This window comes from Microbacterium sp. PRF11, assembly GCF_031844085.1.
Classification (GTDB): domain Bacteria; phylum Actinomycetota; class Actinomycetes; order Actinomycetales; family Microbacteriaceae; genus Microbacterium.
This window is the reverse complement of record NZ_JAUZUP010000003.1, coordinates 113987-168915: the sequence shown is the minus strand read 5'-3', so window position 1 is coordinate 168915 and position 54929 is coordinate 113987. Positions and strand designations below refer to the sequence as shown.

Sequence of the window (54929 nt, the reverse complement as noted above, 5' to 3'; positions counted from 1 at the left end):
GCGGATCTCCGCCAGGAGAGCCCGTTCGCGGGACGCGGCGATCCCCGGCACGACCACCGCGGACCCCTCACCCCAGTCGGCATCCGGGATCGGCACGACCACCGCGGATTCCAGGCCCGCGATGCCGCGCACCGCCGCCTCGACCCGATCCAGCGACACGTTCACGCCGCCCGAGACGATGACGTTGTCGAGACGCCCGGTGACGTGGAGCACGCCGTCGCGGATCTCTCCCCCGTCGCCCGTGCGGTACCAGCGCGTGCCGTCCGCGTCGGTGGAGAAGACGGATGCCGTGCGCTCGCGGTCGCCGAGGTAGCCGTCGGCGAGCGTCGGGCCCGACAGCCGCACCTCTCCGTCGACGATGGCCATCCTTACGCCCTCGAGGGGAACGCCGTCGTAGACGCAGCCGCCGCTGGTCTCGCTCGAACCGTAGGTGCGCACGATGCGCGCCCCCGTGGCCTCGGCCCGTTCGCGCACCGAGGGAGCGAGTGCCTGGCCGCCGATGAGGATCGCCTCGAACGAACGCAGCGCCTGCACGACGGCGTCGTCGTGCTCGGCGGCATCCAGAAGTCTCTGCAGCTGCGCGGGCACCAGCGAGGTGAAGCGGGGCACGCGCACGCCGTCGGCGTGGGAGGCCATGCCCAGCGCGGCCGCGGCGAAGGGTTCCGGGCGGAAGGGCCCCGCGACCACCGCGGGTTCGTGGTCGGCGAGGAGCGCTCGCACCATCACCTGGACCCCGGCGACGTAGGTCGCGGGCACCGCGAGCAGCCAGGATCCCTCGCCGATGCGCGCCGCCGTGGCGTAGGCGCTGCTGATGAGGGCGTTGCGGCTGAGCACGACCGACTTCGGCACACCGGTCGAACCGGAGGTCGTCACGACCGCGGCCGTCCCCGGGGGGACCTCGGCCGGGAGGTCCGACCCGCCGAGCGCGACGGCCGGCCCGGCACCGAGGACGGCCGCGCGCAGGGCGCGCAGCACGTCGCGCGGATCGTCGGATGCCGGCGGCTCGAGCCTCACGCGCGGTTCCCGCCGATCAGTAGTGCCACGGCACGTCGGACCAGTCGGGGTCGCGCTTCTCGAGGAAGGAGTCGCGGCCCTCCGCGGCCTCGTCGGTGCCGTAGGCGAGGCGGGTCGCCTCTCCGGCGAACAGCTGCTGGCCCACGAGACCGTCGTCCACGGCGTTGAAGGCGTACTTGAGCATGCGGATCGCGGTGGGCGACTTCGTCAGGATCGTCCGCGCCATCGACAGCGCCTCGCTCTCGAGCTCGGCATGCGGCACGACGCGGTTGACCGCGCCCATCTCGTAGGCGCGCTGGGCGGAGTACTCCTCGGCGAGGAAGAAGATCTCGCGCGCGAACTTCTGCCCGATCTGACGCGCGAAGTACGCGGAGCCGTACCCCGCGTCGAACGAGCCGACGTCGGCATCCGTCTGCTTGAAACGGCCGTGCTCGGCGCTCGCGATCGACAGGTCGCACACGACGTTGAGGGAGTGACCCCCGCCCGCGGCCCACCCGGGGACGACCGCGATGACGACCTTGGGCATGAAGCGGATGAGACGCTGCACCTCGAGGATGTGCAGGCGTCCGGCCCGGCCCGGGTCGTGCACGGTGGTCTCGTCGGTGGAGTACTTGTAGCCGTCGCGACCGCGGATGCGCTGGTCGCCGCCGGAGCAGAAGGCCCAGCCGCCGTCCTTCGCGCTGGGACCGTTGCCGGTGAGCAGCACGACGCCGATGTGGTGGTCCTGGCGCGCGATGTCGAGGGCGCGGTACAGCTCATCGACGGTGTGCGGACGGAAGGCGTTGCGCACCTCGGGACGGTCGAACGCGATGCGCGCGATGCGCCCGTCGTGCGTCACGTGCGCCGTGATGTCGGTGTAGTCCGCGGCGCCGGGTGCCGGGGTCCATTCCGCGGGGTCGAAGAGCTCGGAGACGGTCACCCGATCAGCCTACGCGGGGATGCCGGGACGGTTCCGGCGCTCGACGATGGACGTGCACCGGCATCCCCCGTAGCCTGAGCGCACCGACGATCGGAGTCCGCATGGCGAAGAAGGTGTCGATGTGGGGTCGCGTCCGCGAGTACTTCCTCGGAGCGCCCGCCCACGATGAGTCCGAAGACGCGCGGCGCTCGCTGAACCATCAAAGCGAGACCGCCTACTACAACGGCGAGGCCGCCAAGAACTGGACGGGCATGTCCGGCGGCGCGCAGTTCAAGCCGTGAACGGCGACGGCGCCCCGATCTCGTCGGGGCGCCGTCGTTCTCACGCGTTCTTGGCGTCGCGCCAGCGCAGCCACCGCTCGACGAGCGAGTAGTCCCAGTCGGGTCCGGCGAAGCCGAGCGTGAACAGGCGCGTCCCCGCGGCGTACAGGGCGTCGGCGACGTCTTCGTCGCGGTCTTTCAGCTCGTTCGAGACGACCAGGCCCGAGAGGTCGCGACCCTCGGTCTCGGCCCAGCGCTCGATGACGTCGAACTTGTGCGACAGCTCGTCGGGCGTGACGAAGCTGTGCCAGATGTCGGCGTGACGGGCGACGATGCGCAGGGTCTTCTGCTCGCCCTTACCGCCGATCATGACGGGGATCTTGCGCGTGGGTGCGGGGTTCAGCTTTCCCCACCGGTCGACGATGCGATCGAGGTCGGCGGCGAGCGCGTTCAGACGGGACCCGGCGGTGCCGAACTCGTAGCCGTACTCGTCGTAGTCGCGCTGGAACCAGCCCGAGCCCGTACCGAAGATGAAGCGACCCGTGTCGCCGCCCTTCTTGCTGATGTGGTCGACCGTGCGGGCCATATCGGCCTGCAGGTCGGCCTTGCGGTAGCTGTTGCAGTTGACGAGCGCACCGAACTCGACGCGCTCGGTCTGCTCGGCCCACGCGGCGAGCATGGTCCACGACTCGAAGTGCTCGCCGTCGGGGTCGCCGTACAACGGATAGAAGTGGTCCCAGTTGAAGAGGACGTCGACGCCCAGCTCCTCCAGGCGGAGGACGGCGTCACGGATGTCGGAGTACTGCACGTGCTGCGGCTGGATCTGCACGCCGAGACGCACGGGGGTGTCGAAGAGCATGGCGTCAGCCTATGCCCGGCCTCCGACACCGGGGTGGGTGGATTCCCCGCGCCGACCCACGTACCGTGGAAAGGCCAGACGATCGGAGTCGACATGACGAAGAAGATCTCGAAGCTCGCGCGAGTGCGCGATTACCTGTTCGGTCCACGCCGCACGCACGAGCAGGCCGAGAACGCTCAGCAGTCCCTCGATGCGCAGAAAGACCTGTCGTCCTACACCGTCGAGCGCCAGGCGTTCTGGCTCGGCGGGTTCGGCGGCGGTGGACCCCGCTGAGCGACAGGATGAGGGCATGAGCCCCACGCCCCTCCCCCCACTCGACGACATCCTCGCGACGGCGCGTGTCGTCGCCTTGCCGTTGGCCGCCCGCTTCCGCGGGGTCGAGTCGCGGGAAGCCCTCGTGTTCGAGGGGCCGCAGGGGTGGACGGAGTTCTCGCCGTTCGTCGAGTACGCCGACGCCGAGGCCGCGACGTGGCTCGCGGGAGCCATCGATTTCGGGTGGAACGCTCCGCCCGCGGCCGCGCGCGACCTCGTGCGCGTGAACGCCACGATGCCCGCGGTCGCGGCATCCGAGGTCCCCCGGATCCTTTTGCGGTACGACGGATGCCGGACGGTCAAGGTCAAGGTCGCCGAGGCCGGACAGTCGCTCGCCGACGACGTCGCGCGGGTGCGCGCGGTCCGCGAGGCGCTGGGCCCCGAGGGTCGCGTGCGCATCGACGCCAACGGCGCCTGGAACGTCGACGAGGCCGAACGGGCGGTGCACGCCCTCGCGGAGTTCGATCTCGAGTACGTCGAGCAGCCGTGCGCCGAGGTCGAGGAGCTGGCGCAGCTGCGCGAGCGCATCGCGTATCTGGACATCCCGGTCGCCGCCGACGAGAGCGTGCGCAAGGCCGCCGATCCCCTCCGGGTGGCCCGGGCCGGCGCCGCCGATCTCCTCGTGGTCAAGGCGCAGCCCTTGGGTGGGGTGCACGCCGCGCGCGCCATCGTCGAGGAGGCGGGGCTGCCCGCCGTCGTCTCCAGCGCGCTGGACACCTCGATCGGCCTGTCGATGGGCGTCGCCCTCGCCGCGAGCCTGCCCCAGCTGGACTACGACTGCGGTCTCGGCACGGCGTCGCTGTTCACCGCCGACGTCGTGGCATCCCCCCTCGTCGCGCGCGAGGGCGTGCTGTCGCGGGAGCGTCCGCGGCCGCGGAGCGTCGACTTAGACCGCGTCGAAGCCGCCGGCGACCGCCGCGACTGGTGGCTCGCGCGCCTCGACCGGTGCTACGAGCTGCTCACTCGAGGATGAGCCGCACGAGCTGCTCGAGGCGCTGAGCGAGCAGCGCCCGCGACTCGCTCGCGGTGCGACGCGTCATGAGCGCGATCTCGGTCGTCGACACCCACGCCGACAGGATGACGTCGGTCGCGGCCTCCGCCGTGAGCCGCAGCGTGAGCCCCCGCGCCTCGGCGATGTCGCCGACGAGCTGGGCGACGCTCTCGCCGAGCTCGCGGTTGAGGGCGAGGTACGCCTCGGCGAACTCGGGGTTGCGCAGCGCCTGCACGCGGATCTCGGCGCCCAGCAGCACGTCGAGACGGTCGTCCCCGGTGACCTCGAGCACCTCCTGCACGAGATGCAGCACCTCGCCCGTGGCATCCAGTCCGCGGTCCTCGATGGAGGTGACGCGCTCACGGACCGCTGCCACGGTGGTCTCGGCGGAGCGCGCGCACAGCGCGAGGAAGAGCTCCTCCTTCGAGGCGAAGTTCGAGTAGAACGCGCCGCGGGTGAACCCGGCGCGCTCGCAGATCGCCTCGACGGAGGCGGCGTCGATGCCGACCTCGGCGAACATCTCGGCGGCGGCGTCCATGAGACGTGTGCGCGTGTTCTCGCGGCGGCGCGACGGCGCGGGGGCGGTATCGGTCATCCGCGTCTCCTGTTCTGGGTGGACGTCCAGCCTCGGAGCCGTCCTCAACGCCTAGGATACATTGCTGTATCCGATACGGTGATGTATCGACCTGTTCACCGATCGTGGGAGCCGCCGTGTCGACATTCCTGTACACCCTGGGTCGCTGGTCGTTCCGCCACCCGTGGCGGGTGCTCAGCGCCTGGCTGCTCATCCTCGTCCTCGCCGGAGGCGGCGTCGCCCTCTTCGCCAAGGGCACCGACAACACCTTCACGATCCCCGGCACCGAATCCCAGGCCGGCCTCGAGATGCTCGAGCGCACCTTCCCCCAGGTGAGCGGGGCCAGCGCCGAGATCGTCGTCGTCGCCGCGGACGGCGCGACCGTGCGCGACCAGGCGTATCAGGACGCCATCCAGCAGACCGGGAAGGACATCGGCGCTCTCGACTTCGTCGAGGCGGTGACCGATCCCTACGACACGCGCATCTCCGGCGGCATCTCGGACGACGACCGCGCCGCGATCGTGCGCATCCAATTCGCGGGCGAATCCACCGAGGTGCCGCAGTCCACCGAGGACGGGCTGCGCGAAGCGGCCACCGCCCTCGCCGCCGAGCTCCCCTCCGGGTCTCAGGCCGTCCTCGGCGGGCAGCTGTTCGCCACCGAGATCCCGGGCGCCTCCCTCACCGAGGCCCTCGGCGTGCTCATCGCCGCCCTCGTCCTCATGGTCACGTTCCGTTCGTTCCTCGTGGCCGGGATGCCGCTGGCCACCGCGATCCTGGGAGTCGCCCTCTCGATCGGGCTCATCTTCATCGCGACCGGTTTCGCCACCGTGTCCTCGACCACGCCCCTGCTGGCCGTGATGCTGGGCCTGGCGGTCGGCATCGACTACGCCCTGTTCATCGTGTCGCGGCATCAGGACCAGACCCGTGCGGGGATGGACCCCGAGGAGTCGACGGCTCGCGCCGTGGGCACCGCCGGATCCGCTGTCGTCTTCGCCGGCATCACGGTGCTCATCGCCCTCATCGGCCTCGGCTTCGCCGGCATCCCGTTCCTGACCACCATGGGCATCGCCGCCTCGGTCGCCGTGGCGATCGCCGTGTGCGTGGGGCTCACCCTGACCCCGGCGTTCCTCGGCTTCGCGGGCCACCGCGTGGTGGGCTGGGGGTACGGGCGGCAGAAGCGCCGCCGCGGCGCATCCGTCGAAGAAGATGCCGAAGCCGACGCCGAGGCCGCCGCAGAGAGTGTGCGCCGTGCCACCACGGCGGCCGTCCGTGCCCAGCGCAACGGCCCCGCCCGGCGATGGGTCGGCCTGGTCACGCGGCATCCCGTCGTCACCACCGTCGCCGTGATCGCGCTGCTCGGCACGACCGCCATCCCCGCGGCGTCGCTGGCCCTCACCCTCCCCAACGCCGGACAGCTTCCGGAGGGCGACGAGGCGCGCGTCGCCTACGAGCTCACCGACGAGTACTTCGGTCCCGGGGCGAACGGGCCGCTCATCATGACCGGCACGATCGTCACCTCCAACGACCCGCTCAACCTCATGACGAGCATCGGCGACGAGATCGCGAAAGTTCCCGGGGTCGCGGAGGTGGCTCTGGCCACCCCCAACGAGACCGCCGACACCGGCATCGTGCAGATCGTTCCCGAGACGGCCCCCGACGACCCGCGTACTGCGGACCTCGTGCGCGAACTCCGCGCACAGGAAGACCGCCTGTACGACCAGTTCGGGGTCCGCCTGCTCGTCACCGGCTACACCGCCGTGACGATCGACATCTCCGACCAGCTCGGGGCCGCGCTGCTACCCTTCGGCCTCTTCGTCGTCGGCCTCTCCCTCGTGCTGCTGATGATCGTGTTCCGCTCGATCTGGGTCCCGCTCACCGCGGCGGGAGGCTATCTGCTGTCGGTTGCGGCCTCGTTCGGCGTCGTCGCCGCGGTGTTCGAGTGGGGCTGGTTCGCCGACGCCCTGCACGTGGCCAAGGTCGGTCCGATCATCAGCTTCATGCCGATCGTGGTGATGGGCGTCCTGTTCGGTCTCGCGATGGACTACCAAGTCTTCCTCGTCTCGCGCATGCGCGAGGACTACGTGCACGCCGACCGCGAGGGGCGCACGCCGCGCGAGGTGGCGCTCGGTGCGGTCCGCAGCGGCTTCTCGGCATCCGCCCGCGTCGTCGTCGCGGCCGCCGTCATCATGTTCGCCGTGTTCGTCGCCTTCGTGCCCGAGGGCGACTCGAGCCTCAAGCCGATCGCCCTGGGCCTCGCCGTCGGGGTCGCGGTCGACGCGTTCCTGGTGCGCATGACGCTCGTCCCGGCGATCCTCGCGCTGCTCGGCGCGAAGGCGTGGTGGATGCCGCGCTGGCTCGACCGGATCCTGCCCAAGCTCGACGTCGAGGGCGAGGCGGTGGAGCGCGAGGTGCACCTCGCCGATTGGCCCGCCGAACCCGCGATGGCGATCGCCGCCGACGAGCTTCGCGCCGCCGGAGCCCCGGATGCCGAGGAGCCGGTGTTCGCGGACGTGTCGCTGCGGCTGGGATACGGCGGAACGCTCCTCGTCACCGGTGAGACGCGCACCACGCGGACGCTGCTGCTGGCCCTGTCGGGCCGACTGTCGACCATCGACGGGCGCCTGCGCGTCGACGGCCTGCTCGTTCCCGAGCGCGCGGGGGCCGTCCGCTCCCGTGTGGGGATCGCGCTGATCGACGACCCCGCCGAGGCCGCCGCCGACGTGGCGCAGGCGGTGTCGCGCGGAACCCGTTTGGTACTGGTGTCCGACGTCGACCGACTCGACGACGACGCCCGCGACGAGGTGGCCCAGGTCCTGCGGCGAGCAGCGACCGAGGCCCGTGAACGCAGCGGCGAGGAATCGTCCCCGTTCACCCTCGTCGTGTCGGCCCGCGACGAACGCCGCGCGCTCGCGATGCTCGCCGAGGCGCAGCGTCCCGACGTGGCATCCCTTGCCCTCCCCACACCGAGGCGTCACCGCCCCGAACCCGAAAGCTTCGCCGATCTCTCCGAGGTGTTCGCATGACTCTCCCCGTCGAGCGCTCCCGTTCGCGCCGTCCCGTCACCTGGCTCACGCTCATCGGCGTGCTGCTGCTGCCCGCCGTGATCGGCGGCATCCTCGTCGGCGCGCTCTACAAGCCCACCGACCGCCTCGAGAACATCACCGCCGCGATCGTCAACGACGACAAGGCCGTCGAGCTCGACGGACAGCTCGTCCCCCTCGGTCGCCAGCTCACCGGCGGCCTCGTCAAGGGAGCCGACGACCAGCCGAGCAACATCGACTGGGTCATCTCGAACGACGAGGACGCCGCGGCGGGGCTGAAGGACGGCACCTACACCGCCGTCGTGACGATCCCCGACAACTTCACGGCCGCCTCGCTCTCCACCCGACCGGGCGAGACGCCCGAGAAGGCCACGATCGACGTGCAGACGGCGCCGAACGCGCGCGTGGTCGACGGCGCGATCACCGGGGCCCTCGCGTCCACCGCCTCGCAGGTGTACGGCAGCACCCTGTCGTCGCAGTACCTGAAGAACGTCTTCCTGGGCTTCACGACCCTGGGCGACCAGCTCGGCACAGCCGCGAGCGGAGCCCACCAACTCGCCGACGGCGCCTCGCAGGCGGCCACCGGTGCGGGGAGCCTGCGCGACGGCCTCGGGCAGCTCTCGAACGGTGCGACCGGGCTCGCCGACGGCGCCTCGCAACTCGCCGCCGGGGCCGCTCCGCTCGCCGACGGCGCCACGCAGCTCTCCACGGGCGCGGGAGCCCTCGCGAACGGCACTCGCGAAGCCGCCGCCGGGGTGGGCAAGCTCGCCACCGGCGCCGACGGCATCGCCGAGGGCAACCGGGCGCTCGCGACGCAGATCAACGCCCTGGCCGATCAGATCCCGCCGAGCTTCGCCGAAGACGCCACCGCCCTCTCGAACGCGGCGCCCCGGGTCAACCAGGCCCTGATCGACGCCGCGGCGGCCCTGCAGAAGGCCGCCGATGAATGCACCGGCACCCCCGAACAATGCCAAGCGCTGCGCACCGCCTCGGCCGAGGCGAACGCGGCGCTGCCCGAGGCCACGCAAACGGTGACGAAGATCGGCGACCTCGCCGGGCAGGCCGCGCAGCTTCCCGCCGGGGTGCGTCAGATCGCCGCCGTGAACCAGCAGCTCGGCGACGGGGCCGCGGGGATCGCTGACGGGGCGCGCGACGCGTCGTCGGGTCTGCAGACCATCGCCGGGGGCATCGACGGCGTCGCCGGCGGAGCCGCCCAGCTCGCCGACGGGGCGCGCCAGTTCGGCACGGGCGCCGCCGCCCTCTCCTCGGGCGCCGGGCAGCTGGCATCCGGCGCCTCGGGCGCCGAGGACGGAGCCGCGCAGCTCGCCGAGGGCGTCGGTCAGGTCGCCACCGGCACCACGTCTCTCGCCGACGGCCTCGACACCGCGGTCGCACAGCTGCCCACCTACACCGATGCGCAGGCCACCACGCTCGCCGACGTCGTCGCCGACCCCGTGTCGGCGACCGGCGGCAGCGACTCGCTCTTCGGCGGTGCGGCGGTGCCGCTGCTCGCCATGGCCGTGCTGTGGTTCGGCGGTCTCGCGTCGTTCGTGGTGTTCCAGGCCGTCTCCGCGCGAGCGCTCACGAGCCGCCGCACCTCGGGGCTCGTCGCCCTGCGGGGCTTCGCCCCCGCGGCCATCGTGGGGGCCGTACAGGGTCTGCTGGTCGCGGGCGTCGTGCAGGTGGCATCCGACTACGCGTGGGGCGACTGGGCCGTCTTCGCGATGATCTGCCTGCTCGCCGGCGTGGCCTTCGCGGCGGTGAACCAGGCGCTCGTCGCCCTGTTCGGCGGCGCGGGACGCTGGGTCGCCGCGATCATCGGAGCGCTCGCCCTCGCGACGAGCATCGTCTCGACGGTGCCGCCGGTGCTCGCCGCCCTCGCGTCGCTGCTGCCCACCGCCCCCGCGTACGGCGCGATGCTCAGCGCCCTGTCAACCGCCGGCGGGGTGGGAGCGGGCGCCGCCGGGCTCGTGGTCTGGGCGGCACTGTCGCTGATCGTGACAACGCTGGTCGTGGTGCGCCGCCGCACGGTGTCGGCGCGCGCCGCCGCGCGGGTCGCGGTGTAGCCCGCGCGCGCCGCGCGCTCCACGCGCCCCGCGCACCCCGCGCGCTGCGCGATTTCATCTTGAGTGTCCAGAACACCCGGACGGATCCGAAAACTCTCCGGGTGTTCTGGACACTCGAGACTCGCTGCGAGCGCGGGCGATGCGCGAAGCGGCTCCTCCCCGGTCCCCGTTCCCCCGCGACTGTCCACAATCGGCTCCTCCGCGTGCGCGCGCTCACCTCGCGACGCGCTGAAGTGGGGGCGTGAAACGCCGACAGCTCCCCGAAGAACTCGGAACATCTTTCACCGTGCGCGAGGCGAAGCGGCTCGGCGTGCCCCGCGATCGACTGACAGCAACCGACCTCGGAGCGCCGTTCCATGGAACGCGTACCTCAGTTCCTCTCCTCACCACCCTTGATCGCTGCCGGGCGTACGAGCCCAGGCTCATCGGCGCGCAGTTCTTCAGCCATCAGACAGCCGCGCTGTTGTGGGGCTTACCGCTGCCCGGCCCGCTGCCGGAAGGACTGCACGTGTCGGCCATCCCGCCTGGCCGCGAGCCGCGGACCCGGGGCATCATCGGACACCGGATCGATGTCGCCCTCGACCGCTTGACGCTGCGCCACGGCCTGCCTGTCGCGAACCCCGTCGAAACGTGGGCACAGCTCGCCAGCACGATCGGCGAGGATCATCTCGTCGCGGCGGGTGACGCACTTTTGACGGCCGGCCTCGCAGACCGCGCCGACCTGCTCGAGGCCGCTCAGCAGCCACGCCGGCGGGGGGCGAAGGCGCTGGCAGCGGCCGTTCCGTTCGTGCGTGCGGGAGCGGAATCCCCTCGGGAATCCGCTGTGCGTCTCGTGCTGGTGCGGGCGGGTCTCCCGGAGCCCGAGCTCAACGGGAATCTTCACGACGATTCGGGCCACTTCCTCGCGCGACTCGATATGGCCTACCCCGAATACCGTGTCGCCGTCGAGTACGACGGACGTCAGCACGCGGACCTCGATCAGTTCCGACGGGATGCCGACCGGTGGCCGGCCATCGCGGGCCAGGGCTGGATCCTCATCCGCGTCCTCGACCACCACCTCGCCGAACCTGAGCGCCGCATCGTCGCGCCGACGCGACGCGCCCTCCTGTCCCGGGGCTGGCCCGGCGCGCACTGACCTTGGTCGCCCGACGTCGGAGCCATGTCGCCCCCCTGTCGAGTGTCCAAAACACCCGGACGGTCCTCGAATGCTCCGGGTGTTTTGGACACTCAAGAGGGGGGCGACGCCCAGCGACGAAGCGACCCGCGTCAGGTGGTCAGGCCGCTGTAGGCGTGCAGGCCCTTGAAGAAGACGTTGACGATGGTGAAGTTGAACAGCACCGCGGTGAAGCCGATGATCGACAGCCACGCGGAGCGGGTGCCGCGCCAGCCGCGCGTCGCACGGGCGTGGATGTATCCGGCGTAGAGCACCCAGATGACGAAGGTCCACACTTCCTTGGTGTCGAAGCCCCAGAAGCGGCCCCACGCATCGTTCGCCCAGATGGAGCCGGCGATGAGGGTGAAGGTCCAGAAGATGAACCCGACGATCGCGAAGCGATAGGCCAGCGACTCGAGGGCGTCGGCGTTCGGCACCGTGCGCAGGAAGCTGCGCTTGGTCTCGGCATCCGCGGGGGCCTCGGCGAGCTTGCGCTCTCGACGCGTCTGGATCAGCTGCACGACCGACAACCCGAAAGCGAGCGCGAACAGCGCCGTCGCCAGGCTCGCGACGAACACATGCACGACGAGCCACACGGACTTCAGCGGGTCGGCCAGCGGAACGACCTCGACGTGGAACGCCAGCGTCGCACCGCCCAGCAGCAGCACCGCGAGACCGGTCATGAGAGCCCCGAGGAACCGCAGGTCGAATCGCGTCAGCACGGCGAGGTACACCGCGATGATCAGCAGCAGACCGGTCAGGGCGAACTCGTACATGTTCGACCACGGCACGCGTTCGGCGGCGACGCCGCGCAGCACGGTGGCGACGAGATGGAACACGAAGCCGAGCGCCGTGAGCACGGTGCCGAGGCGGGCCCACAGGTAGCGCGGCTTCGCGGGAGGGGTGGATGCCGAGCTCCCCGCGCCGGAGGAGATCACTCCCCCGCCGCCCGCCGTCACGAGCTCGCGCGCGACGACCTCGTCCTTGGCCTTCAGCGCGAGGTCGGAGCGGCGCGCGAGGTCGATGGCGTAGGCGATGAACGCCAGCACGTAGATGGCGACCGCCGTCCACACCAGGAGGAGGGAGATCTCGTCGAGGAGAAGCGGGTCGGTTCCGGGCATGGTCTCAGTCTACTTTTCCGGTCTCGGGGTGGCTCTGGGCGGGGAGGGTGGCGCCGTGCTTCTCGGCGAGCTGGTCGACCGCCACCGCGAGGGTGGGGTCCTCACCGCGGGCGAGGCCGGCGTACTCGATCTCGACGCCGCCCTCGCGCGGAGTCGCCTTGACCCACATGCGCCGGCGCGGGACGAACAGGGCGGCGAGCAGACCGAACAGGGCGAGCATGGCGAAGCCCAACACCCAGGGTCCCGCGAGGTCGCGGTGGATCGAGAGCGAGGCGAAGCGCTTCACGGACTGCTCGTAGCCGGTGGCCCCGGCGGGGGCTTCGTTTTCGAAGGTGATCGTGCCGAGACCGTTGGGGAGGTCCTCGGTCTGACCCGGCATGAGCTGGATGGCGGGGGTGCCGCTGTCGCCGCCCGCGATCTGCGTCATGCCCGAGGGGTCGAGGGTGTAGACGGAGCGCGGCGTCCCGTCGTCGATCCCGAGGTCGCCCTCGTACACGCGGAGGGTGAGCGTCGGGTACTCGAGCGCGCCGTAGGTCGAGGTGAGGGCTCCCGAGTCGAGCACGTCCATCGTCGGGTAGAAGAATCCGAGCAGGCCGAGCTGCTGCGGCAGTCCGTCGGCGACCTTGATGACCCCGAGCGAGGTCATGTTGGCATCCTGGGGCAGGAAGGCGACGGAGTCGTGGAACACCTCTTCGCCCTGGGCGTCGCGGATCGTGACGGTCGGGGCGTATCCGTTGCCGAGGAGGTAGACCCGGTCCCCCTGCACGTCGAGGGGGTGGTTGACCCGCACCTCGCCGTCCTGGGGTTCGCCGCCGGGCGCCTGGGTCGTCACGTGCGCGACGAAGTCTCCGGCCTGTCCCGAGCCGGGCTGCCCGGGCGGGACGTAGGTCACGTCGAACTGATCGAGGGTCATCGAGTAGGGCGTGAGGGTGTCTCCCCCGACGAAGCGTCCGGGGTTGAACGAGGAGTAGTCGAGGAGGCTGTTGCTGAACGCCTGCCCCTCGACGAGCACGCGCTGCCCGGTGTAGGTGAAGCCGCCGCCGACGCCGACGGCGATGAGCACGCCCACGAGCGCCCCGTGGAACAACAGGTTCCCCGTCTCGCGCAGGTACCCGCGCTCGGCCGACACCGAGAAGCTGCCCCGCGAGTCGTAGCGGGCGACGCGGTAGCCGCTCTTGCGCAGCTGCGCGGCCGCGCTCTCCACGGCGGCTTCGGCCGCGGCATCCGGGTCGCCCTCGACCGCGATCGTCCGGGTGCGGTGGTCGTCGAGCCGCGACAGGCGGGCGGGGGTGCGGGGAGGCTGCGAGCGCAGGGCCTTCCAGTGGTGCTTGGTGCGCGGGAGCACGCAGCCGATGAGCGAGATGAACAGCAGCAGGTAGATAGCCGAGAACCACGGCGAGCTGTAGACGTCGAACAGGCTCAGCTTGTCGAGCACCGGCGCGAGGTCGGGGTTGTCGGTGAAGTACTGCGTCACGCCGTTGGGGTCGGCGCTGCGCTGGGGCACGAGGGAGCCGGGGACCGCGGCGATCGCGAGCAGGAGCAGCAGCACCAGCGCGGTGCGCATGCTCGTCAGCTGCCGCCAGCCCCAGCGCAGCCAGCCCAGCGCCCCCAGTCGCGGCTGCGTGACGTCGTCGGACGCCGCGTCGGCGTGGTCGGAGGGGCGCAGCGGGTCGGTCACGGTGGTTCCTCGGTCGGGACGATCAGAGCGGGAGCTGGACATTGCCCATCACCCCCTGCAGGGTCGACATCCACTGGCCCCAGACGCCGGTCACCATGGCCAGACCGAGCACGACCAGCAGCAGACCTCCGATGATGTTCACGATCCGGATGTGCCGACGAACGAAAGCCACCGACCGCGTCGCCCAGCCGAAACCGAGCGCCAGGAGCAGGAACGGGATGCCGAGCCCCAGTGAGTAGGCCAAGCCCAGGAGCGCGGCCCGACCCGGATCGCCGAGGTTGTAGGACACCGAGAGGATGGCGGCGAGCGTCGGACCGACGCAGGGCGTCCAGCCGAGGCCGAGGGCAACACCCAATAACGGCGCCCCGACCAAGCCCAAATTGTTCTTCGCCTGCATTCGAACCGAGCGCTGGGCGATGCCGAAGAGGCCGATGAAGACGAGCCCCATCAGGATGATGATCACGCCGAGGATGCGCGTGATGACATCCGCGTAGCGGGTGAGGAAAGCGCCGACGGTGCCGCTGAAAGCGTTGAAAGCGACGAACACAACGGTGAACCCCGCGATGAACAGCAGCGTCCCGCCGAGCAGTCTCCCCCGGCCCGATCCGGATGCCGCGCCCCCGCGCGGGGCGACGGCACCGCCGATGTACCCCAGGTATCCGGGCACGAGCGGCAGGACGCAGGGGGACAGAAACGAGATGAGGCCGGCGGCCAGGGCGATGGGGACGGCGATCCACAGCGCCCCGTCGAAGACGAGGGCGCCCGGGTTCACGCGTTCTCCGCGACCAGCGTGCGCACGATCGCCTCGAGGATGGAGGCCTCGGGCAGTTCGCCGACGATGCGGGCGGCGACGCGGCCCTGCTTGTCGAGCACGAGGGTCGTGGGCGTGGCGTTGAGGGGCGTCGCGCCGGTGAAGGCGAGCTTCAGCTCGGCGTCGTTCACGGCCATCGCGCTGGAGTAGGACACCCCGTGGTCGCGCGCGAAGGACAGGGCCGTGGCCGGCTGGTCGTAGGTGTTGATGCCGAGAAAGGCCACGTCCTGACCCTCGAACGTCTGGTAGGCCTGCTCCAGGCGCGGGGCCTCGATGATGCACGGCCCGCACGTGGCGTACCAGAAGTTGACCACGAGGACCTTGCCGTCGAAGTCGTCGCTCGACACCGCGGAGCCGTTGTCGAGGGTCCCGGCGAACTCCACGGGTTCCGTGCGGTTCTCGGGCGCGATCTCCTGCGTCTGGAAGCCGTTCGCGGCGATGTAGCCCTTGTTGTCGCCGGCCCGGTACTGGTCGGCGAGGGGGTCGGCGGTGCAGGCGGACAGCCCGGCGATCAGGGTCGCCGCGGCGAGGAGCGACCCCGCGGCGGTGAGGATTCGGCGCATCAGACGGCTCCTACATCGACGGCTCCGGCGGTGCTCGCCGGCTCGGCGTACGCCACCTCCACGAAGCGCGCCGTGCCGTCGGCGCCGTCTCGCCGCTCGAAGCTCGTCACGCTCGACAGCGCGCAGCGTCGCCGGCGCGGGTCGTGGCGGGTGGGCTGGTGGGACAGGGCGAGGTGGGTCACCCAGATGGGGAGCTGGTGCGAGACGACGACCACGTCGCCGGAGGACACGCGCTCCCACGCGTCGTTCATGGCATCCGTCATCCGAGCCACGATCCGCTCGTACGGCTCGCCCCAGCTGGGAACGGCCGGGCGGCTGAGGTGGCGCCAGTTCAGCGGATTGGCCAGGGCCTGCTTCATGCGGCGCCCCTCGAACACGTTCGTGGGCTCGATCACCCGGTCGTCGACGAACGGGTCGACGCCGAACAGCTCGACGAAGGGCTCGGCCGACTCGCGGGTGCGCTGCAGGGGCGAGACCACGAGGGCGCCGACCGGACGCTCGAGACCCCGCACGTACTCGGCGGCCTGACGGGCCATGCGTCGCCCGTCGACGCTCAGGCCGAATCCGGGGAGCCGACCGTAGAGCACGCGACGGGGGTTGTGGACCTCTCCGTGGCGCACGAGATGGAGGCGATCGGCGGGCACGAGCCCAGTCTACGGGCGGGGTCTGTGGTCTGACTGAGTCCGGCAGCCGGTTGCTTCGACGTGGAGACAACCGCCGTTCAGGCGTCTTTGCGCGCCGCCAGCAGGGACCGCACCCGGGAGTACAGGAACCACGCCACGCCGATCGCGACGGCGGCGATGACGACGTACTGCAGGATCGAGGCGTACTCCTCGACGATGTGCCAGTTCTCGCCGAGCAGGTAGCCCGACAGCACGAAGATGGTGTTCCAGATGAGGCTGCCCGCACCGGTGAGGAGGCCGAAGCGCCACAGCGGCATCTTCGACACCCCCGCGGGGATCGAGATGAGGCTGCGGAAGATCGGGATCATGCGGCCGAAGAACACGGCCTTGCCGCCGTGCCGCTCGAACCACGCCACCGTCCGGTCGACGTCCTCGGGGTGCAGCAGCGGCATCTTCGCGGCGAAGGAGCGCAGTCGCGCCGCCCCGAGCCAGCGGCCGAGGCCGTAGAGCATGAACGCGCCGACGACGGAGCCGACGGTCGTCCACAGCAGCGCCTCGAACAGCGTGAACGAGCCGCGGCTGGCGGTGAGGCCCGCCATCGGCAGCACGACCTCGCTCGGCAGGGGCGGGAAGAGGTTCTCCAGCGCGATGGCGACGCCGGCGCCCACCGGACCGATGACCTCCATGAGCGAGACGGTCCAGTCGGCCAGGGCCGTCAGCCAGGACTGGTCCTCCCCGGAGGAGGCGCCCTGCTGCAGCGGGGGGAGGGAGAGGGTCGTGTCGGTCATCGGGTGCCTTCGCGCTCGGTGATCGGCCGCCCGGCCGGACGCCCGCCCCCAGGCTAGAGCCCGGTCACGGCCGGTTCCTGGGGGTTGCCCCGGAGCGGATCAGGATGCCGAGACCCCGGCGCCCACCAGGGCGGCGGCGATGAACCAGAAGACGACCATCGCCGCGGTCGCCGCCAGCGGCACCCAGAAGGCGAGGCGGCGGCGCACGAGCCGCACGACGGCCACGACCACCGCGAGCAGCAGGATCGCCCACGGCGCGATGACCGCCATCCAGAACCCGGTGTTCATGAGCCCCGGGTCGCACGTCGTGCTGACGCAGGCGTCGGTGGCCAGGGTCAGCAGCGCCCCGGCGTAGGTCGCGGCCACCGCGAGCAGCGGCAGGAGCACGAGCAGCACGACGGTGAGGACCGTGTCCCACGTCCGTCCCTGCCGGGCCGCCGGTTCGGGCCGCAGGGTCCGGAAGGACTCCGGCGGCAGCGAATAGGTCACGCCCCCATGCTAGGTGGCGCCCACGGGCGCGGCGACGGCGCACGTAGACTGGACGATCGTGAGCGAACGCGTCCTGGTCAACCAGCTGAAATCCCTCCCCGCCGGCCCCGTCGAGGTGTCGGGATGGGTCGAAACCGTGCGCGACCAGAAGAAGGTGCAGTTCGTCGTCCTGCGCGACGAGACGGGGGCGGTGCAGCTGGTGAACCCGGCGACGCGTCCGTCCGACGAGGTCGAACAGGATGCCGCTGCCCTCGCGCTCACCGAGACGATCGGCGCCCTGGCGACCGGCACGTTCCTCACCGTGCGCGGCGAGCTCAAGCACGACGAACGTGTGAAGCTCGGTGGCGTCGAGATCAAGGTCGGCGAGCTGGTCATCGCGGCCGCCGCCAACCCCGAGACGCCGATCGCCGCCGACAGCAGCCCTGACAAGCGCATGGACTGGCGTTTTCTCGACCTGCGTCAGCGTCGCAACAACCTCATCTTCCGCGTGCAGACCACCCTCGAGCACGCGATGCGCACGTACTGGATCGAGCGCGACTACATCGAGGTGCACTCCCCCAAGCTCATGGCATCCCCCTCCGAGAGCAACGCCGAGCTGTTCGAGGTGCCCTACTTCGAAGACAAGACCGCCTACCTCGCCCAGAGCCCGCAGTTCTTCAAGCAGATGGCCCAGGTCGCCGGCTTCGGCAAGATCTTCGAGATCGCGCCCGCGTTCCGCGCCGACCCCTCCTTCACGAGCCGTCACGCCACCGAGTTCACCTCGATCGACGCCGAGATCAGCTGGATCGACTCGCACGAAGACGTCGCCCGCATGCAGGAGGAGCTGCTGCACTCGGCGTTCCAGGCGGTGGCCGACAAGCACGGCGCCGAGATCCAGGAGCTGTTCGGCATCGAGGTGCAGGTGCCGGCCCTGCCGTTCCCGCGCATCCCGCTCGCCGAGGCGCGCGAGATCGTCGCCGCGCGCGGCTACGACATCCCCCGCACCGACGGCGACCTCGACCCCGAGGGCGAGCGCCAGATCGCCGCGCACGTCGCCGAGACCTTCGGCCACCAGTTCGTCTTCATCACCGACTACCACCCGGAGATCCGCGCTTTCTATCACATGCGCGACGAGGAGACCGGGCTCACCAAGTCGTACGACCTGCTGTTCAACGGTGTCGAGATCACCACGGGAGCACAGCGCGAGCACCGCGTCGACGTCTTGATCGAACAGGCCAAGGAGAAGGGGCTCGACCCCGAGCACCTGGACTTCTACCTCGACTTCTTCCGCTTCGGCGCTCCCCCACATGGCGGATTCGGCATGGGCCTGGCGCGCGTGCTCATGCTGCTGCTGGGCGAGTCGTCGATCCGCGAGGTCACCTACCTCTTCCGCGGACCGACGCGTCTCGCGCCGTAAAAGGTTCCGACGAGCGACGCCCGGGGTTCACTCCCCGGGCGTTCGCATGTCATCGGCGGAATCTATCGTGAGCGGCATGGTCGCCGTCTCACCCGTGGATCCGTCGTCTCCGGACGCAGCACGATCCGTCGGCTGGTCGGTGTCGCTGCGTGGCGTCGGCCGCGATCGGGCGGGAACGCCGATCCTCCGCGACATCGACCTCGAGATCGCGCCGGGCCGCATCGTGGCCTTCGTCGGCCCCTCGGGATGCGGCGCCTCGACGCTGCTCCGCCTGGTCAGCGGTGCGGAGCGTCCCGACACGGGCACGGTCGAGATCGAGGGGCGGCTCGGCGCCGCCGCGCCCCGCGTCCTCGAGGTGCGCGATCGCGCCCCCGTCGCCCGCTTCGGTCGCGCGAGGACCGGGATCGTCGCGGCCGCCCGCCTGGCGGGATCCGCGCATGCCGAGGCGGAGGCCGATCGGCTGTGCGCCCTGGTAGGGCTCTCCGGCGCCGACAAGAGCGTGCACCGCCTGTCGCACGGCGACCGTCAGCGCTGGGCGATCGCCCGCGCCCTCGCCTCGCGGCCCCGCGCGATCGTGCTCGATGACGCCCTGGCCGCCCTGCACACCACCGCCCGCGCCGAGACGCGCGACCGCCTGGTGCGCGAGCTGCGCGATCGCGGTGTCACCACCCTCTGGGCGACGCGGGACACCGCCGAAGCGGCGGCGGTCGCCGACGAACTGGTGATCATGGATGCCGGCCGCATCGTCGCCGCGGGTTGCCCGGACGAGGTCTATGCGCGTCTGTCGGACGCGGCGGTCGCCGAGGTCCTCGGGCCGGTCAGCGCCGTTCCGGGAATCGTCGAGGGTCTCACCGTCGAGGTGTGGGGTCAGGAACTCCCGCTCGCGGAGTCCGCGCACGACGGGCACTGCGAGGTCGTCGTGCGCCCCGAGAACGTCCTGCTCGTCGGCCCCGACTCCCCCGGGGTCGACGGCGTGGTCGAGGAATCGACCTTCCTCGGCAGCGTCCGCCGCTCGACGGTGCTCACGAGCGACGGCAGTCGCGTCGTCGTCGAGCACGCGCCCGAGCGGCGTCTCGGCGACCGTGAACCCGTGCGACTCGCTCTCGCAATCGTGCCGGCCACGGTTCGCCCGATCGGCTGAGCGGGCAGGGGCTCCGGGACGCACCCGGAGCCCCCTCCCTTCACTCGCGCCGCGTGCGACGGCGTCGGGTGAAGACGATCAGGACGGCGCCGCCGACCGCCGCGAACAGTCCCGCGCCCATCAGTCCGGGGAGAGCCGACACATCCGCGCCGGTTCTCGCCAGAGGACCAGACGTCGATGCGGTGCCCCCGACGGCGACACGCACGTCGTTCATGCCGATCGGACCGGGCGAGAGCTGCTCCGAAGACGAGCCCCCCGAGGGCTGTGGCTGCGGGGCGGGCGACGTCCCGCCCCCCGCGTCGGGCGACTGGCGCGGAGCGTCGGCCGTGACGACGCCGACCCGCACGAACGCGCCGAGACCGCGACGGTCATCGACCTCGAGAGCGACGGCGGTCTGCGCCTGCCCGTCGACCGCTTGCGTGTTCAGCGTGATCACCGCCGTGCGCCCCGCGACGGCGAAGCGGGTTCCGGCCGCCACCGCCCCCGCCGGAACCGCCTGCCCGGCCACTGTTCCACCCCCGGTGGTCAGCGTCGTCCCGGCCGATGTGACCTCGAGGCGCACGTTCCGCAGCGACACCTCCACGGCGGTTCCGGGATAGAGGACGAGGTCGTCCACCCCGACCGAGGCCGCCGTATCGGAGCTGACGGTCTCGATGCCGCGGACGGAGATCTGCCCGGCGTACCCGTCGGTCACCGCCTGTCCGCCGGCGCCGCCGGATGCGACGTGCGCGATCTTCGTCTCCCCGGGCGCCGCGACGAAAGCCGGGGCGATCGCCGAGGGACCCGTGGCGTCGACCGCGAAGGCGTATCGCGCGGGTAGCGGCGGCGCGGTGGTCGTCGTCGGCTCGGGCGTCGGTGTGGATCCACCCGCCGAGGCAGACCACCGCACGACCCCGAGGCTGACCGCGGGGTAGACGCCGGTGAGGTCTTCGTAACGCAGCGCGGTGATCAGCACGCTGCCGTCGCTCTGCGCGACGCGCTCGTTCAGGTGGACGCGCACGCGTGGTGTGCCCATGGCATCCACGCCCGTGTAGAGGTCGGTTCCCGTGTTGATCCAGATGCCGTTGACGAAGACCGCGGATCCGGTGTCGGCGAAGGTCACGCGTGATGAGCCGTCGGCGTCCACCGTGAGACGCAGGCCGTAGACGCGCAGGGCCGACCACATGTACTCGCCGACCGAAGAGGTGTCCGGCACCTGACGGAACGCTCCCACCGAGACCGCGCTTGATCCGTCCGCCGCATGCGCGACGGTCACGTCCGAGGCCGTCGACGCCGGAGCGGTTCCGCTCACCGTCTGCGCGGAGACCGACCCCTCGGCATCCAGGTGCGGGGCTCCCGGGATGAGGGCAGCTCCGCTCGGCGACGTGACGGTGACGCCCGAGACCAGGGCGGGCGACGCCGAAGCGGTCGGAGCGCAGGCGACGACGCCGAGACGTATACGCCAGATCTCGGACCAGCCCGCTTCGGCCTCGATCCGCAGCGCCGTCACCTGGGCCCGACCGCGGTCGACGGCGCGCTCCCCCACGATCAGTCGCGTCGAGCCCCACGTGTCGGAGGGGGGCAGGGCGACGGTGTACCCCGCCGAGAGCTTCGCCGTGTTCAAGACGTTCTTGCCGTCGACGGTCAGGGTGTCGAACGTCACCGAGGTGCTGCCATCCGTCCCGCAGCTGGCGCGGAGCCCGGTGAAGGCGATCGGGACGCGATCACGCAGCTGGAACAGTCCGCTCTCGATCGTCGCCTGCGCGCCGTCGGAGGCTGCTCGGGACGTCAGACCCGTCGAACGGGTGGTGTTGAGCTTGAGCACATCGCCGGTCTGCGCGAGGGAGTCCTCGACCGTGGCTCCCCTCGTCCATTCGCTCAGGGGGGCGGGCTGCTGGAGCGTGCCGCCGTCGGCATCGAGCATCTGGATGCCGGAGGCCGAGGTCGAGGGAATCGTCACCGCGGCGTTCGCGGGGACGACCCCGGCGACGACGGCGGCTGTCACCACCGCGCCGGCGAGAAGGCCGACGAATCGGGTAAGAGGACGCGAGATCACTGGTCTGCTCCGAATCGGTCGAGGAAGTCTGCGCCGTTCGGGATGCCGACGCCGGTCACCGGGTCCCACCCGGTGGCCGATTGAAGGGACTGCGGACGCGTATCCCAGAGGTAGAGGGTCTCGAGCCAGAGCTGACCGGTTCCCTTGTCGCGGCGGTACCACGTACCGGCGGACGCGGGCACGATGTCACGGATCGCGCTCGACCCGGACAGCCGGTAGAGGAAGGGCGCGGCTAGGCCGACTTTCACCCCCGTGCGCGCCTTGGCGATGGCCACCATGCTCGCGACCATCGGCGTGGCCAGGCTCGTCCCCCCGTGGGCTTCGTACGACACCGCCCCGTCGCGGGGAACGGCCACGGTGAAGCCCGTGTTGGGGTCGGCCAGTGACGCGACGTCGGGGACGAGACGCCCCGACCCGGAGTGGGCGATGCGGTCGCTCTGCCAGCTCGGACGCGGGTAGAAGGCCGACTCTCCGCCCCCGGCCCCGTAGAGGAAGCCCGGCGGGATGATGCCCCCGTTCTGCGCGAAGCGGGTCTGCACCTCCCATCCGGACTCGACGGCGATGCCGTTGTCGGCGTCGAGGCCGATGCTGGCTCCGCCCACCGCGGTGACGTACGGGCTCGAGGCCGGTGTCGCCACGTCGGTTTCGTCGTGGTGGTCGCCGGCGAGGGAGTAATCACCGTCGTTGCCGCTCGAGGCGAACACCGACACGCCCCGAGACGCGGCTTCGACGAGGACGCGGTTCAGGAGAGTGCGGTCGGCATCGGTGTCGAGCTCCTCCGGGCCACCGAACGACAGCGACACCACACTCGGGGTGGTAGGAGCTTCGACCGCGTCGAGAACACGCAGATAGAGCGTCGCCGCGAGGCAGTCATCGGCACCCCAGTAGACGATGTCGGCGTCCGGCGCCATCGCGCGCACCGCCTGCACATCGAGGTGCTGCTCGACGGTCCATGCCGACGGGCCCCCGCACCGGGTGACGTCCGGATTCGAGGGCGCATAGTGGGTGTACTGGCCGGCGCGCAGTGTCGATAGGCCTTCCCGTGCGAAATACGTGTCGGTGTTGGCGGCGACCGTGTCGTCGTCGAAGACTCCGACGATCGCCACCGTCGCACCCGCGCCGCGCGCGTCGGCCGGAAGCTGGTGAACGGCCCGGAGCTGCGTAGGCCCGTACCCGCACAGCGCGTTGGAGCGATGCTCGACCTGGACCGACGAGGGCCACGACGACGAGAGCGTCTGACTCCAATAGGTGGCACAGTCGTCGCTCCGCGCGGGCGCGGGATCCGCACTGGGGCTCATGGCATCGGTGTCGACGAGTCCGGCGACGGACTCGATGGCGCTTCCCTCGCGGGGGACGGACAGATCGCGGGTGGGAGCGACGGCGGCGCGCCCGTCCACGCTCGTCTGACCGAACGCGGTGTCGAACGCGGACGCGAACGCCGACGCCGACCCGGTCACCGAGAGCGCGCGGATGCTCTCCCGGTCGCGGACGACATCGATCCCCACGGCCTGAAGCCACGAGCGCGCCGCGCTCACCTCCGCGGGGGTGGCCGAGTCGGCGAGGAGGACGGTGGCCGACAGGCGTGCATCCAGGGCGACCTCGGGGGCGGCGGATGCCCATCCGGGAGCGGTGGCGGCGAGGACGCGTCGCCCATCGGTGGGACCGGCCGACGCTGCGGGCGGGGCGCTGCAGGCGGTGGAGAGGGTCGCCGCGGCAATCACCAGGGCGGCCAGGGAAGTCGTCTGTCGACGACGAAGGCGTGGGGGCATGGATGGCTTTCTCGATCGGGGGTTCGGGTGAACCGATCGAGATCCTATCGATATTGAGAACCATTATCAGAAACGGTCCGCACGAAAGTCCGCGGGCGCCCCGCCACCGCTCAGAACGGGTAGTCGACCGAAGAGCGCTCCGCCACGACGGAGCGGACGAACGCCGCGACGTCCTGGTGAGCGGGGTGCACCTGATAGCGCTCGAGCGCGTCGACGTCGGCGAACTCGCTGACCAGAGCGACGTCCCAGTTCGACTGCGGGTTCACGACGTTGCGCCCCACCTCGATGTGCTGGATCTCGTCGATCACGGGGGCGAGGGCGAGCAGGCGCTCGGCGATCTGCTCGGCGTGCAGGGCGCGAGTGTCGGCGTCGTCCGCGGCCAGCTTCCACAGGACGATGTGGCGGATGCTCACGAAGAGGCTCCTTCGGTGTCGGCCGCGAGAAGCGCGGAACGCAGTCGATCGGCGGAGACCCGCCAGTGCGCGTGGAGTTCGCCGTCGATGAGGACGACCGGGATCTTCTCCCACCATGTGGCGTACAGATCGGCGTCGTCGGCGATCGAGGCCTGCTCGATCTCGACACGTCCGGCGACGTCTGCGGGGAGCTCCGCGACGACCGTCTCGACGATCTGCTCCGCCACCTCGCATAGATGGCACGCGGGCTTCCCGATCAGCGTGAGGGTCGTCACCCCTCCATCCTAGGAGGCGCGGGCGGGCTCAGGACTCGACGTCGTACCCCGCGGCGATCCATTCCCCGGTGCCGCCGTCGACGTTCGTCGCGTCGTGACCGCGCGCGGTGAGCGCCTCGACGACGCGCGCCGAACGGCCGCCCACCTGGCAGATGACGTCGAAGGGTTCGGCGGGCAGGTCGTCGAGGTGCTCGCCGAGGGTCGACATCGGCAGGTTCACCGCACCGGGCACGTGACCCGCGGCGAACTCGTGCTCCTCGCGCACGTCGATGAGGGGACGCTGGCGTCCCGCGTGCAGATCGTGGACCGAGATGGACTGCATGCTCTCCTCCGAGGAAGGCGGGGGTGGATACACGAAGCGCCCGTCGCAACGGACAGGCGCTCGGTGTGGTGGCCGCTTACTTCTTGTTGCGGCGCTGGTGACGAGTCTTGCGAAGCAGCTTGCGGTGCTTCTTCTTCGCCATGCGCTTACGGCGCTTCTTGATGACAGAACCCACGGAAAACCTCACTAAGTCGGGGTCTGGGTGCCGATGTCGGCCCCCGGGAACAGCAGGCGTTGAAAAAAGCCTCGGATCAGTCTAGCCGACGTCGGACGCCGGTCGTTGCACGGCTTCGGCGACGGCCGACTCGGGCACCCGATAGCTGCGCCCGAAGCGCACCGCGGGAAGCTCTCCGGCGTGCACGAGACGGTAGACCGTCATCTTCGACACGCGCATGAGTTCGGCGACCTCTGCGACCGTCAGGAACCGCACGTCCGGCAGCTCGGCCATCGCTCACCCCTCGTTCCGGGTGAACCCACCCTCTGATGCTGAGCACACTCTAGGGTCTGCGCGCGACGGCTGTAAACCTGTGTGCTTCTTGTGACGAATGTGCATTCCGGATGCCGTACGCAAGCGGCATCCGATCGGCTCACCGCCCGGGGAGCTTACGCAGCGCCGTCGAGAAGGAGTGCTTGACGGAGGCCGCAGCCCGGCCGACGACCTCGGCCGCGTGGACGGCCGACTCCGGCAGGGCCGGTTCGTTCTCGGCATCCACCGAGAAGAAGGGCACGAGCCAGTCGTCGACCTCGTCGAGCGGGGCGACGGCGAGGCTGTAGTAGCGATGCTGACCCTCTTCGCGGACCGAGACCAGCTCGGCCTCGCGCAGCACCTTGAGGTGCTTCGAGACCGTGGGCTGGCTCACACCCAATGCGGCCACGATCTGCGAGACGCTCGTGCCGCGCTCTCCACCGGTCACCCGATCGAGCAGCAGCTGAAGGATGTCGCGACGCGTCCCGTCAGCGATCACGTCGAAGATGTCCGCCATGGCATCAGATTAGCGGGCTCCATGGCCCGAGTACCATGAGGGTTCGGTCACCGAGAGGAGCGGCGCATGGCGGCGACGCCCAATGAGGCGCGACTGTCGACGCGACTGCGGCGCATCGCCTACGAGGCATGGGACCGCATGCGCAATCTCACGACAGCCTCTCCCGCGCGCTTCGCGGTCCTCGTCTTCGCGACGCTCATCCTGCTCTTCACCGCACTGTTCTCCCTTCCCGCCGCGTCGGCGGACGGACAGCGCGTCCCTCTGGCGGATGCCGTCTTCACGGCGGTGTCGACCATCTGCGTCACCGGGTTGTCGACGGTGAACATGTACACGCAGTGGTCGCCGCTGGGCCACGTCATCACCTACATCGGGGTCAACGTCGGCGCGCTGGGCGTGCTCACCCTCGCGTCGATCCTCGGGCTGGTCATCTCCAAGCGGCTCGGATTGCGCGCCAAGCTCATCGCCGCCGGCGACAGCAACCCGCTGCGTGCGCACGGCGGGCCGGTCAACGAGGGCCAGACCGTGCGCCTGGGCGAGGTCGGTCAGCTGCTGCGCACCGTCGCGCTGTCGACGCTCGTCATCGAGGCCGCGCTCACCGTCCTCATCTACCCGTCGCTCGTCATCGGCGGCATCGACCCACTGGTGGCTCTGTGGGAGGCGCCGTATTACGCCGCCATGGCGTTCACGAACACCGGGTTCGTCCCCAACGCCGACGGACTCACCCCGTTCGCGAAGGACTACTTCCTGCTCAGCGTGCTGATGCTGGGCGTCTTCCTCGGATCGATCGGCTTCCCGGTCATCTTCACGCTGTGGCGGCACTACTGGCGGTTCCGTCTGTGGTCGCTGCACGCCAAGCTGACGATCATCACCACCGTGGTGCTCTTCGTCGCCGGCGCGGGCGTCATTCTGCTGCTGGAATACGATAACCCCCTCACCTTCGGCAGCATGGACGCCTGGGACACCACCTTCCAGGCCTTCTTCCTGTCGGCGATGACGCGGTCCGGCGGGTTCAGCGTCATCGACATCGGCGACCTCAACGGCGCGACGCTTATCGTCGGGTCGATGCTCATGTTCGTCGGCGGGGGGTCGGCATCCACCGCCGGCGGCATCAAGGTCACGACCCTGGCGGTCCTGGCGCTGGCGGTGTGGTCCGAGGCGAAGGGTCGCCCCTCGGTGCAGGCGTTCGGCCGTCGCATCCCGAGCGACGTGCAGCGCGTGGCCCTGTCGGTCGTGGCGTGGGGCGCGACCATCGTGGCGCTGTCGACCGTCATCATCAGCCGCATCACCAACGCGCCCATCGAGTACGTGCTGTTCGACGTCATCTCCGGCTTCGCCACGGTGGGGCTGTCGACCGGCCTGACCGCCGAGCTGCCCGATTCCGCCGTCTACGTGTTGGCGGCGACGATGTTCATGGGGCGCATTGGTACTGTGACTCTCGCCGCGGCGGTCGCCGCGTCTTCTCGTTCGCAGCTGTACGCGCTGCCGGTGGAAAGGCCGATCGTTGGTTGAACGGATTCGCAGCGACGCGCCCGTCCTGGTGATCGGGCTCGGCCGCTTCGGCGCCGCCTGCGCCGGGGAGCTCGACCGGCTCGACCGCGAGGTGCTCGCCGTCGACGGCAACCTCGAGCTCGTGCAGAAGTGGTCCGAGCGCGTCACGCACGCCGTGCAGGCCGATGCCCGCAACATCGACGCGCTTCGTCAGATCGGCGCTCAGGACTTCCAGGTCGCGGTGGTGGCCGTGGGCTCGCTGATCGAGGCCTCGGTGCTCATCACCGCGAACCTCGTCGACCTGAAGGTGCCGCAGATCTGGGCGAAGGCCGTCTCGCAGTCGCACGGCAAGATCCTGGCGCGCGTCGGCGCGAACCACGTCATCTACCCCGAGGCCGAAGCCGGCGAGCGCGTCGCGCACCTCGTCAGCGGTCGCATGCTCGACTTCATCCGCTTCGACGACGACTTCGTCCTGGCCAAGATGTACCCGCCGCGGCTCGTGCGCGGGGTCGGGCTCAACGAATCCGGCGTCCGCACCAAGTACAACGTCACCGTCGTCGGGGTGAAGAGTCCCGGTCGCCCGTTCCGTTACGCCGAGGCGAACACCGTGGTCACCAACCACGACCTCATCATCGTGTCGGGCACCAACAGCGACATCGAGCGGTTCGCGGCCCTCGACCGCTAGGCGTCGATGTCGAGGACGACCTCGACCTCGTCGTCGACGCCGAGGTCCTCGGCATCCTGGAGCGCCTTCTTCACCGGGACGACGTAGCCGCCGTCCTTCGGCCAGAGCGAGGTCGTCACGGTCGTCGCGCCGATCGTGACGGATGCCGGGATCATGCCCCAGCCGTAGGTGACGACGGGGGCGATCCCGGCGATGAGCGCGGCCTCGGCGGCGGGCACGGTGACGAAGTGGAACGGTGCGGGACCGCGCCAGTACCAGATCGGTCCCGAGAAGCGCAGACGCACGTCAGCTCCCGGCGGCGAGCTCTTTCGCCCGGGCGAGGGCGGCTTCGGCGGCTTCGGTGAACGTGTCGTCGAGACGGGCGTCCTGCAGGACCGCGACGGCCCGCTCGGTCGTGCCCTTGGGGCTGGTGACGCGGCGGCGCAGCTCGGCGGGTTCGACGTCGGCGGATGCCATCAGAGCGGTCGCCCCGATGAAGGTCTGCTCGGCGAGCAGTCGCGCCTGGTCGTGGTCGAAGCCCATGCGCTCGGCCGCCGCGGTGAAGTGCTCGACGAGGAGGAACACGTAGGCGGGTCCGGAACCGGAGATGGTCGACAGCGCGTCGATCTGCGCCTCGGGGACCTCCACGACCGAGCCCACGGTCTCGAAGAGCCGGCGCACCACCGCGAGGTCGTCCGCCGAGGCGGCGCCTCCGGCGGCGAGACCGGTGACGCCCTTGCCGACGAGCGAGGGGGTGTTCGGCATCGAGCGCAGCGTCGCGACCTCGTCGCCCAGGTGGCGCGCGAAGGTGGCCAGGGTGACGCCGGCCGCCAGACTCACAACGATCGCGCCGGGGCGCAGGTGGGGCGCGATCTCGTCGAGCAGGTCGGGCACCATCGCCGGCTTGACGCCCACGAGCACGATGTCGGCGGAGGCCACGGCACGGGCGTTGCCGTCGGGCTCCTCCTCGAGCGCGATGCTGGTCACGCCCTCGAGCCCGGCGAGCTCCGCCGCCTTGGCGCCCGTGCGGTTCGTCGCGGTGACTCCCCCGCCCGTCAGCCCCGCGGCGACGAGCCCGTGGAGGATCGCTCCGCCCATCGAGCCCGCACCGATGATCGCGATCGGGGGGAGGGAGGTCGTGGCATCCGTCATGCGCCTCAGTCTATGAACTGCGCCCCGCGCCTCGGACAAGCCCGAGTGCTTCTCCGAGGGGCGCGCGTTAGGCTCAAGACGCGGTGTACCGGGGCACCGGCGAGCGACACGGAGGACCTCCCATGACTCTCTTCGACGGCATCCGCGCCCGACTGGTCGAGACCGACCGGCTGGGCGTCAACGTGCTCGAACGCGTCGGCGACGACGAGGCCACGGCCCCCGACCAGACCGTCGTGTTCGTGCACGGCAGCGTCGCCTCCTCGCTGCTGTGGCAGGAGATCATGCAGGACCTCCCGAGCGACCTGCGCGTGCTCGCGGTCGACCTGCGCGGCTTCGGCCGCACGGAGCACTCGCCCATCGACGCGACCCGGGGCGTGCGCGACTTCAGCGACGATCTCTTCGCCGCCCTGCACGCGCTGGGCGCGGCCGATGCGCACCTGGTCGGCTGGGCGCTGGGCGGCGCCGTCGTGCTGCAGTACGCCCTCGAGCACCCCGTGCGCTCGCTCACCCTGCAGGCGCCCGTCTCGCCCTACGGCTTCGGCGGCACCCGCCGCGACGGCTCGCGCGTGAACGACGAGGATGCGGGCGTCGGCGCCGGCACGGCGAACCCCGACTTCGTGCAGCGCCTGATCGACCACGACACTTCCGCCGACGCCCCGACGTCGCCGCGGTCGGTCTTCCGCTCCACCTACGTCGCCCCCGGGTACGAGAGCGAGCACGAGGACGTGTGGGTCGAGGCAATGCTCTCCACCTCGACCGCCGGCGGGAACTACCCGGGCGACGTCGTCGCGACCTCGACGTGGCCCGGCTTCGCGCCCGGCACCACCGGCGTGCTGAACACGCTCGCACCGAAGTACTTCGACGTCTCGGGGATCGTCGACCTCGAGCGCAAGCCCGCGATCCTGTGGATCCGAGGCACCGCGGACGCCGTCGTCTCCGATGCGTCGTTCTCCGACCCCCACCACCTGGGCGCCCTGGGCGTGATCCCCGACTGGCCCGGTGCCGACGTCGCCCCCGCGCAGCCCATGGTCTCGCAGACCCGCGACGTCCTCGACGCGTACGCGGCCGCGGGCGGCGCGGTGACCGAGGTCGCCGTCGAGGGAGCCGGTCACTCGGTGCACCTCGAGCGTCCCGCGCAGTTCCGCCGGGCCCTGCTCGAGCACATCGGATACGTCGGCCGCCCGGCCGATCCGGCGCCGCCCACCGAGGCGATCATCCTGCGTTCGGCCGACTGACACCGCGACCCCCGGGAGCCACGACGTGGAGTACTGCCTGTTCACCGAGCCCCAGCAGGGCTTCACCTACGACGACCAGCTCGCCTTCGCGCGCTCGGCCGAACGGCACGGGCTGGACGGCTTCTTCCGCTCCGACCACTACCTGCGCATGGGCGAGGGCGATCCGCTCCCCGGACCGACCGACGCCTGGACGACGCTGGCCGGTCTCGCGCGCGAGACCTCGCGCATCCGCCTCGGCACCCTGGTCTCGTCGGTGACGTACCGCGTGCCCGGCATCCTCGCGATCCAGGTCGCCCAGGTCGACGCGATGTCGGGCGGGCGCGTGGAGCTGGGCCTGGGGACCGGCTGGTTCCAGCGCGAGCACGAGGCGTACGGCATCCCCTTCCCCGCCAAGCGCTTCGACCTCCTCGAGGAGCAGCTGCAGGTCGTGACGGGTCTGTGGTCGACCCCGGATGCCGAGACCTTCACGTTCGAGGGCGAGCACTTCCGCCTCGATCGGGCGCCGGCGCTGCCGAAGCCCGTGCAGTCCCCCGTGCCCGTGATCGTCGGCGGCGGAGGACCGAAGCGCACCCCGGCGCTGGCCGCGCGGTACGCGACGGAATTCAACATCGGCTTCGTCGCCGAGGACGTCGTCGCCGAGAAGTTCGCGGTGGTGCGCGCCGCGTGCGGGGCGATCGACCGCGACCCCTCGACGTTGAAGCTCTCGGTCGCGCTCCCCACCGTCGTCGGCTCCGACGACGCCGAGATCGAGCGCCGCCTCGAAGCGATCGGGCGCACCCGCGAGGAGTTCGACGACGGGGCGAACATCATCGGGACGCCCGAGCAGGTGGCCGAGAAGGTCGAGCGGTTGCGCACGCTGGGTGCCGGGCGTGTGTACTTCCAGCTCATGGACCTCCGCGACGTCGATCACGCCGACCAGATCGGCGCCGAAGTCCTGCCGCTGCTGCCGCGCTGAGCGGTCAGCGCCGCTGCTCGAAGAACGTCGTCAGTCGAGCCGTCGCCTGCTCCTCCTCGACGCCGCCGATCACCTCGACGCGATGCGGCAGCCGACGGTCGCGCAGCAGGTCGTGCATGCTCCCCGCGGCACCGGCCTTGGCATCCCACGATCCGAACACCACCCGGGGCACCCGCGCCTGCAGGATCGCCCCCGCGCACATGACGCACGGTTCGAGGGTGACCACGAGGGTGCAGTCGGCGAGGTGCCACGTCCCCATCCGGGATGCCGCCTCCCGCAACGCCACGATCTCGGCGTGCGCGGTGGGGTCGTGGGTCGCCTCGCGCAGGTTGCGGCCCTCGCCGATGACGCGCCCCTCGGCGTCGATCACGACCGCGCCCACGGGCACGTCGCCGTCGGCCGCCGCGGCGTCGGCGAGCGCGAACGCCCGCCGCATCGCGGCGAGGTCGGGGGCGGTCGGGATCACGCGGCTCCGATGAACGAGGCTGAGGGGGACGGGGGAAGCGGTTAGCCTTGAGCCTATGCGTGTCCACGTCGCCGACCACCCCCTCATCACCCACAAGCTCACGGTGCTGCGCGACGTGCAGACGTCGTCGCCGGTGTTCCGTCAGCTCACCGAGGAGCTCGTGACGCTCCTCGCGTACGAGGCGACCCGCAACGTCCGCGTCGATCCGATCGAGATCCAGACCCCCGTCACCACGACGATGGGCGTGAAGATCAGCGAGCCCCGCCCGATCGTCGTGCCGATCCTCCGCGCGGGCCTGGGCATGCTCGAGGGCATGGTGCGCCTGGTGCCGACCGCCGAGGTCGGCTTCCTCGGCATGGTCCGCGACGAGGAGACCTTCGAGCCGACGACCTACGCCGAGCGCCTCCCCGACGACCTCAGCGACCGTCAGTGCTTCGTCCTCGACCCGATGCTCGCCACCGGCGGCTCCCTCGGCGCCGCGATCAACTTCCTCTTCGCCCGCGGGGCACAGGACGTCACCGCGATCTGCCTGCTCGGGGCGCCCGAGGGCGTCGCCGCGATCGAGAAGCAGGTCGAGGGGCACGACGTCACCCTCGTGCTCGGCGCCGTCGACGAGCGCCTCAACGAGAAGGGCTACATCGTGCCCGGTCTCGGCGACGCCGGCGACCGCCTCTACGGCACGGCCTGAGCCTGGCGCACGGCGCTCGCGTCGACGAGGCGGGCGAAACCGCTCAGGCGCGCCACGCCCTCGGGCGTGCGCGGGAGGTCGTCGAGCAGCGCGGGCGAGTACACGACGTACGCGGCCTGCATGGCACGCGAGATCGCGACGTTGATGCGGTTGCGCAGCAGGAGGAACTCCAGACCCCGGGGGGCTTCCCGACCGGATGACGCCGCCATGGTGAGGATCGCGACCACGGCCTCCTTGCCCTGGAAACGGTCGACCGTCCCCACCGGCACGTCGGCGAGACCGGCCGCGGCGAGGGCCTCCTCGACGGCGACCTGCTGGGCGTTGTAGGGCGTGATGACGATGACGTCGTCGGGGCGGAGCGCTCGTGCCTCGCACACCGTCGCGGAGTCGCCCGCGCCGCCCTCGGCGCCGATCCATTCGCGTCCGACGAGCTCGGCGACCAGACGCGCGACCTCGTCGGCCTCTTCGATCGAGCACGTGGAGTTGCCGCGGTGGCGCACGGGGACGACGTGCACGCCCGGCTCGACCCCCTCTAGTCGGCGCAGGGCGGTCGAGGGGTGGGCCGCGAGGCGTCCCTCGTACGACAGACGCGACACCGGCTCGGCCACGGCCGGGTGCATCCGGCGCGTCCGTGCGAGGAAGTAGCCGAGCTCGGGCGGCACCACCTCGGCCCCGTCGATGATCCACCCCAGTGCCGACGTGTCGACCGGCTCGGGATGCGTTCCCTGACTCACCTGCGGCAGCTGCTGCGGGTCGCCCAGCAGCAGCAGGCGCTGCGCAGCGAGCGAGACGGCGATCGTCGAGGCGAGGGAGAACTGCCCCGCCTCGTCGATCACGAGCAGGTCGAGACTCCCCCGCGGGATGCGGGCCTCGTGACTGAAGTCCCACGCGGTCCCGCCGACGACGAAGCCGTGCGCGGCGTTCTCGTTCGTGAAGGCGGCGACGCCGTTCTTGGGCAGGACCGTGAACGCGTGGGAAGCGTTCGCGTCTTTCGGGGCCTTGCCGACCCGGGATGCCGGTACCCCGGCCGCGATGACCTGATCGAGCATGTGCTCGATCGTCGCGTGCGACTGCGCCACCACGCCGATGCGGTAGCCGCGCTCGGCGACGAGACGCGCGATGACGTGCGAGCCCACGTGGGTCTTGCCCGTCCCCGGAGGGCCCTGCACGGCGAGGTAGCTGTGGTCGAGATCGGCGACGCTGCGCGCGATGGCGGCGACCTCGTCGTCGCCGGCGGCGCCGTCGACGGAGGCCACCGGGGCGAGGGTCCCCGTGCGCGTTCGCGGGGGCACCCGGCGCAGGATGTCGGCGGCCGCCCCCTCGGGGATGCGGGGAGCCGCGGCGAGCACCGCGTCGGCCCAGGCATCGATGGCCTTCTGCTGGTTGCCGGCGCGCGGCGGGGCCGGCGGGGTGAGGGCGAGAGGCAGCTCGTCCCACGTGACGCCGTCGGCGGCGATCTCCTCGACGATCGCCCCGTCGTCGAGCACCTCGCGCACCGTCACCCGTCGCGCGCCGTGGATCCAGCGCGGGCGGACGTCGAGCGGGAAGGGCGCCGGGAGGTCGTAGACGGCGAAGGGCTCGGCATCCACGCTCAGGCGAGTGCCCGGAGCGAGCTCGCCGCGCAGCTCGACGAGGCGGCGCTCGGAGCCGCGCCCCGATTCGGCGAAGTGCCAGTCGGCCACGACCCGGGAGCGAGCGGCGTCGACCACGACGACGTCGCGCGTCTCTTCCCACACCGACACCGGCTCGCGCAGGCGCAGGAAGTGCGTGGCCCAGTAGGTCTTCTCTTCGCGCGGGTAGTAGTCGATCGCGGCGGCGGCGAGACGCAGCGCGGTCGCATCGGGCTGGGTGGCATCGGCGGCCCACCGCTGCAGCGAGGTCGCGCGCGTCGAGGGCTCGTACGCCTGTTCGTCGGGTTCGGCGCCGCGGGCCGGAACGGCTCCGGACTCGCGCGCGCGGTCGACGAGCCAGTCGCGCAGGCGGCGCGTCGAGACGCAGTCGTAGCGGTTGTAGTCGGCGAGGTCGTCGAGCACGCGCTGCGCGCCCTCGGCGTCGCCGTCGGCCGCGAGCGCCCGGGCCTCGACGTACTTCACGATCGAGTCGTCGCCGCGTTGCACGTCGCTCGTGCGCACCTCGGCCCCCATGTAGAGCGGTTCGAGCTTTTTGATGGAGTACGACCGCGATCCGACGCGCAGCGCGCGGCGCACGACGGGGTACAGATCGACGAAGACGCCGTCGCGCAGCAGGCGGTCGACGTCGGCCTCGCGCACCCCGTACCGGGCCGCCATCGTGAGCAGGTGCGTCGGCTCGTACGGGGCGTAGTGGTAGATGTGCATGTCGGGGTACTGCCGACGACGCAGCGCCACCATGTCGAGGAAGCGCTCGAGCGCCGCCCGCTCCTCGTCGAAGGTGTGCGCCCAGAGCGCCCCGTAGACCTCGCGGGTGTCGACCCAGCCGAAGAGGTAGTCGATGCCCCACTGTTCGCCGCGCCCCTCGGTGTAGAGCGGATCTCCCTCGAAGTCGAAGAAGAGGTCGCCGTGATCGGGCCGCGGCAGGACGCCGAGCGAGGTGGGCGCGACCACCTCGAAGGTGGGCACGGCGTGTTCGGGGGCGTCTGCTGAAGGGACCCCCGCCGGGCTGTCGAGCTGCAGACGGGCCTGCGTGCGCAGGGAGGCGAAGGTGTCGGCGCTCATCGCGGCCGGGGGTGAGGCGGCAGCGGCGAGATCGTCGATCGTGCGGATGCCGCCCGCGCGCAGCCGGTCGCGCTGGACCGGCCGCATGCCGGCGACGAGGAGAAGATCGCGGTGCGACACGACCTCGAGTTCGCACGTCGCGCAGCGTCCGCACGCGACGACGCCGAGATCGCCGCGGCCGTCGCCCCAGGAGATGACGGCGCCGGCCGTTCCCTCTTCGACTCGGCGGTCGGCGATCAGCGCTCGCAAGCGCTCGCGTCGCAATCCGAAGACCGGGAGGAGGTCGTCGACACGGTGGGTGCTGGTGCTGCTGTCGCCGAGGAGCAGCTGCACCTCGTCGGCACGAGCGACGCCCAGCCGGTCGAGCTGATCGACGTACGCCGCGAGCTGCATGAGCGCGGTGACCCGCGCCCGCCGGGCGAGCTTGGTGTCTTGCACGATCCAGGGGCGGACGCCGTCGGGTCCGGCCTCGTCGGCGCGGACGAGGAAGTCGGCGAAGCCGACGAACTCGTCGGTCGCGAACGCCGCCTGATAGACGACCTCGGCGAACGGGTCGGCCAGAGCGGCATCGGTCAGACGCACGGACTCGGCGAGCGCGTCGGCATCGGAGGAGCGGGCCGCGGGGATCTCACGCACGGCGTCGCCGAAGCGGGTGCGGTAGTCGTCGAGCACCCGGAGCTCGTGGGCGGTGCCGAGACGGGCCGCGCGTTCGAGGGTGGCGTCTTCGGGGTCGTCGACGGGGGCGATGCGGCCGATCTTCGCGTCGATCGCCCGCAGCCAGGCGAACTCGCACTCGGCCGCCGCCTTGAGATCGCTGGCGCTCCAGACGATCCGCCCGTCCTGTTCGATGTACCGCATGGTGTCCCACGCTAACCGGGGCCACCGACATCGGTGCGATCCGTCCACAGCGGTCCCGGTCGCGCAACCGGGATGCGCCGGGGGCGGAGGGTCCTGACAGACTGGATCCGTGATCACCGATCTGCCGTTCGAGAGCGTCTACCGGCACGGCTTCGCCCGGATCGCCGCCTGCACCATCCCCGTCGCGGTCGCCGATCCGGCCACCAATGCCGAGGCCGTCCTGGACTCCGCCCGCGCGTGCGATGCCGAGGGCGTGGCGGTGGCGGTCTTCCCGGAGCTCTGCCTCACCGGCTACGCGATCGACGATCTCGTCCTGCAGGATCCGCTGCTCGACGCCGTCGAGACGGCGCTGGGGCGGCTGTTGGCGGCATCCGTCGATCTCCTTCCCGTCCTCCTGGTCGGCGCGCCGCTGCGACACGGCAACCGCCTCTTCAACTGCGCCGTCGTGATCCACCGCGGCCGCATTCTGGGCGTCGCACCCAAGTCGTACCTGCCGACCTATCGCGAGTTCTACGAGCACCGCTGGTACGCGCGCGGCGACGACCGCACGGGCCAGCACATCGCGCTCCTCGGCGAGACGGTGCCCTTCGGCCCCGACCTGCTGTTCGACGCCGTCGACGTGCCCGGGCTCACCCTGCACGCCGAGGTGTGCGAGGACGTGTGGGTGCCGATCCCGCCGTCCTCGGGCGCCGCCCTGGCGGGGGCGACGGTGCTCGCCAACCTGTCGGGTAGCCCCATCACGATCGGGCGCGCCGACGACCGCTCGCTGCTGTCGCAGTCGCAGTCGCTGCGCTGCCTCGCGGCGTACGCGTACGCCGCGGCCGGTCAGGGCGAGTCCACCAACGACGTCTCCTGGGACGGCCAGACCATGATCTACGAGGGAGGGCAGCTCCTCGCCACGACCGAGCGCTTCCCCGACGGTCCGCGCCGCTCCGTCGCCGACGTCGATCTCGACCGTCTGCGCCAGGATCGCCTGCGCCAGGGCACGTTCGACGACAACCGCCGTTCGACCGCGCCGGAGTTCCGCATCGTGTCGTTCGAGCTCGCGCCGCCCGCGGCCGACATCGGTCTGCGTCGCGCTGTCGACCGGTTTCCGTTCGTACCCGACGACCCCGCCCGACTTGCCCAGGACTGCTACGAGGCGTTCAACATCCAGGTGTCGGGCCTGGTCCAACGACTCCAGGCGATCGGCGACCCCAAGCCGGTGCTCGGCGTCAGCGGCGGCCTCGACTCCACCCACGCCCTTCTCGTGATCGCTCGCGCGATGGATCGCATGGGGCGTCCGCGCAGCGACATCCTCGCGTTCACGCTGCCCGGATTCGCCACGAGCGACAAGACCAAGCGCAACGCCATCGCCCTCGCCGAGGCCGTCGGGGCCACGATCGAGGAGATCGACATCCGGCCCGCGGCATCCGAGATGCTCGCGCGCATGGCGCACCCCTTCGCGGCCGGCGAGCCCGTGCACGACGTCACGTTCGAGAACGTGCAGGCGGGCCTGCGCACCGACTACCTCTTCCGCCTGGCCAACCAGCGCGGCGGCATCGTCGTCGGCACGGGCGATCTGTCCGAGATCGCCCTGGGGTGGTCGACCTACGGCGTCGGCGACCAGATGAGCCACTACTCGGTCAACCCGGGCATCCCCAAGACGCTCATCCAGCACGTCATCCGCTGGGTGATCTCGGCGGGCGAGCTGAGCCCTGCCACCGTCGAGGTGCTCCGATCCGTGCTTGACACCGAGATCAGCCCCGAGCTCGTTCCCGCCGGCCAGGACGGGCGCATGCAGTCCACCGAAGACCGGATCGGACCGTACAACCTGCACGACTTCTCGCTCCACCACGTGCTGCGCTTCGGATTCCGTCCATCGAAGATCGCGTTCCTCGCGGCGCACGCCTGGTCGGATCCGGATGCCGGCACGTGGCCGGCCGGGTACCCCGAGGGCGAGCGCCCGGCGTACGACCTCGTCACCGTCGCGAGGTGGCTCGAGGTCTTCCTGCAGCGGTTCTTCGGGTTCGCCCAGTTCAAGCGGTCAGCGATCCCGAACGGCCCCAAGGTGTCGCCGGCGGGCTCGCTGTCGCCGCGAGGGGATTGGCGCGCCCCCTCCGACGGCAACGCGCGCGCGTGGCTCGCCGAGCTGCACGCGGCGGTGCCCCAGGCGTTCGAGGGGCGCTGACGACCGCGGGAGCGGTCACCACCCCATCGAGCCCGGGATCCCCTTGAACGGGCCGGCGAGGTCGGAGGTCACCCACCCGCCGTAGAACCCCCCGGGCTGAGGGACGACCGTCTCGCCGCCGAGCACGACGCGGTCCATCGGGCCGGCGTACACCGCGACCCGATCCTCGAGGATCTCGTACCCCGGCATGGGGTGGGGGTAGTTCCACGCGGCGCGCGGCGCGACCGCTCCCCCGCCGCCGTGGACGTCGAAGTATCGCGCGCCGCCCTTGAACTCGCAGAACGACGCCCCGTCGCCCAGCGTGAGCGCGTCGCCGAAGGCGGCGATCGGCAGGTAGTACACCGGCGGGTGACTCGTCTCGAGCACCCGCACGACGTCGTCGGTGTCGACGATGCGCCGACCGCCGAAGTCGATCTGGGCACGCCGGGCCACGCGCTCGACGCGCGGCGGGCGTGGGTAGTCCCACACGGATTCCTGGCCGGGGCGGACGGGATCGGGAACGGGGCGCACCATGCGAACACGGTACGCCGGGATCGGTCGCCGCGGGGCGGATTCGTCCACACCGGCGCAGGAGCGCCGGCGCTTTTCGATAGCCTGGGGCGGAAGGGGGCAGCGTGACCGATCAGAAGACGACGACCGCCGACCGACGTTATCGGATCTACCAGGTCGTGGGCATCGTCGTGGCCGTGCTGTTCCTCGCCCTCGGCGTGACGGCCTTCCTCTCCGGTGGCGGGCCCGTCATCGCCGCCATCGCCGTCGTCGGAGGTCTCGCCGTGCTCGTCGTCTCGATCATCATGATGGTGCGCACGTGAGCGCGCCCGACGGCCGCGACGGCGGCAAGAAGAAGTACCCGCCGGGAACGGTGGTCATCTGGCTCGCGGGTGCCGGTGTCGGCCTGTGGCTGCTGATCAGCGGGCTCGTCGGCATCCTTTCCGGCGGCAGCTGAGCCGCGCGTCTCGGCAATCCTGTCCGGCGGCTTGCGAGCGGCGCGAACCGGGAATCCTGTCCGGCGGCAGCTGAACGGCGCGTCCGGGAATCCCGCCGCCGGGCACGTCGTTGTGCCGGAGGTCACCGAATCTCCACCGGAAGGGCATCATGACGCGTATCGGACGCAGCGACCTCGACATCCTCCCCCTCTCGCTCGGCGGGAACGTGTTCGGCTGGACAGCCGACCGCGACGCCTCGTTCGCGGTGCTGGACGCCTTCCACGCGGGCGGCGGCGACTTCATCGACACCGCCGACGCGTACAGCGCGTGGGTGCCCGGCAACTCGGGCGGTGAGAGCGAGACGCTCATCGGCGAATGGCTCGCCTCCCGCAAGCCGGAGAACATCGTCGTGGCCACCAAGGTCAGCCAGCACCCCGAGTTCCGGGGACTGAGCGCGAAGAACATCCGGGCCGCTGCCGAGGCGTCGCTGACGCGCCTCGGTGTCGAGGCCATCGACCTGTACTACGCGCACTTCGACGACGCCGACACCCCCCTCGAAGAGACCGTCGCCGGCTTCGCCGATCTCGTGTCCGACGGGTTGGTGCGCTACGTCGCGGTGTCGAACTACACCGCCGCGCGCATCCGCGAGTGGATCTCGCTCGCCGAGGCCGCCGGGGCCGACCTCCCGGTCGCGATCCAGCCCCACTACAACCTCGTGCACCGCACCGAGGTCGAGCGCGACATCGTCCCCGTCGCCGAGCAGTACGGCATGTCGCTCGTTCCGTACTACGCCCTGGCCAGCGGATTCCTCACCGGCAAGTACCGGTCGGCGGATGCCACGGGCGACTCGCCCCGCGCAGAAGGCGCCGCGAAGCTCGCCACCCCCGCGGGACTCGCCCTGATCGACGCGCTCGAGGAGGTCGGCGACGCGCACGGTGCGTCGATCGCCACGACCGCCCTCGCGTGGCTGCGGGCGCAGCCGACCGTGGCCGCCCCCATCGCGAGCGCCTCGAAGGTGGAGCAGGTCGCCGACCTCCTCGCCAGCGCGTCCCTCGATCTGAGCGGCGACGAGATCGCCCGCCTCTCGGCCGCATCCGAGCCGGCCCAGGGCTGAGACCGTCGGGGGGAACGCCCGCCGCTGCCGTGACGCCCCGAGGGCGGCAACGGGGCGGCGGGCGTTCCTCGCGTCCGGGGGCGGGTGCGCCGTCGGCGAGAATGGTCGGGTGAAGCTCCTCGTCGCCGCCCATGCATCCGAACTCGTCGCTTTCGAGGCGGACATCCCCGGATTCGAGCGGCTGCTCACCGGGGTAGGGAAGATCCCCGCGGCTTTCGCCCTGACACGCGCCCTCGCGACGGGCACCTACGACGAGATCGTCGTGATCGGCACCGCCGGTGCCATCGACGACGCCGTCGAGGGCGGGGTCTACGACATCGCGGGGGCCATCCAGCACGACGTGAAGGGGCTCGACGGCACCTTCGGCGAGCACGTCTCGCTCCCCGCCCGCGTCGACACCGGACACGACGGACTGGTCATCGCCACGGGCGACCACTTCGTCGACGACCCCGACACCGTCGCCCTCATCCGAGCTCTCGGAGCGAGCCTGGTCGACATGGAGTCGTACGCGCTCATCTGGGTCGCCCAGCAGTTCGGCGTGCCCATCCGCATCCTGCGTGCGGTGTCGGATCGCGCGCAGGACGGCGCCACCGAGCTGTGGGACGTCGTCGTCGAGCGCTGCAGCCACACGCTGCGCGCGGAGCTGCGCACCCGCTACGGCATCTGAGGCGCGTCGCGGTCTAGGGGGTCTGCGATCCCGACCGGGCACGGCCGGCGAGGTCGGCGACGCCGACGATCAGAGCGAGGCCGAGGAAGACGCCGACCGTGATCATGCCCGACGCGTAGGCGTCGTGGTACAGCACGACCGTGTCGCTGACGGTGCCCTGCTCGCGGTAGACGGTGGCGTAGAACAGGGCGAGCGCGATCGCCGTTCCCACCGCCGTTCCGATGCGCTGGCCGAGCTGACCCACCGAACCGGCGACACCTCCGCTGCGCACGGGGATGTCGGCGAGGGTGAGCGTCTGGTTCGGCGAGATGACGAGCCCGCCGGCGAATCCGCCGAGCACCATCACCCCCGCCATCGCCCACGGCGTCCACTCCGGCGCGGTGAAGAGGGCGACGAGCACGAGGCCGCCGGCGGTGGCGACCATGCCGAGGATGCCCCACACCACGAGGGGCCGCCCGAGACGCGTGACGAGATTGCCGCCGATCCACGAGCTCCAGGCGGACGCGATCGCGAAGCCGATCGTCACCATGCCCGCGAACACCGGCTCGAGCCCCAGCCCGCCCTGCAGGTACAACGTTCCCAGCAGGAACATCGCCGGCACCGCGGAGAAGTACGCCGTCGAGATCAGCACCCCATTGCGGTACGACGACAGCGAGAAGATCGAGAACGGCATCAGCGGCATCCGGTCGCGCTCGGCGTAGCGGCGTTCCCAGAACACGAAGGCGGCCGCGAAGACCACGGATGCCACGAGGAACCACCATCGGTCGGGATCGTCGTCGGGGCTGCCGGTGGTGAACAGGAACGGCCACATGAGCGCGAGGATCGTGAGGGCGAACAGCACCACGCCCACCGGGTCGAGGTCGAGGCGTCGGCGCGACTTCGTCCGCGTGTCGGGCAGCAGCCACGCCGCGAGCGCGATCACGATCGCGACGAGCGGGATGTTGATCCAGAAGATCAGCCGCCACCCGTCGGTGTCTCCGCCGATGGCGATGAGCAGGCCGCCGAGGGTCGGACCGAACGCGGTCGCGATGCCGATCGTCGCCCCGAAGAGACCGAACGCGCGACCGCGCTCCTTGCCCTGGAAGAGCTGCTGCACGAGTCCCAGCACCTGGGGCATCTGGATGCCGGCCGCCACGCCCTGCAGGAGGCGGGCGGCGAGGAGCACGGCGGTGTTGGGGGCGAGAGCGCACGCGAGGCTCGTCACGAGGAACAGAGACAGACCGACGAGGAACAGCACGCGCCGGGAGCGCAGGTCGCCGAGACGGCCGGCGGGGACGAGGACGAGGCCGAACGTCAGGATGTAACCGGACACCACGAGCTGCAGCTCGGTGGGACCGGCGCCCAGGGCCGCCTCGATGGAGGGCAGGGCGACGTTGACCTTGGTGAGGTCGAGGATGGTCAGCGCCGCGACCGCGACCGCGACCCAGTACGCCCTCCAGCGGTGCGACGGTGACAGGACGATGTCGCGCGTGACAGGGTGGGCGGGGTTCGAAGCGGTGGGCGTTTTGTCTGGCATCGGCTGCGACGCTACTCCGGGCATCCGACACCGCCGCCGGGCTTGCGCCGAGGCGGGCGGGCGCTACGCGCAGCGCGGGGCCGGAGGGCGCTACGCGCGCCGCGGGGCGGGCGGCACGGCGTGGCCCGGGTCGGGCGGGGTGGCGCGGACGGCGCGAGCCGGGTCAGGGGACGGTGCTGCGCCGGGCGGGCGCGCCTCGGCTCAGTCGACGTCGCGGCGCGCGAAGACGGCGCGCAGGATCACGAAGACGACGAGAGCGACGACCGCCACCGCGAGGAGACGGAACGCGAAGGCGATCAGCGAGAACAGCACGTTGACGAGGATCCATGCGATGATCACCGCGACGACGACGCCGAGGATGGTCCACAGGGTGCTCTTGCGCATGCGAACAGCCTAGACGGGGGTTCACGGCGCGCGGTCAGACGAGCGCGGCGCCCTCGTTCTGACGGATGATGCTCGGCCCCCGGGGCGTCGCGGTGACGTGCAATTGCGCGGGCAGCTGGTCTTTCATCGAGGCGACGTGGCTGATCACGCCCACCGTGCGCCCGCCCTGCCGCAGCTCGTCGAGGGTGCGCATGGCGAGGTCGAGGGTGTCGTCGTCGAGCGAACCGAACCCCTCGTCGATGAAGAGCGTGTCGAGCCGGATGCCACCCGCCCGCGCCGTGACGACCTCGGCGAGACCGAGGGCCAGGGCGAGCGAGGTGAGGAAGGTCTCTCCGCCGGACAGCGACTGCGGGGGCCGGCACTGGCCGGTGAAGGCGTCCATGACCTCGAGTCCGAGCCCACTGGCGGCGCCGCGCGCGGCGAGGGCGTCGGTGTGCTGGAGGCGGTAGCGCCCCGACGACATGTGCTCGAGGCGGAGGTTGGCGGCGGCGACGATCTCTTCGAGCTCGGCGGCGAGCACGAACGTCTCGAGGGTCATGCGCCGGGTGTTCGGTGCCCGACCCGCGAGGGTGTCGGCGAGACGCGCGACGATCGCGTGCTCGTCGGCGAGCAGGGCGACGGAGGCGTGTCCGGCATCCGCGCGTTCCGCGAGGGAGCGCAGTCTCTCGGCGAGCGCGGCGGCGGCCGCGTGCGCGGCGGCGGCGCGCTGGACGCGCGAGCGGGCATCGGCGACGGCAGCGGCGAAGGGCTCGAGGTCGACCGGATCTTCGCCGGCGTCGACGAGCTGCAGTTCGAGCTCGAGCAGACGTCGACGGGTCGAGGCCAGGGCGGCCTCGTGCTCGGCGATGAGGGTATCGAGACGGCGGCGCTCGGGGGCGGTCCGCAGGGCGGCCACGACGGCCGCGGAGTCGGGGAACGGGCTCTCGGCGATCCGTGCGGCGAGCGCGTCGGCGGCCGCTCGGTGCCGCTCGACGGCCGCGTCCCGTTCGGAGCGGGCGGCCACGAGCTCTCTCACCGCCGTGCGGCGCGCGATGAGATCACCCTGACGCGCCGCGACCGAAGCGGAATCACCGCGAGCGAGGGCGACGTCTTCGCGCAGCGCCTGTCCGCGCTGCTCAGACAGCGCGAGCTCTTGCCGGGCGGTTGCGAGCTGCGCGGTGACGGTCTCGATGCGCTCCCCGATCGCGACGTCGAGGTCGACCGCGCGGGCGCGTTCGGCCCGCACCCGCTCGTACTCGTCCACCTCGGCCTCGGCAGCGGCGAGTTCTTCCTCGGCGGCGAGGACCCGCGCGGCCGAGGTCGCCACGTCGTCTCCGCCCGCACGCGCGGCGGCGAGCGTGTGGTCGTCGCGTGCCACTCGCGCAGCATCCGCGGCCATCCGGTCGTTTTCGGCGGCGGTGTTCTTGCGTTCCTCGGCGGCGGTGATCTCGTCGTCGGTGACGGATTCCTCCTCGCCGCGCGCGGGGCGCGGGTGCTCGATGGCGCCGCACACCGCGCAGGGCTCTCCGTCGACGAGGTCGTGGGCGAGTTCGACAGCCGCGCCGGCGAGACGCCGACGCAGCAGCGTCGACCACGCCTCGACGGCGCGCTGCAGCTCGTCGGCGCGCACGAGCGACGTCAGATCCGCCTGATCGCGGGCGGCGAGCAGCTTCTCCGCCTGGCGTGCGGCATCCCGACGACGTCGAGCGTCGTCGAGACGTGCCCGCACGGCGACGAGGCGGGCGTCCGCACCCGAGAGGGCGGCGAGTCGCTCGTCCCAGACGCGCAGCACCTCGGGGACGTTGGCGCGCCCCTCGACGAGGGTCCGCCGCTCGGCGTCGAGGTCGTCGACGCGGGTCTGCAGCCGCTGCGTCTCGGCATCGATGACGGCCAGTTCTCGTTCGGCGAGCAGAGCCGCCTCGCCCCGTGCGAGCAGGGCGGTGAGCTCGTCGTCACGGGCGGTCAGTCGTTCGAGCTCGAGCGGGCCGTCGACCTGCTCGGCCCGCTCGAGGGCGATCTCGTGGCGACGCTCGGCCTCGGCGCGCTCGCGCTCCGCACCGGCCGCGGCGTCGAGGGCGGAACGGATCGCCTCGGCCTCGTTCGCGGCGGTGGCCTCTCGGCGCGCCTCCGCGATCACCGCGGCCTCCCCCTCGAGACCGGTGAGACGCGTGCGCACGCTCACCCGTTCGAGCTGCCGTTCGCGCAGCGCCGTCGCTTCGCGCTCGGCGGCGAGGGCCGCATCGAGGAGGGCGTCGGCGTCGCCACGTTCGAGCGAGAGGGTGTCGACCCGGTACGCGGCCCGCTCCACCGCCCGGACGACCCGCGCGAGACGGGCGGTAACGCCGGTCGGAACGCTCTCGTCGGGTTCGGTGGCGCGATCGTCGTCGAGCTCGGTGGCCAGGCGCTCGGCCTCGTCGAGGAGGGTCGACACCTCGACGCCCTCGGCCGCGAGGCGCTCGTGCGCGCGTTTGCGGCGCTCATCGAGTTCGGTGGCGTACTGCTCGAAGGACCGGGTGCCGAAGAGCGTACGCAGCAGCGAGAGCCGCTCGTCGTTCTTGGCCAGGAGGAAGCGGGCGAAGCGGTTCTGCGCGAGCAGGATGACCTGGAGGAACTGCTGCTGGCTGAGCCCCAGGATCTCGTCGAGGCGCGTGCCGACATCGACGGGTCGGGCGGCGACACCCGTCCACCCCTCGGGGGCGAGCTGCTCGAGCAGGGCGCGGTGCGGTTCTTTCGTGGTGCCGCCACCGCGGCGCTTCGGGCGCTCGAACTCGGGTGAGCGCGTGACCCGCCAGCGCTCTCCGTCGGCGCTGAATTCGAGGGTCACCCGGGTCGAGTCGTCGGGACCGCAGTGGTCGCTGCGCAAGCGGCGTTCCGCGCCGTCGTAACGCGGGACGCCGCCGAAGAGCGCGTAGCAGACGCCGTCGAGAACGCTGGACTTGCCGGCTCCCGTGCGCCCGGTGATGAGGAAGATGCCGTCGGCGGAGAAGGCGTCGAAGTCGACCTCCTGCGTCTCGAGGAACGGACCGAACCCCTCGAGCTCGAGACGGTGCAGCTTCATGCGCGGGCCTCCGCCACGGCGCGGGCGTCGAGCACCTCGCGGATGAGCGAGCGTTCCGCGTCGGACGCGCCTTCGCCCTCGCGGACGTGCACCAGGAACGCGTCGATGACCTCGGCGTCGTCGCGCGCGGCGCGGACGCGCCGGGCGTAGCCGGCCCCGTCGTCGGGGAGGGTCTCGTGGGGCAGGTGCACGACCGTGGCGCACCAGGGGAACCGGGTCTGCAGGCGACGCATCGGGTCGGGCTGCGGCGTGGCGTCGGTGTACTCCGCCCGCACCCAGTGCTCGTCGTGCCCATCGAAGCGCTGGTCGTCGAGCAGGTCGTCGAGCCGGCCGCGCAGCGTGACGAGCGGACGCGGCACCGGCAGCTCGAGCCATTCGACCGAGCTCAGGCCCGTCGCGCCGAGCTCGACGAGCCAGGACCCGCGCGGCTTGCCCGCCTCGCCGAAGCTGTAGTGCAGCGGAGCGCCGGCGTACCGCACGCGATCGGAGAGCTGCTGCCGACCGTGGATATGTCCGAGGGCGACGTAGTCGGGACCGTCGAAGGCCGAGAGCGGCACGACGTCTAGACCGCCCTGGCGGATCTCGCGTTCCACCCCGGGCGTGGCCTCGACGCCGGCGGCGAAGCAGTGGGCTGCGACGATCGAGCGTCCGCCGCGCTCCGCGAGGTCGGCGCGAACCAGCTCGAGCGCGTGCGCCATGGTCTGCGCCTGACTACGCAGCTCGACGCCGCTCCACAGGTGCCGCACGATCGCGGGTTCGAGATAGGGGATGCCGTACACGTGCACGGGACCGTGCTCGTCGGTCAATGTCACGGGCGTTCCGATGGTGGTCGGGTCGGTGACGACCGTGATCTCCTCCCGCAGCAGGGCGGACTGGAAGCCCAGTCGGGCAGCCGAGTCGTGGTTGCCGCTGGTGGCGACCACGCGCGCGCCCGTGTCCGCCAATGCGGCCAGGGTCTGGGAGAGCAGCGGGTAGCACGCGGCCGAGGGCGCGGCGGAGTCGAAGACGTCGCCCGCGACGATGACCACGTCGACAGCGTGCTCGCGCACCTGCGCGACGAGCGCGTCGAGCACGCCGCGCAGCGCGTCGAGGGTCGGGTGCCCATGGAAGGTGCGTCCGATGTGCCAGTCGGAGGTGTGCAGGATCCGCATGCAGACACGGTACGTCGCCCCTCCGACATCGCCTCGCAGCAAACGCACGAACGCCCCGTCCCGGACGGGGACGGGGCGTTCGTCGAGAGCCTCAGCCTCCGGCCACCTCGGCCGCGAGGGCGCGGATGCGGTCGTCGCCGAGCTCGAGCCCGATCTGGGTGAAACGCTGGCGCAGCACGTCGGCGATGCGCTCCTCGCTCTTGTCTCCGACGTCGGCGCGGGTCTGCACCACGACACCCTGGATACGGGCTTCGTCGTCGGTGGGGTGGGTGTCCATGGCCGGCTCCGACTGCTCGTCGGGGCGGGCGATCTTGCGGTCGGCGTGCAGCGCGCCGCCGACCGAGTCGGCCGCGCCGGCGCCCCCGTCGGGGCCGGTGGTGGGCTCGGGGGCCCGGGTCTCGTCCGACATGTCAGTCCTCCGTGCTCAGGTCGGGGTCGATGCCCTGGCTGGCGGCATCGCCTTCGATGGGGTCCGAGGGGGCGGCGTCGTTGAGACGTTGTGACCCCTTGGCGTTCTCGTTGCGCTCGGCGGTCTCGCCGTCGGCGATGTCGCCGCTCTCCCAGCCGCCGGGCGGGTCGGCGTCGATGACGCCTTCGGGCAGGTCGCGGTCGTCGGTCATGACTCCCCCTTTCGAGGTCTCCAGCTTGGTCGCGAGCCTCACGCGTCCGCCGGGGGTTGACGGCCCCTCGGCACGCGCGTAGGCCTCGGGGTCGTTCAGCCCGCCGAGCGGCGCTGCAGCAGACCCGCGCGTTCCGGGTGCGCCTCGAACCACTCGCCCACGTACCAGCAGACGGGGACGATCTCGCGATCGCCGGCGGCCTCGATGGCATCCACCGCCTTCTCGGTGATCACCGCGGCGAAACCGTGTCCGCGGAAGGTGGGGATGGTGAAGGCGCGTGTGAGGGCGACGGACCGCCCGTCGTCGCGGTAGTCGAGGACCGAGACGAGGTCGTCGCCCTGGTGCAGGGTGAATCGCGATGCGGTCTTGTCGTCGGCGAAGTGCAGTTCTGCCATGTCGCGAGGGTACGCCCGTCGGCCCGTCCCGCGGCCCGGGAAGTCCGTGAGTATCGGGAGAAGCGGATGCCGAACCCCCGGCCGAGCAGAATGCTCGACGCGGGCGGCGACGACCCGCGCGCATTGAGCAGATCGCCCTCGACGCACGACCGCGACACGATTTGACGTTGTTGGACGCGATGCGTAATAATCCCCCCATGACTGACGTTGCGCGTTCTCTGTCCGCCCGGGAGGCGAACAGGACTGCCGGCATGATGATGCCCGGCCGTGCCGTCATGTGTTGTCGAATGTGCCGCTAACCGCGACCCTCGCCCGGACGACCTCGTGCTTCTGAACGCCGACGTCGTCCCCCGGTCGTCCGGCATCCGCGTCGATCACGCGGACCTCGACACCGCACCCCGGCCGCCTCTCGGCCCTCACCTCCCGTCGAACCCCGCTCTCTGACGACGCCCGGGTTCACACACCCAAGGACTTCCTCCTCATGTCGCTCTCCGCTGTTCTCGACCGCCCCCAGCCCGCCTCGACCGCTCGTTCGCAGACCACCCCGGCCCGCGCCGCGGCTCCCGCGGTCGGCTCCCCCGCCGCCCGTACGGCCGCCCCCGCCACCACCTCCCCGCGCGGATTCGCGCTCTACGTCGGCATCGACGAGGCGAAGGCCGCGGCCGCCGGGGTGAGCCTCGGCACCCTCGTCGAGGCGCTGCGCCGCACCCTCGGCGACCTCGCTCCAGCCGCCGAGACGTACGCCACAGTGGCCCTGGCCCCCGCCGGGGCCGGGGGCCGCGACGTCGACGTGGTGCGTCTTGCACTCCACGAGCCGTCGGCCGTCGCCCGCACGAAGGACGAGCCCGTCGAGGAGGACCGCGCCCCCGGTGGGGTCGTCGTCGACATCTCCCGCAAACGCGTCCTCATCGACGGCGAGTCGGCGGCCTTCACGTTCAAGGAGTTCGAGCTGCTGCAGTACCTGGTGCTGCGCGAGGGCCGCACGATCGAGCGCACCGAGCTCGTGGCATCCCTGTGGGAGGGCTCGACCGACGAGGACGCCCCGGGCGAGCGGACGATCGACGTGCACGTGCGGCGTCTGCGCGCCAAGCTCGGCGTCTACGAGGACATCGTGCGCACCGTCCGCGGCGTCGGGTACCGCTTCGACCGGCACGCCGACGTCTCGATCCGCTACGGTCACGGCACGCCCTCGCCCGACCGCTTCTGACGCTCGCATCGTCCGGATGCCGCGATGTCGGCGGGGGGACGTAGGGTGTCGGCATGAGATCGACCGGGGTTCGCGCGCGCGTCACGCGTGAGCTCGTCGCCCCCGCCGAGCGTCCGGTCGAGACCGAGTACCGGCCGCGGCAGCCGGTCGACATCGCGCGCGCCGTCCTCGCGCAGCGTCACGGCGGCAACGACCCGACGTTCTTCCTCACGGCGCCGCTGCACGCCGGGGGTGTGCTGTGGCGCGCAAGTCGCACCCCGCTGGGGGTCGCCACCCTCGCGCTGCGGCAGCGCGTGGGAGGGGGCGTCCGCGCGGCCGCGTGGGGCCCGGGAGCCTCCTGGGCACTCGACCAGCTGCCCGCGCTGTGCGGGGCACACGACGAGCCCGACGGTTTCGATGCGTCACGGCATCCCTCCGTGGCGGAGTGGCACCGCAGACACCCCGACCTGCGCATCGGACGCACCGATCTCGTCTTCGACGCTCTGGTCAGCGCGATCATGGAGCAGAAGGTCACGAGCATGCAGGCCTTCTCGGCCTGGCGCAGCATCGTCACCTGGTACGGCGAGCGCGCACCGGGGCCCACCCCCCGGCCGATGTTCGCCCCGCCCGACGTCGACGGCTGGCGGCACGTGCCATCGTGGGCGTGGCATCGCGCCGGCCTCGAGCCGCCGCAGTCGCGCACCATCGTCGAGACCGCCCGGCGCGGCGCGTCGGTGGTGCGTGCGGCCAGCGCCGCGGTCGACGGCGAGGCGCGCGACCGCGTGTTCATCGGTCTGCGGGGCGTGGGCATCTGGACGAGCGCCGAGACGCGCATCCGCGCCTTCGGCGACCCCGACGCCGTCAGCGTCGGCGATTACCACCTCGCTCATCAGGTGGGGTTCGCACTCACCGGGCACCGCACCGACGACGACGGCATGCTCGAGCTGCTCGAGCCCTTCGCCGGGCACCGCCAGCGAGTGATCCGTCTGATCTACGCGGGTTCCGCGCTCGAGCCGCGACGCGGTCCGCGTCTGCACCCCGAAGACCACCGCGACCGCTGATCCCCGCCCACCTCCCCCGGTGACATCGTCCGGCCGCCGGTGCACACTGTCGGCATGACGACTTCACTCGTGGCGTATCTGCAGTTCCGCTCCTCGACCCGCGAGGCGATGGAGTTCTACCATTCCGTGTTCGGCGGCGAGCTCGACGTCGCCAGTTTCGACGACTTCCACATGCCCGTCGACGAGGGCGAGGGCCATCTCGTCATGCACGCGCGCCTGCGCACTCCCCGCGGTTTCGTGATCATGGCCTCCGACACCCCGTCCGGCATGGACGTCGCGCCGGCCGGGGGGTTCTCCCTGGCCCTCACCGGCGACGAGGAAGACGTTCTGCGGGAATGGTTCGCCGGGCTGGCCGAGGGCGGCCGCATCGAGATGCCCGTCGACGTGCCGCCGTGGGGCGGTCTGTACGGCACCCTCGTCGACCGCTTCGGCGTGGCCTGGATGGTCGCGGTCGGCGAGGCCGACTGAGTCGCCCCTAGGCTGGGCCCATGATGCAGACGGGAACGGGCTGGCCGCGCGGACGCACCTATTGGGTTCTCGGCAGCGTGCTGCTGTTCGGGCTCGGCATCCTGTTCGGGCTGGTGTGGCAGAACGTCTGGCTCGGGATCGTGATCGCCGCGGCCGTGTCGATCGGCTGGCTGATCGCGTTCGAGTCGAGCCGCGGCCGCAACGTCGGCGTCAACGACGAGGACAACGGCATCCAGCTCTAGCGGTTCAGGGCGCAGCGATCTCGGACACGTAAAGCTCGCACTCGGCGTCGTAGTAGTCCCGCGTCCGGCCCATCGCCCGCATGCCGATCCGTTCGGCCACCGCGCCCGAGGCGTGGTTGGCCGGGTTGGTCACCGCGACGACGCGATCGATCCCGTTCCGGTGCGCGAGGGAGAGCATCGCCGATGCCGCCTCGGTCGCGTATCCGTGACCCCACGCGTCGGGGTGGAAGTGCCAGCCGATCTCGACGTCCTCATCACGTCCGCCGTCGACCGCGGTCGACCACGGGATGCGTTTGAGCAGGACCGATCCGAGACGTTCGCCGTCGGCGGTGGTGATCGCACGCACACCGAAGAAGCCCTCGGCGAGCGTCTGCCAGCGGTCGAGCAGATCGACGACCTCAGCGGGATTTGTCATGACTCGACCGTTGGCGAGGTACCGTCGCACTTCGGACCGGCGGTACATGTCGAAGAGGAAGGCGTGGTCCTCGTCGGATCGCGTCCACTCGCGCAGCACGAGTCGCTCGGTCGTGAGGTTCGTGCGCCGCATCGGTACGTGCGGAATGCCGTCCTCGGCGAACGGTGCACCGGACACGGCGAACCCGAACCGGCCGTACCAGGGTGCGAGGTGCGCCTGCGCGTCGAGCAGGATCGGGATGCCGGGGGCCTCGGCATCCAGGAGCTCGATCGCTGCGCGCATGAGGTCGGCGGCGATGCCGCGGCCTCTCGCCGCGGGGGCGGTGGCGACCCGGCCGATGCGGGTGTTGCCGGTCTCGCGCAGGACGCGGAGGGTGGCCAGGACGTCGTCGCCGTCGGACGCCCAGAAGAGCTCGGTGCCGGGCTCGATGTCGCGACCGTCGATCTCGGGGTAAGCGGCTTCCTGCTCGACGACGAAGACGGCGACGCGCATCCACAGGATGCGGTAGAGCGTGAGCGGCGGGATGTCGGCGACGGGCGCCCGATGGAGGGAGACGACCATGATCCGACGCTATCGCGATCGTCCTGGCCGGATGTCGGAGGGGACCGCTACGGTCGGGTCATGTCCTTCCAGTCGTACCTCGACAACATCGAGACCAAGACGGGGCTCACCCCGCGCCAGTTCATCGCCCTCGCCGAGGAGCACGGTTTCGGCCCCGGCACGAAGGCGACCCCCATTCTCGAGTGGCTGAAGACCGACTACGACCTCGGGCGCGGTCACGGAATGGCGCTCGTGCACGTCATCACCAAGGGGCCGCAGATCAGCGACGCTCACGTCGGCCGCTCCGGCCCGCACGGCGACAAGAGCGACACGCTCTGGCTCGACGGCGCGGCGACGAATCCGAACCCCTGACCTCCGATAGCGCCGAAACGCCGCGACGCCGGACGAGTCCGCAGCGCGACGGCCGCACCCGCGGCGGCGCGACCGCCGGCGAGGCGTCAGACTGAGGGCATGGCCTCGATCCTCACCACCGCCGAAGAGTTGCACGACGCCCTGATCGCGCGTCGATACGACGACGGCGGGCCGGTCCGCCTGCTCGACGTGCGGTGGCGGCTCGACCGACCCGACGGGCGCCCCGACCACCGCTCCGGACACATCCCCGGCGCGCAGTACGTCGCCCTCGACGAGGACCTCGCCGATCACCACGCCCCCGCCAGCGAAGGTCGGCATCCGCTCCCCTCGGTCGAAAAGCTGCAGGCCGCGGCCCGTCGCTGGGGGATCAGCCGAGGTGACACCGTCGTGGTCTACGACGACGCGAAGAACACGGCGAGCGCGCGGGCCTGGTGGCTCCTGCGCTTCGCCGGATTCGCGGACGTGCGCCTTCTCGACGGGGCGCTGCGCGCGTGGACCGACGCCGGCTACGACTTCGAGAAGGGGGATGCCGAGACCCCGGCGCCCGGAACGGTCGACCTGTCGTACGGCGCGCTGCCGTCGCTCGCGCTCGACGAGGTCGCGGCGTTCGCCGAGGACGGACTCCTCCTCGACGCGCGCGCCGCTGAGCGCTATCGCGGCGAGACCGAGCCCATCGATCCGCGCGCGGGTCACATTCCCGGGGCCGTGAGCGCCCCGACCATCGACAACGTGGGCGAGGACGGACGGTTCCGCTCCCCCGACGAGCTGCGCACGCGGTTCCGCATGCTCGGCGCCGAAGACGGCGTGAGCGTCGGCGTCTACTGCGGGTCGGGGGTGACCGCGGCGCACCAGGCGGTCGCGCTCAGCCTCGCCGGCTTCGAACCGCGGGTGTTCCCGGGGTCGTGGAGCCAGTGGTCGAACCACCCCGAGCTGCCGGTCGCGACAGGCCCCGATCCGCGGTGACCGTTCAGGCCCAGAGCTCGCTGACGGGGATGTCGATACCGAGCACGTTCTGGGCCGCCCGGTGTCCCGAGAGCAGGGCACCGGGAACCGTCGCCGGGTCGTCGCCCCATGTCGCCTCGCCGGCGAGATGGAGCACGCCGTCGACGGGCTCGGCGAGGTCGTCGTGGTCGGCGCCGACGGAGCCGGGGAGCATGAACGCGTAGGAGCCGCGCGAGAAGGGGTCGTCCTGCCAGCGGGTGACGATCGCGCTCGTCGGATCCGGGACGGTGTCGCCGTAGAGGCGGCGCAGCTGGGCCATGGTCGAGGCGACGATGTCCTCGTCGGCCCACGTGCGCGTGGCGACCGCGGCAGGTCCGGCCGCGAAGGTCAGGAGGGCCGGCTCGTCGTGCAGACGGCCCAGGTCGTACCAGGAGTGCCACCACTCCCCCTCGTCGCCGAGCTGACGGATGCCGTAGACCCCGGCATCCCAGAACCGCTCGGCGAAGCGCAGCACGACCTTCTCGAAGGCGTTCATGCGGAGGAGACCGAGGGCCCGCCGATGGGTCTCGGGCAGCGGCGGCTCGATCAGGAGATCCCCGGCCTGGAGGACGCCGACGGGGACGGTGATGACGACCTGTCGAGCACGGAAGACGCCGCGGTCGGTCACGACGGTCACGCCCTCGCTCGAGCGGTCGACCTGCGAGGCGAGGTGCTCGAGACGGACGTCGAGGCCGGCGGCGAGGTTCGTCGCGAGCTCGTCGTACCCGCGGGGAAAGACGACCTCGTCACCGTTCACCGTGTCGTCGTCGAGGCCGTGCGCGCCGAGCTCGCCCATGCCGACGCCGTACTGCTCCTGGGCGCGGCGGTCGTTGTACTCGCGGACGCGTTCCTTGCGTTCGGCATCCCAGTCCTGCTCGGCGAGCGCGCGCTCGACCGCGTCGCCGTAGGTCGCCTCGGCCCCCGCCCCGGCGATGATCTTTGCAAGGGCGGCGTTCAGCGTGCGGATGTCGGCCGCGTACTGGCGCACCGCGTCGGCCTCCAGACGCCGGCCGCGTGCGTCGAAATAAGTCAGCGGCCGGGAGTCGGGCTGATATCCGCCGACGGTGAACTCGACCATCGGCATGCCGAAGGCGCGGGCCGCCGCCGCGACGGGGCTCTCGTGGATGCCGTGGATCCACGAGGCTCCGCGGTCGGTGATGTGCCCGCCGGAGCGGTCGGTGTGCACGCGTCCGCCTACACGGTCGCGGGCCTCGATCACGACGACCCGACGCCCGCCTCGCGCGATCAAGCGGGCTGCGGCCAGCCCCGACACGCCCGCCCCGATGACGATGACGTCGACGGTCTCCATGGGTCCTCCCGCGTGCTCGCTGTTGCGGCGACGCTACTGCGGGCGGCGAGGCCACGGCATCCGCCACTCCGGCGTGCGGGGAGGCGCGGGATGGACGCCGTGTACGGCCCGCGGCGGGTCAGGCGACCGGCGCCTCCTCGTCCCGACGGGTGGGCGTGATGCCCTTGCGTCCGTAGCGCAGCCAGAAGAACAGGTAGCACAGACCCACGAACGGGATGCCGAAGTACAGGGCGGCGACCTGGTTCGGGTCGAAGGCGATCGCGACGATCGACGCGGTCAGCAGCACGAACGCGAGGATCGGCACGAGCGGGTAGAACGGCGTGCGGTAGGCGAGCGTGGAGAGATCGCCGCCCTCGCGCAGGAACGCGCGCCGGTGGAAGAACTGGGCGGCCACGATGGCCATCCACACCGCCACCGCCGCGAAACCGGCGATCGACACGAGCACGATGTACACCGTCTCGGCGGCGACGACGCTCGTGATCAGCGACACGAGGCCGATCGCGAGGCTGACGAGCAGGGCGACCATGGGGATGCCGCGGCGGGTCAGCTTCGTGAAGGCGCGCGGCGCGTAGCCCTCCTC

Annotated in this window: 58 protein-coding genes (2 of these 58 running past the window's edge); 24 read left to right on the top strand and 34 right to left on the bottom strand. The window is 71.4% G+C overall.

Going from position 1 to position 54929, the window contains the following annotated elements:
- Both Q9R20_RS09580 and Q9R20_RS09575 read right to left on the bottom strand, forming a co-directional pair.
- Positions 1-1014: the 5' portion of an AMP-binding protein gene (locus tag Q9R20_RS09580; protein WP_311249131.1), read on the bottom strand. 147 nt of this gene lie to the left of the window's left edge; 1014 of the gene's 1161 nt are visible here — the first part of the coding sequence; the start codon lies at positions 1012-1014; its stop codon lies off the left edge, out of view.
- A 16-nt stretch (positions 1015-1030) separates the two neighbouring features.
- On the bottom strand, positions 1031-1933 hold the full coding sequence (locus tag Q9R20_RS09575) for a 1,4-dihydroxy-2-naphthoyl-CoA synthase (protein WP_311249130.1): 903 nt from the start codon (positions 1931-1933) through the stop codon (positions 1031-1033).
- A 101-nt stretch (positions 1934-2034) separates the two neighbouring features.
- Between Q9R20_RS09575 and Q9R20_RS09570 the strand changes: the two genes are divergently transcribed.
- A complete protein-coding gene (locus Q9R20_RS09570; protein WP_295839849.1) occupies positions 2035-2214 on the top strand; it encodes a hypothetical protein in 180 nt (59 codons plus the stop codon).
- A 40-nt stretch (positions 2215-2254) separates the two neighbouring features.
- Here Q9R20_RS09570 and Q9R20_RS09565 read toward each other — a convergent pair whose 3' ends face one another.
- Positions 2255-3052, bottom strand: a complete 798-nt coding sequence (locus Q9R20_RS09565) for an LLM class F420-dependent oxidoreductase (protein ID WP_311249129.1) — start codon at positions 3050-3052, stop codon at positions 2255-2257.
- A 93-nt stretch (positions 3053-3145) separates the two neighbouring features.
- Between Q9R20_RS09565 and Q9R20_RS09560 the strand changes: the two genes are divergently transcribed.
- Both Q9R20_RS09560 and Q9R20_RS09555 read left to right on the top strand, forming a co-directional pair.
- Positions 3146-3325 carry a hypothetical protein gene (locus Q9R20_RS09560; protein ID WP_311249128.1) on the top strand — a complete coding sequence of 60 codons (180 nt, stop codon included), beginning with the start codon at positions 3146-3148 and terminating at the stop codon, positions 3323-3325.
- 16 nt (positions 3326-3341) lie between these two features.
- Entirely contained in the window at positions 3342-4337 is a 996-nt protein-coding gene (locus Q9R20_RS09555) for an o-succinylbenzoate synthase (protein ID WP_311249127.1), read from the top strand.
- Here Q9R20_RS09555 and Q9R20_RS09550 read toward each other — a convergent pair.
- Complete coding sequence (locus tag Q9R20_RS09550; RefSeq protein WP_311249126.1) at positions 4324-4950, bottom strand: helix-turn-helix domain-containing protein; 627 nt, start codon at positions 4948-4950, stop codon at positions 4324-4326. The two genes, Q9R20_RS09555 and Q9R20_RS09550, sit on opposite strands and share 14 nt — an antisense overlap.
- 116 nt (positions 4951-5066) lie before the next feature.
- On the opposite strand from Q9R20_RS09550, the gene Q9R20_RS09545 reads away from it, so the two are divergent.
- From Q9R20_RS09545 to Q9R20_RS09535, 3 genes are all read left to right on the top strand, one after another.
- Entirely contained in the window at positions 5067-7952 is a 2886-nt protein-coding gene (locus Q9R20_RS09545; protein ID WP_311249125.1) for an MMPL family transporter, read from the top strand.
- Positions 7949-10036, top strand: a complete 2088-nt coding sequence (locus Q9R20_RS09540; RefSeq protein WP_311249124.1) for a YhgE/Pip domain-containing protein — start codon at positions 7949-7951, stop codon at positions 10034-10036. Before Q9R20_RS09545 ends, Q9R20_RS09540 begins: the two co-directional genes overlap by 4 nt.
- A gap of 241 nt (positions 10037-10277) precedes the next feature.
- A complete protein-coding gene (locus Q9R20_RS09535) occupies positions 10278-11171 on the top strand; it encodes a hypothetical protein (protein WP_311249123.1) in 894 nt (297 codons plus the stop codon).
- 131 nt (positions 11172-11302) lie between these two features.
- Here Q9R20_RS09535 and ccsB read toward each other — a convergent pair whose 3' ends face one another.
- The 7 genes from ccsB to Q9R20_RS09500 all read right to left on the bottom strand — a co-directional run bounded on the left by ccsB (position 11303) and on the right by Q9R20_RS09500 (position 17262).
- Complete coding sequence (ccsB, locus tag Q9R20_RS09530) at positions 11303-12310, bottom strand: c-type cytochrome biogenesis protein CcsB (RefSeq protein WP_311249122.1); 1008 nt, start codon at positions 12308-12310, stop codon at positions 11303-11305.
- A 4-nt stretch (positions 12311-12314) separates the two neighbouring features.
- Positions 12315-14030: a cytochrome c biogenesis protein ResB gene (locus tag Q9R20_RS09525; RefSeq protein WP_311249121.1), complete on the bottom strand. Its 1716-nt coding sequence runs from the start codon at positions 14028-14030 to the stop codon at positions 12315-12317.
- Positions 14011-14760, bottom strand: a complete 750-nt coding sequence (locus Q9R20_RS09520; protein ID WP_311249120.1) for a cytochrome c biogenesis protein CcdA — start codon at positions 14758-14760, stop codon at positions 14011-14013. Before Q9R20_RS09520 ends, Q9R20_RS09525 begins: the two co-directional genes overlap by 20 nt.
- Entirely contained in the window at positions 14757-15362 is a 606-nt protein-coding gene (locus Q9R20_RS09515) for a TlpA disulfide reductase family protein (protein ID WP_311249119.1), read from the bottom strand. The genes Q9R20_RS09520 and Q9R20_RS09515 overlap by 4 nt, the downstream gene beginning before the upstream one ends.
- Positions 15362-16006, bottom strand: a complete 645-nt coding sequence (locus Q9R20_RS09510) for a histidine phosphatase family protein (RefSeq protein WP_311249118.1) — start codon at positions 16004-16006, stop codon at positions 15362-15364. The genes Q9R20_RS09515 and Q9R20_RS09510 overlap by 1 nt, the downstream gene beginning before the upstream one ends.
- Positions 16007-16083: 77 nt before the next feature.
- Positions 16084-16773, bottom strand: coding sequence for a DedA family protein (locus tag Q9R20_RS09505; protein ID WP_311249117.1), 690 nt, complete (start codon positions 16771-16773; stop codon positions 16084-16086).
- Between the two features lie 99 nt (positions 16774-16872).
- Positions 16873-17262: a DUF6264 family protein gene (locus Q9R20_RS09500; RefSeq protein ID WP_311249116.1), complete on the bottom strand. Its 390-nt coding sequence runs from the start codon at positions 17260-17262 to the stop codon at positions 16873-16875.
- Positions 17263-17320: 58 nt separating this feature from the next.
- Here Q9R20_RS09500 and aspS point away from each other — a divergent pair, with 58 nt between their 5' ends.
- On the top strand, positions 17321-18658 hold the full coding sequence (gene aspS, locus Q9R20_RS09495) for an aspartate--tRNA(Asn) ligase (protein ID WP_311249115.1): 1338 nt from the start codon (positions 17321-17323) through the stop codon (positions 18656-18658).
- Between the two features lie 76 nt (positions 18659-18734).
- Entirely contained in the window at positions 18735-19799 is a 1065-nt protein-coding gene (locus Q9R20_RS09490; RefSeq protein WP_311249114.1) for an ABC transporter ATP-binding protein, read from the top strand.
- 40 nt (positions 19800-19839) lie between these two features.
- Here Q9R20_RS09490 and Q9R20_RS09485 read toward each other — a convergent pair whose 3' ends face one another.
- The 8 genes from Q9R20_RS09485 to Q9R20_RS09450 all read right to left on the bottom strand — a co-directional run bounded on the left by Q9R20_RS09485 (position 19840) and on the right by Q9R20_RS09450 (position 25596).
- Entirely contained in the window at positions 19840-21834 is a 1995-nt protein-coding gene (locus Q9R20_RS09485; protein ID WP_311249113.1) for a hypothetical protein, read from the bottom strand.
- Positions 21831-23603, bottom strand: coding sequence for a S53 family peptidase (locus Q9R20_RS09480; protein WP_311249112.1), 1773 nt, complete (start codon positions 23601-23603; stop codon positions 21831-21833). Before Q9R20_RS09480 ends, Q9R20_RS09485 begins: the two co-directional genes overlap by 4 nt.
- Positions 23604-23713: 110 nt before the next feature.
- Complete coding sequence (locus Q9R20_RS09475; RefSeq protein WP_311249111.1) at positions 23714-24016, bottom strand: Dabb family protein; 303 nt, start codon at positions 24014-24016, stop codon at positions 23714-23716.
- A complete protein-coding gene (locus Q9R20_RS09470) occupies positions 24013-24291 on the bottom strand; it encodes a glutaredoxin family protein (protein ID WP_295839865.1) in 279 nt (92 codons plus the stop codon). The genes Q9R20_RS09475 and Q9R20_RS09470 overlap by 4 nt, the downstream gene beginning before the upstream one ends.
- Before the next feature lie 28 nt (positions 24292-24319).
- A complete protein-coding gene (locus Q9R20_RS09465) occupies positions 24320-24613 on the bottom strand; it encodes a rhodanese-like domain-containing protein (protein ID WP_295839866.1) in 294 nt (97 codons plus the stop codon).
- Positions 24614-24689: 76 nt separating this feature from the next.
- Positions 24690-24788, bottom strand: a complete 99-nt coding sequence (locus Q9R20_RS09460) for a 30S ribosomal protein bS22 (RefSeq protein ID WP_003792170.1) — start codon at positions 24786-24788, stop codon at positions 24690-24692.
- An 81-nt stretch (positions 24789-24869) separates the two neighbouring features.
- Positions 24870-25061 carry a helix-turn-helix domain-containing protein gene (locus Q9R20_RS09455; RefSeq protein WP_230010487.1) on the bottom strand — a complete coding sequence of 64 codons (192 nt, stop codon included), beginning with the start codon at positions 25059-25061 and terminating at the stop codon, positions 24870-24872.
- Between the two features lie 139 nt (positions 25062-25200).
- Complete coding sequence (locus tag Q9R20_RS09450) at positions 25201-25596, bottom strand: metalloregulator ArsR/SmtB family transcription factor (RefSeq protein WP_311249110.1); 396 nt, start codon at positions 25594-25596, stop codon at positions 25201-25203.
- Between the two features lie 138 nt (positions 25597-25734).
- Between Q9R20_RS09450 and Q9R20_RS09445 the strand changes: the two genes are divergently transcribed.
- Complete coding sequence (locus Q9R20_RS09445; RefSeq protein ID WP_311249449.1) at positions 25735-27105, top strand: potassium transporter TrkG; 1371 nt, start codon at positions 25735-25737, stop codon at positions 27103-27105.
- Positions 27098-27769: a TrkA family potassium uptake protein gene (locus Q9R20_RS09440; protein WP_295840330.1), complete on the top strand. Its 672-nt coding sequence runs from the start codon at positions 27098-27100 to the stop codon at positions 27767-27769. Before Q9R20_RS09445 ends, Q9R20_RS09440 begins: the two co-directional genes overlap by 8 nt.
- Here Q9R20_RS09440 and Q9R20_RS09435 read toward each other — a convergent pair.
- Together Q9R20_RS09435 and proC are read right to left on the bottom strand one after the other, a co-directional pair.
- A complete protein-coding gene (locus Q9R20_RS09435; protein WP_311249109.1) occupies positions 27766-28053 on the bottom strand; it encodes a DUF1905 domain-containing protein in 288 nt (95 codons plus the stop codon). The genes Q9R20_RS09440 and Q9R20_RS09435 overlap by 4 nt on opposite strands.
- A 1-nt stretch (position 28054) precedes the next feature.
- A complete protein-coding gene (gene proC, locus Q9R20_RS09430; protein ID WP_311249108.1) occupies positions 28055-28900 on the bottom strand; it encodes a pyrroline-5-carboxylate reductase in 846 nt (281 codons plus the stop codon).
- Positions 28901-29022: 122 nt separating this feature from the next.
- Between proC and Q9R20_RS09425 the strand changes: the two genes are divergently transcribed.
- Entirely contained in the window at positions 29023-30135 is a 1113-nt protein-coding gene (locus Q9R20_RS09425; protein WP_311249107.1) for an alpha/beta hydrolase, read from the top strand.
- Between the two features lie 25 nt (positions 30136-30160).
- Complete coding sequence (locus tag Q9R20_RS09420) at positions 30161-31090, top strand: LLM class F420-dependent oxidoreductase (RefSeq protein ID WP_311249106.1); 930 nt, start codon at positions 30161-30163, stop codon at positions 31088-31090.
- A 4-nt stretch (positions 31091-31094) separates the two neighbouring features.
- Here the strand turns inward: Q9R20_RS09420 and tadA are convergent, their stop codons facing one another.
- Positions 31095-31526 carry a tRNA adenosine(34) deaminase TadA gene (gene tadA, locus Q9R20_RS09415; RefSeq protein WP_311249448.1) on the bottom strand — a complete coding sequence of 144 codons (432 nt, stop codon included), beginning with the start codon at positions 31524-31526 and terminating at the stop codon, positions 31095-31097.
- Between the two features lie 85 nt (positions 31527-31611).
- Here tadA and upp point away from each other — a divergent pair, with 85 nt between their 5' ends.
- Positions 31612-32244, top strand: coding sequence for a uracil phosphoribosyltransferase (gene upp, locus Q9R20_RS09410; RefSeq protein WP_311249105.1), 633 nt, complete (start codon positions 31612-31614; stop codon positions 32242-32244).
- Here upp and Q9R20_RS09405 read toward each other — a convergent pair.
- A complete protein-coding gene (locus tag Q9R20_RS09405; protein ID WP_311249104.1) occupies positions 32229-35795 on the bottom strand; it encodes a TM0106 family RecB-like putative nuclease in 3567 nt (1188 codons plus the stop codon). The genes upp and Q9R20_RS09405 overlap by 16 nt on opposite strands.
- A 109-nt stretch (positions 35796-35904) precedes the next feature.
- On the opposite strand from Q9R20_RS09405, the gene Q9R20_RS09400 reads away from it, so the two are divergent.
- Positions 35905-37965 (top strand): NAD(+) synthase, encoded by a 2061-nt coding sequence (locus tag Q9R20_RS09400; protein WP_311249103.1) that lies wholly within the window; start codon positions 35905-35907, stop codon positions 37963-37965.
- Between the two features lie 15 nt (positions 37966-37980).
- Here Q9R20_RS09400 and Q9R20_RS09395 read toward each other — a convergent pair whose 3' ends face one another.
- Positions 37981-38478, bottom strand: a complete 498-nt coding sequence (locus Q9R20_RS09395) for a DUF427 domain-containing protein (RefSeq protein ID WP_311249102.1) — start codon at positions 38476-38478, stop codon at positions 37981-37983.
- A 101-nt stretch (positions 38479-38579) separates the two neighbouring features.
- Here Q9R20_RS09395 and Q9R20_RS09390 point away from each other — a divergent pair, with 101 nt between their 5' ends.
- The 4 genes from Q9R20_RS09390 to Q9R20_RS09375 all read left to right on the top strand — a co-directional run bounded on the left by Q9R20_RS09390 (position 38580) and on the right by Q9R20_RS09375 (position 40672).
- Complete coding sequence (locus Q9R20_RS09390) at positions 38580-38777, top strand: hypothetical protein (protein ID WP_311249101.1); 198 nt, start codon at positions 38580-38582, stop codon at positions 38775-38777.
- A complete protein-coding gene (locus tag Q9R20_RS09385) occupies positions 38774-38911 on the top strand; it encodes a hypothetical protein (RefSeq protein ID WP_311249100.1) in 138 nt (45 codons plus the stop codon). The genes Q9R20_RS09390 and Q9R20_RS09385 overlap by 4 nt, the downstream gene beginning before the upstream one ends.
- Positions 38912-39060: 149 nt before the next feature.
- A complete protein-coding gene (locus tag Q9R20_RS09380; protein WP_311249099.1) occupies positions 39061-40005 on the top strand; it encodes an aldo/keto reductase in 945 nt (314 codons plus the stop codon).
- A gap of 109 nt (positions 40006-40114) precedes the next feature.
- Complete coding sequence (locus Q9R20_RS09375) at positions 40115-40672, top strand: nucleoside phosphorylase (RefSeq protein ID WP_311249098.1); 558 nt, start codon at positions 40115-40117, stop codon at positions 40670-40672.
- A 13-nt stretch (positions 40673-40685) separates the two neighbouring features.
- Here Q9R20_RS09375 and Q9R20_RS09370 read toward each other — a convergent pair whose 3' ends face one another.
- The 7 genes from Q9R20_RS09370 to Q9R20_RS09340 all read right to left on the bottom strand — a co-directional run bounded on the left by Q9R20_RS09370 (position 40686) and on the right by Q9R20_RS09340 (position 47775).
- Positions 40686-42188: an MFS transporter gene (locus Q9R20_RS09370; RefSeq protein WP_311249097.1), complete on the bottom strand. Its 1503-nt coding sequence runs from the start codon at positions 42186-42188 to the stop codon at positions 40686-40688.
- Positions 42189-42389: 201 nt separating this feature from the next.
- On the bottom strand, positions 42390-42572 hold the full coding sequence (locus tag Q9R20_RS09365; protein WP_295840315.1) for a hypothetical protein: 183 nt from the start codon (positions 42570-42572) through the stop codon (positions 42390-42392).
- 34 nt (positions 42573-42606) lie between these two features.
- Positions 42607-45609: an SMC family ATPase gene (locus Q9R20_RS09360; protein WP_311249096.1), complete on the bottom strand. Its 3003-nt coding sequence runs from the start codon at positions 45607-45609 to the stop codon at positions 42607-42609.
- The gene (locus Q9R20_RS09355) at positions 45606-46760 is read right to left on the bottom strand and encodes an exonuclease SbcCD subunit D (protein ID WP_311249094.1); all 1155 of its coding nucleotides are present in this window, start codon (positions 46758-46760) and stop codon (positions 45606-45608) included. Before Q9R20_RS09355 ends, Q9R20_RS09360 begins: the two co-directional genes overlap by 4 nt.
- Before the next feature lie 91 nt (positions 46761-46851).
- A complete protein-coding gene (locus Q9R20_RS09350) occupies positions 46852-47169 on the bottom strand; it encodes a hypothetical protein (protein WP_311249093.1) in 318 nt (105 codons plus the stop codon).
- 1 nt (position 47170) lies between these two features.
- Positions 47171-47380, bottom strand: a complete 210-nt coding sequence (locus Q9R20_RS09345; protein WP_311249092.1) for a hypothetical protein — start codon at positions 47378-47380, stop codon at positions 47171-47173.
- Between the two features lie 95 nt (positions 47381-47475).
- A complete protein-coding gene (locus Q9R20_RS09340; RefSeq protein ID WP_295840310.1) occupies positions 47476-47775 on the bottom strand; it encodes a GNAT family N-acetyltransferase in 300 nt (99 codons plus the stop codon).
- 481 nt (positions 47776-48256) lie between these two features.
- Here Q9R20_RS09340 and Q9R20_RS09335 point away from each other — a divergent pair, with 481 nt between their 5' ends.
- The 4 genes from Q9R20_RS09335 to Q9R20_RS09320 are packed head-to-tail and all read left to right on the top strand — an operon-like array spanning position 48257 to position 50732.
- Positions 48257-48982 (top strand): winged helix-turn-helix domain-containing protein, encoded by a 726-nt coding sequence (locus Q9R20_RS09335; RefSeq protein ID WP_311249091.1) that lies wholly within the window; start codon positions 48257-48259, stop codon positions 48980-48982.
- A 53-nt stretch (positions 48983-49035) separates the two neighbouring features.
- Positions 49036-50022: a DNA-3-methyladenine glycosylase 2 family protein gene (locus Q9R20_RS09330; protein ID WP_311249090.1), complete on the top strand. Its 987-nt coding sequence runs from the start codon at positions 49036-49038 to the stop codon at positions 50020-50022.
- Between the two features lie 54 nt (positions 50023-50076).
- Positions 50077-50490 (top strand): VOC family protein, encoded by a 414-nt coding sequence (locus Q9R20_RS09325; RefSeq protein WP_311249089.1) that lies wholly within the window; start codon positions 50077-50079, stop codon positions 50488-50490.
- Between the two features lie 20 nt (positions 50491-50510).
- Positions 50511-50732, top strand: coding sequence for a hypothetical protein (locus Q9R20_RS09320; RefSeq protein WP_295840306.1), 222 nt, complete (start codon positions 50511-50513; stop codon positions 50730-50732).
- Positions 50733-50736: 4 nt separating this feature from the next.
- On the opposite strand, the gene Q9R20_RS09315 is transcribed toward Q9R20_RS09320, so the two are convergent.
- Complete coding sequence (locus Q9R20_RS09315; RefSeq protein ID WP_311249088.1) at positions 50737-51708, bottom strand: GNAT family N-acetyltransferase; 972 nt, start codon at positions 51706-51708, stop codon at positions 50737-50739.
- A gap of 60 nt (positions 51709-51768) precedes the next feature.
- Between Q9R20_RS09315 and Q9R20_RS09310 the strand changes: the two genes are divergently transcribed.
- A complete protein-coding gene (locus tag Q9R20_RS09310; RefSeq protein ID WP_311249087.1) occupies positions 51769-52059 on the top strand; it encodes a DUF4287 domain-containing protein in 291 nt (96 codons plus the stop codon).
- A gap of 99 nt (positions 52060-52158) precedes the next feature.
- Entirely contained in the window at positions 52159-53022 is an 864-nt protein-coding gene (locus Q9R20_RS09305) for a sulfurtransferase (RefSeq protein WP_311249086.1), read from the top strand.
- Positions 53023-53026: 4 nt separating this feature from the next.
- On the opposite strand, the gene Q9R20_RS09300 is transcribed toward Q9R20_RS09305, so the two are convergent.
- Together Q9R20_RS09300 and Q9R20_RS09295 are read right to left on the bottom strand one after the other, a co-directional pair.
- Entirely contained in the window at positions 53027-54349 is a 1323-nt protein-coding gene (locus tag Q9R20_RS09300) for an NAD(P)/FAD-dependent oxidoreductase (protein WP_311249085.1), read from the bottom strand.
- Between the two features lie 118 nt (positions 54350-54467).
- Positions 54468-54929, bottom strand: partial view of an amino acid permease gene (locus Q9R20_RS09295; RefSeq protein WP_311249084.1) — the 3' portion only. Its footprint extends 990 nt past the window's final position; 462 of the gene's 1452 nt are visible here — the last part of the coding sequence; the start codon falls outside the window, past its right edge; the stop codon is at positions 54468-54470.

Excerpts from the sequence above, each read along its gene's own strand:
- Q9R20_RS09455 (WP_230010487.1), bottom strand. The coding sequence starts at position 25,061 with ATGGCCGAGCTGCCGGACGTGCGGTTCCTGACGGTCGCAGAGGTCGCC.
- tadA (WP_311249448.1), bottom strand. The coding sequence starts at position 31,526 with ATGCGGCGGGCGTTCGCGCTCGCCGACGCCGCGGCGGCCGACGGCGAC.
- Q9R20_RS09540 (WP_311249124.1), top strand. The coding sequence starts at position 7,949 with ATGACTCTCCCCGTCGAGCGCTCCCGTTCGCGCCGTCCCGTCACCTGG.
- Q9R20_RS09560 (WP_311249128.1), top strand. The coding sequence starts at position 3,146 with ATGACGAAGAAGATCTCGAAGCTCGCGCGAGTGCGCGATTACCTGTTC.
- Q9R20_RS09570 (WP_295839849.1), top strand. The coding sequence starts at position 2,035 with ATGGCGAAGAAGGTGTCGATGTGGGGTCGCGTCCGCGAGTACTTCCTC.
- Q9R20_RS09550 (WP_311249126.1), bottom strand. The coding sequence starts at position 4,950 with ATGACCGATACCGCCCCCGCGCCGTCGCGCCGCCGCGAGAACACGCGC.
- Q9R20_RS09450 (WP_311249110.1), bottom strand. The coding sequence starts at position 25,596 with ATGGCGGACATCTTCGACGTGATCGCTGACGGGACGCGTCGCGACATC.
- Q9R20_RS09555 (WP_311249127.1), top strand. The coding sequence starts at position 3,342 with ATGAGCCCCACGCCCCTCCCCCCACTCGACGACATCCTCGCGACGGCG.
- Q9R20_RS09305 (WP_311249086.1), top strand. The coding sequence starts at position 52,159 with ATGGCCTCGATCCTCACCACCGCCGAAGAGTTGCACGACGCCCTGATC.
- Q9R20_RS09300 (WP_311249085.1), bottom strand. The coding sequence starts at position 54,349 with ATGGAGACCGTCGACGTCATCGTCATCGGGGCGGGCGTGTCGGGGCTG.
- Q9R20_RS09565 (WP_311249129.1), bottom strand. The coding sequence starts at position 3,052 with ATGCTCTTCGACACCCCCGTGCGTCTCGGCGTGCAGATCCAGCCGCAG.
- Q9R20_RS09480 (WP_311249112.1), bottom strand. The coding sequence starts at position 23,603 with ATGCCCCCACGCCTTCGTCGTCGACAGACGACTTCCCTGGCCGCCCTG.
- upp (WP_311249105.1), top strand. The coding sequence starts at position 31,612 with ATGCGTGTCCACGTCGCCGACCACCCCCTCATCACCCACAAGCTCACG.
- Q9R20_RS09325 (WP_311249089.1), top strand. The coding sequence starts at position 50,077 with ATGACGACTTCACTCGTGGCGTATCTGCAGTTCCGCTCCTCGACCCGC.
- Q9R20_RS09315 (WP_311249088.1), bottom strand. The coding sequence starts at position 51,708 with ATGGTCGTCTCCCTCCATCGGGCGCCCGTCGCCGACATCCCGCCGCTC.
- Q9R20_RS09370 (WP_311249097.1), bottom strand. The coding sequence starts at position 42,188 with ATGCCAGACAAAACGCCCACCGCTTCGAACCCCGCCCACCCTGTCACG.
- Q9R20_RS09340 (WP_295840310.1), bottom strand. The coding sequence starts at position 47,775 with ATGGCAGAACTGCACTTCGCCGACGACAAGACCGCATCGCGATTCACC.
- ccsB (WP_311249122.1), bottom strand. The coding sequence starts at position 12,310 with ATGCCCGGAACCGACCCGCTTCTCCTCGACGAGATCTCCCTCCTCCTG.
- Q9R20_RS09395 (WP_311249102.1), bottom strand. The coding sequence starts at position 38,478 with ATGGTGCGCCCCGTTCCCGATCCCGTCCGCCCCGGCCAGGAATCCGTG.
- proC (WP_311249108.1), bottom strand. The coding sequence starts at position 28,900 with ATGACGGATGCCACGACCTCCCTCCCCCCGATCGCGATCATCGGTGCG.
- Q9R20_RS09365 (WP_295840315.1), bottom strand. The coding sequence starts at position 42,572 with ATGCGCAAGAGCACCCTGTGGACCATCCTCGGCGTCGTCGTCGCGGTG.
- Q9R20_RS09380 (WP_311249099.1), top strand. The coding sequence starts at position 39,061 with ATGACGCGTATCGGACGCAGCGACCTCGACATCCTCCCCCTCTCGCTC.
- Q9R20_RS09320 (WP_295840306.1), top strand. The coding sequence starts at position 50,511 with ATGATGCAGACGGGAACGGGCTGGCCGCGCGGACGCACCTATTGGGTT.
- Q9R20_RS09425 (WP_311249107.1), top strand. The coding sequence starts at position 29,023 with ATGACTCTCTTCGACGGCATCCGCGCCCGACTGGTCGAGACCGACCGG.
- Q9R20_RS09330 (WP_311249090.1), top strand. The coding sequence starts at position 49,036 with ATGAGATCGACCGGGGTTCGCGCGCGCGTCACGCGTGAGCTCGTCGCC.
- Q9R20_RS09490 (WP_311249114.1), top strand. The coding sequence starts at position 18,735 with ATGGTCGCCGTCTCACCCGTGGATCCGTCGTCTCCGGACGCAGCACGA.
- Q9R20_RS09515 (WP_311249119.1), bottom strand. The coding sequence starts at position 15,362 with ATGCGCCGAATCCTCACCGCCGCGGGGTCGCTCCTCGCCGCGGCGACC.
- Q9R20_RS09335 (WP_311249091.1), top strand. The coding sequence starts at position 48,257 with ATGTCGCTCTCCGCTGTTCTCGACCGCCCCCAGCCCGCCTCGACCGCT.
- Q9R20_RS09355 (WP_311249094.1), bottom strand. The coding sequence starts at position 46,760 with ATGCGGATCCTGCACACCTCCGACTGGCACATCGGACGCACCTTCCAT.
- Q9R20_RS09505 (WP_311249117.1), bottom strand. The coding sequence starts at position 16,773 with ATGACCGACACGACCCTCTCCCTCCCCCCGCTGCAGCAGGGCGCCTCC.
- Q9R20_RS09525 (WP_311249121.1), bottom strand. The coding sequence starts at position 14,030 with ATGTCCAGCTCCCGCTCTGATCGTCCCGACCGAGGAACCACCGTGACC.
- Q9R20_RS09445 (WP_311249449.1), top strand. The coding sequence starts at position 25,735 with ATGCGCAATCTCACGACAGCCTCTCCCGCGCGCTTCGCGGTCCTCGTC.
- Q9R20_RS09350 (WP_311249093.1), bottom strand. The coding sequence starts at position 47,169 with ATGTCGGACGAGACCCGGGCCCCCGAGCCCACCACCGGCCCCGACGGG.
- Q9R20_RS09405 (WP_311249104.1), bottom strand. The coding sequence starts at position 35,795 with ATGCGGTACATCGAACAGGACGGGCGGATCGTCTGGAGCGCCAGCGAT.
- Q9R20_RS09345 (WP_311249092.1), bottom strand. The coding sequence starts at position 47,380 with ATGACCGACGACCGCGACCTGCCCGAAGGCGTCATCGACGCCGACCCG.
- Q9R20_RS09465 (WP_295839866.1), bottom strand. The coding sequence starts at position 24,613 with ATGCAGTCCATCTCGGTCCACGATCTGCACGCGGGACGCCAGCGTCCC.
- Q9R20_RS09360 (WP_311249096.1), bottom strand. The coding sequence starts at position 45,609 with ATGAAGCTGCACCGTCTCGAGCTCGAGGGGTTCGGTCCGTTCCTCGAG.
- Q9R20_RS09310 (WP_311249087.1), top strand. The coding sequence starts at position 51,769 with ATGTCCTTCCAGTCGTACCTCGACAACATCGAGACCAAGACGGGGCTC.